The sequence below is a fragment of the Companilactobacillus suantsaicola genome, from assembly GCF_004745525.1.
Taxonomy (GTDB): domain Bacteria; phylum Bacillota; class Bacilli; order Lactobacillales; family Lactobacillaceae; genus Companilactobacillus; species Companilactobacillus suantsaicola.
Genome location: NZ_RKLY01000015.1, coordinates 1 through 57671, shown reverse-complemented (window position 1 = coordinate 57671; position 57671 = coordinate 1). Strand labels below are relative to the sequence as shown.

Below are 57671 nucleotides of genomic sequence, written 5' to 3'. Positions count from 1 at the left end.
TTTCTTTTGAAGTTTCAGTTGAGGCTTCATCTACAACAGCAGTTGTAGCATCTTCTGTTGTAGCTTCTTGTGAAGTTTCAACAGTATCTGAAGAAGTGCTTTCAGTTTGAGACGGAGTTTCAGTGGCAGTACTTGCTTGAGCCACCGCTTGTGATTTAACCGTTTGGGTTGTTTGTTCGCTTGATGTGTCAGTTGTATCTGCTTTAACAGTTTGTTGCGACAAAGTAAGCGCTGTTAATGCAACGCCACAAATCAAAACAGATTTGAATCGTTTATTCATATTCTTCTCCCCTTATATCTGTATCTTGAAAATAATTAGAATCCCTAAAAACTCAATTTATAAATAAAAACTTATAGAATTTTTACTCTTTTTTAAATTATCCCCTTCAATACGATATGATATATATGCCATAAACGAACGTAACTGACACAAACAAAAAAGTGCTGATACAACTGAAAAATATTCAGTTATACCAACACTTTGTGGGGTACTATTCAAATTTTTATTAAACTGCCAAATACGTTCGTATAAGACAGTTTTTATCATATTTTTTATGTTAACAGTATAACATCAAACTAATTAATAAATGAAGACCCTTTTATAAATAATCGAGATAGGTTCTTCTCTTTGGCAACTCGATAAACCGTCCGTTCAAAGACGCCACATTTTTGAGCTACTTGTTTCACGCTTAAATCTGGATTCCGATAAAGTCTGGCGATCCGTTGTTTCTTTTCTTCAGAAAACGCCGGCCGACCTAAGACTTTCCCATCCAATCTAGCTTGCCTCAATGCTTCCTTAGTTCTTGTTCGCAAAGTATTGACTTCAAATTCACTGAACATTGCCAATAGTTGCATCATTAAGATACCGGTCGCACTTTCCGTGTTGATATTTTCGTTGATTGACTCAAAGGCTACCTGATTAGCTTTTAAATCTTCCAAAATATTCAACAAAGAACTCATCTTTCTTGATACACGATCCAACTTTACAACTGTAAAAGTGACTTGATAGTTATCCTTAGCTTTTTTCTTTGCTAAACGGATGGCTTTTTTAAATTCCGGACGGTTATCCTTTCTACCACTGATTTTCTCCCCAAAGAGATAATCGATCCGATTATTTTTCAATATCCGCTTTTGGGCTTCATAACCCAGTTTCTGACGGTCCTCAGCCGTTGAAACACGAATATAGCCAATTCTGATTGATTTCTCGTTTGAAATTTTTCCCATAAAAAAACACTCCCTTTTTAATCCATTTATTCGAATAAATAAACGGACAAAAATAAGAGTGTCATTTTATGAAGTCTATTTCAATAAAAATCGCTAATCAAACTGACTATTATACAATTTGGCATAGAAACCACCTTTTTCCAAAAGACTTTGATGGTTGCCACGTTCAATTATTTCACCATGATTGATAACCAAAATCTGATTGGCATTCTGAATCGTTGACAATCGATGAGCAATAACAAAACTCGTCTTCTTTTCCATTAAGGCCGTCATCGCTTTTTGCACATCGACTTCAGTTTGACTATCGATTGAAGCTGTTGCCTCATCCAAAACTAAGACTGGCGATTCAGCGATAAAGGCTCGAGCGATACTCAAGAGTTGCCTTTGACCTTGAGAAAGTTGGGTGGCATTTTCTGATAGCTCAGTTAAATAACCATTCGGTAACTGACGGATAAATTTGTCCGCATTAGCCCGAATCGCTGCAGTGTAGACTTCTTCGTCGGTCGCGTTTGGTTTTCCTAGGCGAATATTTTCTAGAATGTTCATATTAAATAGAAATGACTCTTGTTGAACAACCGTAACTAACTTACGTAGATCACTTCGTTTGATTTGCGTGACGTCTATTCCGTCGATCAGCACTTTTCCCTTTTCCAGTGGATAGAGGTTCGTCAAAAGGTTCATGATAGTAGTTTTCCCGGCTCCGGTCGGACCAACTAGCGCCACTACTTCACCAGGATTAGCGGCTAGATTGATATCTTTTAAAATTAAACGTTTGTCATATGCAAACGAGACGTGTTCAAACTCCACGTGACCATTAGCTTTTTTTAGTGTTATAGCTTTAGGCGCATCTTTTTCAGGACCTTCGTCGATCAGCTCGAAAACCCTTTGGGCACTTGCTAAAGACAGCTGTAAAGTATTGATTAGATTCAAAACGTTATTGATTGGTCCAGTAAAATTACGAAGATAGATCAAAAAAGTAAAAATAACGCCGACTGTAATTTTGCCATAACCTCCAATAATCGAAATAGCTCCAATAGCGGTAATCAATAAATAGGCAATATTGTTGGTCATATTGTTAAATGGTCCAATTACTGATGACAATGACTGAGCGATGAAAGCCGATTTGGTATATTGCGCATTGACTCGGTCAAAATTTTCCAAAGTGGCATCGGTATGGTTGAATAACTGGACTAGTTGTTTGCCCGAAACTGTCTCTTCAATTTGAGTATTCAATTGACCTAAGGAACTCTGTTGTGTAGCAAAAGCCTTTTGGGTCAACTTGGCGATGCCTCGCGAAAATAAGTAAGTCATCACGGTACTGAGGATAGCAATCAAAGTCAGAATTGGCGATAGAATCAGCATTGCTAACCCCATTCCGACAACGCTGATAATTCCAGTAAAAAGCTGGACAAAGGTCTGCATCAAGGCAGTGTTAATGTTGTCGACATCATTAGTCAAACGACTCATAACGTCACCATTGTCGTGCGTGTCGAAATATTTCATCGGCAATCTTTGTAGATTGGCAAAGACATCTTGACGAATCTTTTGACTAGTTGCCTGAGCCACTTTGATAATCATTGAATTTTGAAAATAGGTGAAGATACTGGAAATTAAATAAATTATTGCTAAGAAAAGACAAACCATAATTAAAGCATGTAGACGATTTTTATCAATATATTTATCAACTACCACACCGTTCATTCGGTTACCGATGATAGTGACAGAGGTTGTAACGATAGTTAATAAGAAAACAATTATTAATTTTAGACGATAAGTTTCTAAGTACTCCCACATTCTTTTAACAGTTGCTTGCCAATTATTCAAGGCTACTTTTTGGGGATGAATATTTCTTCGTGGTCCTCTATGCATGTCCAAAATTAACATCTCCCATCTGTGTTGTAACTAATTCACGATAAAATTTCGACTGCTTCAACAACTCCTGATGATTGCCAGAAGCAGTGATTCTACCATTTTCAAGGACAATAATTTGGTCACAGTCCAAAACATTCGTGACCCGTTGTGAAATGATAATTGTAGTCTTATTTTGCCGTAATTTCTCCAGATGTTCTTTGATCTGACTGTTTGTTTCCTGATCCACCGCACTGGTAGCATCATCCATCACCAAAATATCAGACTTCGGAACTAGAGCACGGGCAATATTCAAGCGCTGTCTTTGACCACCTGAGAAATTTTTTCCAGCTTGTTCAACTTCAGTTTGGAACTTGTTGGGAAGTTGGTCGATAAATTCAGAACTCCTTGATACGACACTGGCTTGATCTAGATCTCCTTCAGTTGCTGCAGGGTTTCCATAAGTTAGATTGTAGTTAATATTCCCAGAAAATAGGAGTGAATCCTGTAAGGCTACCGCAATTTTTTGATGAACTGATTTCAAACTCATTTTCTGAATGTCAATTCCACCAATTTTTATAGTCCCTTGATACTCATCATACTTACGCGTTAACAAGTTGATCAAAGAACTCTTTCCCGAACCAGTCTCGCCAATGATTCCCAACCACTGACCATCTTTCAAGGAAAAATTGACCTGGTCCAAAATTGGTTTACTGTCAGCGAAACCAAAGGTCACATTCTGGAATTCTAGACTACTAGATTCAGGCATTGCTTCGACGAATTCAGGAAGCTCTTCGTTTTGTTCCATATCTAAAACTTCTTGAACACGACTTGAACTAGTAATCGCTCTTGAGAATGCAGTGATAATATTCACTGTCTGGATCATCGCATTCGTGATTTGGATCATATAGTTTACGAAAGCAATAATTTGTCCATCACTGATGGTATTACTAATAGCTAAACTGCCACCGTAACCGATAGCAATGATTACGCCAAAATTTAGCATCAACTGAATGACCGGTGACAAAATCACTGTTGCCAGCGCGGCCGTTTGGCTCTTTTGTTGTAAATTTTGATTTTGATGTGTAAATTGATTTAACTGATGTTTCTCTAAAAAGTAAGCTTTAATCGTCTTGGCACCTTGCAAATTTTCCCGCATTACTCGATTAACGGTATCGACTGATTGTTGCATCTGAGTGTACTTGGGAATACTACGACGTACGACAATAATTAAAAAGACAATTAAAATTGGCATGATAATTCCTAAAATTGGTGCCAGATCAGGACAAATGATGATTGACATCACAATACCACCAAACAAAAGCATTGGTGAGCGAACTAGGCCACGTGTAACCATCATGACGAGGTTTTGCATCTGTGTTACATCGTTGGTAATTCTCGTAATTAAAGTAGCCGGCATTAAAGTTTTTGGCTGACGATCATTTAAAGAAACTTTCAATAAATGACTCCTCAAAGCCTCCCCCATTTTTAGTGAAGCGTAACTACCTAACGCACCGCAACTTCTACCAAATAATAATCCTAAGACAGCAAACATTAACATTAAAACCGCATGCTGAATTACAAAGCCTAAATCCCCCTTAGCCAATCCTTGATCGATAATTTGTGACATCAAAGTTGGCTGCTGTAAATCACAAAAAACTTCTCCTAACATAATCATGGGCGCCAAGAAGAAACTCCAACGAGCTTTCCCATGAGTATGCTTCATTACCATTTGAAACAATGAACTCACTTCCTAAAAAAGCGTCACGAATTCCTAAGACCTAGTAAGGACTAAGGAATCCGTGACGCTATTAAACTATGTTTTAATCTTATTACAGTGTTATTGTTGGTTCAAGTTTTTGTTTTTTTGATTTATGTTTTCGTAAAACATTTAATAATACTGTTATTGTAAAAATAGATTGGGTCATAACTACTTTTTACTCCTAAACTTGCAGCATAAACGCGGAACAGGACATAACTCTTTCCGCTTAAAACAAATAAGCCCAGGTAATCAAAGTACGATTACCTGGCTTATTTGCCTTAATGCTCGAGAGTTGACCATGTCTTGTCCCGCTCTCTTCGTTTAGCGGCGTTTAATTTGCTGCATATGTTTGCGTGATTGCTTCATTGCCTTTTTGCTACCAAAAATTTGATTAATTTTTTGATTTTCTAATTGTCGTGAATTCAGCTGACTATACGAAACTTCACGTTGCAATTTCAAATAACTTGTCAAACGATCGGCGTCCAAAAATCCCTCATCAATCGCCTTTTTAACCGCACATCCGGGTTCGTTTTGATGGGTACAGTCACGGAATTTGCAGTCTTTTGCCAGCTCAGTGATATCTTCAAAAGTTTTCGACACATCACCTGTCAAAATTTGTAATTCACGCATACCAGGTGTATCGATCACAATTCCGCCATTCGGTAGTATCAGCATTTCCCGAGAAGTAGTCGTATGACGCCCTTTATCATCACTACCTCTTATTTGTTTTGTCTCAAGTAAATCCTGGCCCAAAAAGTGATTGATCAAACTAGATTTACCAACACCTGAAGAACCTACAAAGGCAACAGTTTGCTGCGGTTGAATCAATGTTTGTAACTCTGCCAAACCAGTTTCATCAATAACTGAGCAGACAATCACTTTGATTCCAAAACAAACATCTTCTAACGCTTGTAATTTTTCCTCAACGTCGTCACATTGGTCACTTTTCGTAAGAACAACCACTGGTGTCGCTCCACTATCCCAAACTATCGTCAAAAAACGTTCCACTCGTCTCGGATTGAAATTATGATTCAACGACATACAAATAAAAATTGTTTCAATGTTACTAGCAATAACTTGACCTTTTGAGCTACTGCCGGAAGATTCCCGAACCAAAACACTCTTTCGGGGCAATACTTTTTGAATTACTCCGATATCTATTTTAGTCTCCAGTTCTACCCAGTCACCAACCGCCGGAAATTCAATTGGACTCTCAAGCTGATATCTTAATTTACCAGAAACTTTAGCTTCCAAAACACCTTCATTGGTCACCACTTGGTATAAGTCCCGATGTTGAGCAATTACTCGTCCTAAATTTTGATTTGTTTGATTATTTTCTTTAATTAATCCGTATTTTTCTAAATTATTCAATTTCTTTCTCCCAAGTTTGGTACCTAAAAACTTGCGAAAAAAAGGGTACAGTAACCCACTGCACCACAAAAAGAGAATTATGCATTCGTCCATTCGCAAGGCATTAGGGTACACAAAATAAAGGTCCTTAACCTCTTTTTTATGTTCTAATAAAGTCCTATTAAATGAACAGCATACGCAGATCCTCCGATTAAATTATAAAAAGTTTAGCATTACTTTGGGGTTTCGTCAATTTGATGTTTTAGGTTACATAACATTAATTTAAAACAGTTATATGCTTCTTCTTTTTGAATATGGTGCTAGTATGTCGCCCTCCACAAAAAACTCAATTGGGACTGGAACGATGTGGGCGCGACTTGAAGCTTTTTTCAAAACCGGAAAAAATCTTCAAGCTCGGCCTTATAGTAAGCGCTAAAGCGGTTCTCATCTTAGTTTGGTTATAAAAGTTACAGAAATGCTTTATTAATGGTATTTCCATTAGTAGTGACTTCTTGTTTTTCCCATTTTTATGGTAAACAGATAAAAAAATAAAACCGGGATCTAGTCCGGAGCACAATCCCTGTGATAACTCAGCCGCCAAATTTTCCTTATCGCTTTAGCGATTAGGAAAAGACCTAGTTTTGAGATTTTGCGTACTTTGCAAAAGCTCAAAATAGCGTCGGCAGCGTTCCAGTTCATCACAGGGATTGTGCGGAGGACGGCAATTTACACTAACTCACTAACCAAACTAGAGTGAGAACCGCTAAAGCGCTAACTATAATTTCACATCTGAGCCCAATTGAGTTTTTTGTTCCAGGCTGAATAACACTACTATCATTTATTTGCTTTCCGTTCCTTAAAAAAAGGTGACTCTTTTCTGAATTATCACAAGTATTATGACGGGTCATTAAATTTCGCTTATTCAAAATAAAATTAATAACAGCAAAAAAGGATCTTACTAGATTGCCATACTTCACAGCAATTCTAGTAAGATCCTCTTCTATTTTTAGTGAATTAAAATATTGAAACATCATAACTATCCAAACTACAAATCAACCTTGAGCTTAAACTGAATAGAATCGTATCCATTTCAGAATTTACGAAGATAACCACAAATAATTGAAATCCAGTCTGGAGTAACAGCTCTGGGAAATTCAGCGCCTAGTGGAAGGCCAATCTTGAAGACAATTCCCGCGTTTGGAATTTTTTGGAATTGGCTCCAAGTTGTGCCCAGAGCGTTCCAACGTTTCCCAGAGCTGTTGCGGAAGACGGCATCCATCCCCACAAACAAAAAAACAGACCTCTTCAAAAGAGTGTCTGTTATTAAAATACAAGAAACTTATTTATCATTATTTAGTTTGATAATTTCTAGTAACACGTCGACTGCTTTTTCCATTGACTCTTCAGCCACATACTCAAAGCGTCCGTGCATGTTTTCGCCACCAGCAAAGAGATTTGGTGTTGGTAAGCCCATGAAGGAAATTGTTGAACCGTCAGTACCACCACGAACTGGTGCTTCATCTGGTTCAATGCCAAGATTCTTCATAGCTTGTTCAGCAATCTTCACTACATCCATATGGTCTTTCATAACTTCATACATGTTGTAATATTGATCAGCCATATCGATTTTTACGGTATCTTCACCATATTTTTCGTTTAACTTCTTAACAATTTCTAGAACCTTGTTCTTACGAGCTTCTAATCCATCACGTTCGAAGTCACGGATGATATAAGACATATCAGTATGATCGATTGTACCTTGTTCATCACAAAGTAAGAAGAATCCTTCACGTCCTTCAGTCTTTTCTGGAACCTCATCAGCTGGCAACATGCTTTGGAATTCACTAGCAATTAACATTGAGTTAACCATGATTCCTTTAGCACCAGATGGATGAACATCTTTACCAGTAATATGAACTTTCAATCCAGCAGCACTGAATGTTTCAAATTCCAATTGTCCAACTGGACCACCATCAACTGTATATGCAAAATCAGCACCGAAATCTTTAACATCAAATCTTTTAGCTCCAGTACCAATTTCTTCATCTGGTCCAAGACCAATCTTGATTTTACCATGTTTGATTTCTGGATGATTGATCAAGTATTCCATCAATGTAACGATTTCAGCAACACCAGATTTATCATCAGAACCAAGCAAAGTGTCACCACTAGTAGTGATCAAAGTTTGATTTGCATAGTTCTTTAATGAAGGGAAAACTGAAGGATCAAGTGTATACTTACCTGCATCATCAAGCTTGATTACACTCTTACCATCATAGTTTTCAACAATTTTTGGTTTGATATTTTCTGAATTAAAATCAGCTGTATCAACGTGAGAAATTAATCCCAAAACTGGAACATCTTTATCAAGATTTGAAGGCAATTCCGCAGTCAAATAAGAATCAACTTCACGAATCTTAACATCCTTGAGTCCAATTTCCTTCAATTCTTCAGCCAATTTCTTTAAAAAGACCGTTTGTCTTGGTGTTGAAGGAACTGTTTCTGAATATTCATCAGAACGAGTATTTTGCTTAACATATTCCAAAAAACGAGGAATTAATTTTTCATATTTTATTGCCATTACCTACACTCTCCCTATAGAAAATTATATGGTTCTGTATCTACTTCTGATTGTACTATATCTACATCCCATTTATTAGACTTTTTCCAATCTTCTAACAGATTTGCCATTTGTTCTATAAAGATAGCTTCAACATGATGACCTGGATCAATTACATTCAGACCATTAGCCATCATATCGTGAGCCGTGTGGTAGTAAACATCCCCAGTAATAAAAGTATCTGCACCAGCTTTTATTACTTCGGGATAAAACTTACCAGCGTCACCGCCAATTATGGCAACTTTTTTAACTTTTTGACCTAAATCGGATTTCACGTATCTTAAATTAGGAACTTTGAAAGAATCACGAACCTTTTTAGCAAAATCAACTAAATCCATTGGTTCAGCCAATTCACCCATTCTACCGAGTGAATAATCATCATCTTCATCCAAAAAATGGACATTCTTCAAGCCTAACTCTTCAATCAACCAATCGTTCATCCCACCGTGAGCTTTATCCAAATTAGTATGCGCTGAATGAACAGCAATATTGTGTGAAAGTAAATCACGATACATTCTATTTTGTGGTGAACTCAAATCCAAATTCCTGGCTGGATGAAACATGATTGGATGATGAGCCAAAATAAGATCAACGTTTTTATCAATTGCTTCTTTAACTACTTGCGGACGGACATCAAGTGTTGTCATGATTCTTTTAACTACTTGCTTACGATCACCAATTTGAAAACCAGTTGGATCGCCGTCTTCTTTAATTTCTATTGGAGCAAAATCTTCCATACGATTAATAATATCTTGAACTCGAATTTCGACCATGATTAAATTGTCTCCTTAATATTTTTAATATCTTGGTTCATTAAATCAATTTTATTTTGGTCAATCTTTTTAGCGTGTTTCATATTCTCGACCGCTTTTTGAAAACTATTCAACTTATGTTGCCATTTAGCAAGAAAAGTTGGTGTTTTCTTTTGCATCAAGATTGGTCCCATTAAAAATTGGGCTGCATTCAAAGGTTTAGCTTGTGACACCTTTTGGGCCTTGATGATTTCATAAACATGGTGATCTTCTGCCACGATGTCTTCATCAATGATCTCAAAATCATTGTCGACCAACCAGTGACGAACAAGTGGTTCACCAATATTAGGTTGTAAAACTAAAGTTTCGACGTGTGACAGTTGTTCTGGTGTTGCTTGGGATAAAATTTTCTGGATCAAAATACCACCCATCCCGGCAATTACAACTGTATCGATTTTATCGTTAGGATCGATCACTGCTAAGCCATCGCCTAAACGAACTGAAATTTTTTCACTCAAGCCAAATTTCTCGACGTCTTCTTTTGATCGTGACATCGGACCGGGGGCAACTTCGCCTGCAATAGCAAAGTTTGCCACTTGTTCTGTTATCAATTCAACTGGTAAATATGCGTGATCTGACCCAATATCAGCCACTCTAGTATCTTTATCAACCATTTGGTAAACGGCTTGTAATCTCTTTGAAAGTAAAGTCACTTTAACCTCTATTCTGCAGTCTTTTTATCTAAGTCTGTCATGTATTCACGTGTCATTGGCATTGCTGTACCACTTGGTCCATTTGTCAATAAGTATTGGATAACATCAATATTACCACTTTCAAATGAGGCAGCACAGGCTTGAAGATATAAGTCCCACATTCTGACGAAGCGTTCACCATACATTTCGTTGACTTGGTCTTTAACTTTGTTAAAGTTATGATCCCAAATTTCAACTGTCTTTTGATAGTGACGGCGAAGTGGCTCCAAATCATCAATTTGTAGTCCGGCGTCTAAAATATGACCGACATTTTCTTTCACATCAGGAATATAGCCACCTGGGAAAATATACTTAACTAACCAAGCATCTACACCCACGCCATAATGTTGACCAGTAATACCATGAATCAAAGCATTACCATTAGGTTTTAGAACATTCTTTACCGTTTCAAAATAGCCAGGTAAATTATCTTCGCCAACGTGTTCGAACATTCCGACTGAAACAACATGATCAAATTTTTCTTTGACTTCACGATAATCTTCTAGCATAACTTCCATTTGATCGCCGAGATTTTCATCTTGAATCTTTTGGTTAACATAATCATATTGTTCTTGACTAAGCGTAACACCTTTGGCTTTTAAACCATATTCTTTTGCTGCAGTAAACATCATCGTACCCCAGCCACAGCCGATATCAAGAATCGTTTCTCCTGGCTTAGTATTCAACTTATTCAAAATATGACGAACTTTATTCATTTGAGCTTGTTCCAAGGTATCTTCCGGCGTTCTAAAATAAGCGCAAGAATAAGTCATAGTTTTATCTAACCACAACTTGTAAAAATCATTACCAATATCGTAATGCTCTTGAATCTCTTTTTTATTTCCTTCTTCAGAATGATTGAACTTAGGAATATATTTCTTCAATTTTACACTGGACATAAAACTATCAGATTGTGTATAAGCTGAAGTGATCAATTTTTGAATCGAACCTTCAATCTCAATTTTCTTGTCCATATATGCTTCACCTAGAGTAAGTGTCGCATGTTTTACTACTTCAGAAATAGGAACTTTGTCGTTAAACTTAATCGTTATATCAGACTTTCCCTCTGGTCCATAAGTTTTCTCTTTTCCATCCCAGTAAACTACCTTAATTGGAATAGTAAAGGAACGGGAAAAAATCTCATCATAAATCTTTTTATCTAACATAACTCTCCTCCAAAATATATCTGTACTAATTGTAAATCAATTTCTGAAAAAACATAAACATAAAACCCCATATAACCAACATTTCTTTGAAAATGTCCCATTTTTAAGCATGAAAAAAGACTGTCTTGCGACAATCTTTTATGAAGTGCTATTCAAGAAAATCTTTTAATTGTTTTGATCTTGATGGGTGACGCAATTTTCTCAAGGCTTTGGCTTCAATTTGACGAATTCTTTCACGAGTAACGCCAAAGACTTTACCAACTTCCTCAAGTGTTCTTGTTCGACCATCATCTAGACCAAAACGCAAACGAAGCACATTTTCTTCACGATCAGTTAAAGTATCCAAAACATTTTCAAGTTGTTCCTTCAACAATTCATATGAAGCGTGATCTTCAGGACTTGTTGCGTCAGAATCTTCAATGAAATCACCTAGATGAGAGTCATCCTCTTCACCAATAGGAGTTTCAAGTGAAACTGGTTCTTGAGCAATCTTCAAAATATCACGAACTTTACCAGTTGGCATGTCCATTTCGGCACCAATTTCTTCAGGAAGTGGTTCACGGCCAAGATCTTGAAGCAATTGACGTTGAATACGAATCAATTTATTGATTGTCTCAACCATGTGAACAGGAATACGGATTGTTCTAGCTTGATCAGCGATAGCACGCGTAATAGCTTGTCTGATCCACCAAGTTGCATAAGTTGAAAACTTAAATCCTAGACGATAATCAAACTTTTCAACGGCCTTCATTAGACCCATGTTACCTTCTTGAATCAAGTCCAAGAATTGCATTCCACGACCAACGTATCTCTTAGCAATTGAAACAACCAAACGCAGGTTAGCTTCAGCTAAAGCTTGTTTAGCTTCTTCATCACCTTGTTCAATCTTTAAAGCCAAGTCAACTTCTTGTTGAGCATTAAGCAAAGGAACACGACCAATTTCCTTTAGATACATTCTAACTGGATCGTTAACTTTGATATCAGTTGGAGCAGTCGTATCATTTTTCTTAGTCTTTTTCTCTTCAGCTTTTTCTTTTAGAAGAGACAACTTACTTGGGTTACCATCTTTATCAACAACACCAATACCTACATCTTCAAGTTCACTGATGAAATTGTTTAAAGCTTCCCCTTCAAGCTTATAAGGCTTGATGATTTTTTCTTGAAGGTCATCTTCAGTAATACGTCCGGTCTTTTTTAGATCTTTAACTAATTTCTTTGTTGCTGCCTTCAATTCTTTTGATACTGTTGCTTTTTTAGCCATTTATATTCCTCCAGTATTAATTGCTAAGAATCTTGCGAACTTCAATTAACTGCTTGGTCAAATCTAACTGTAATTTGTTGTCACCAACCATCGCCGCTTTCTTCAACTGCTGATTAATATCTTGAATCTGCAATTCCAAAGACGAATTCTTGATATTATTCACATAATCTTCGATTTCTTGATCATTGTATTCTTCCGGCATATTCATCATTTCTAAATCTGCCAAAAGGTTCTTGTCGTCGTTATCTAAAACGTTCATGAAATCAGAAATATTTATCTCTGATTCAGCGTCATCATTTTCAGAATACGACAATAAACTGTCAAAAATTCGCTGATAACTTTGATGTACAAACTTAAAACCATCCCCTTTGAGATTGATTCTAACTTCTGGAAAATTAATCGCCCAATATAATAGGAATCTCTCCGATTTCTCGATTCGATCGTACTTTTGCTTCACACTCGAAGTAACAGTTTCCAGTGCCTTTTGTTGAACATCTTTATAGTTGTTAGCAGGCTCTTTAATGGCGATCTGACGACGCAAAGTGTCTAATTCTTTATTGATGGCCTCTTTTGAGACATTCATCTCATCAGCGACTCGACTGACATACATATCTATTTCGACGGGTGATTGCAATTTAACAATTTCACGCAAAGACTGATTTAAGAATTCAAGCTGATCATGCTCATTATTTAAATTGTAATTACGCTTGAAATAATTCAGAATAAACGAAATTGGTGTTTGCACGCCATTATTAGTCAAATTCTGAAATTTTTCATCGCCCGCGCTACGGATATATTCATCGGGATCCATCTTATCTGGTATGCTGATGACTCCATAATTGAAACGGTCATCATTTAACTGGGTCAAAGCTCGATAAGTTGCTTCAACCCCAGGGTCATCGCCGTCATAACAGACATTGATTTGATTAGTCAGCCGACTCAAGGTGTACAGCTGATCATCAGTCAAACTAGTTCCCATGGAAGCTACACCATTAGTAACTCCAGCTTTGTAAGCACTGATAACATCCATGAAACCTTCGAATAAAATCACATTACTTTTCTCACGAATCTCTTTTTTGGCATTGTTCAGATTGAACAGTGTTTTTCCTTTATTAAAGATTGGTGTTTCGGGACTGTTTAGATACTTAGCTGTTGAGGCATTTTTATCCAACACCCGTCCGGAAAAAGCAATGATATTTCCCGATTCATCCGTTATCGGAATCATGATTCGGTCACGAAAACGGTCAAACAATTCTCCAGCCTGATTTTCAGCGAACAAGCCTGATCTTTTTAAAACATCCTCGCTGATATTTCGACCCTTGAAGAATTGCAATAAAAGATCATTATTACTTGGTGCATAACCGATATTGAAGGTCTCAATTAAATCTTGATTCAAATCTCGATTATTTAAATACTTTAAAGCCTGACTACCATTCTCAGTCTTTAACAAAATATGACTGTACAGCTTTGCGGCATCGGCGTACATCTGTAATAAAACTCGACTGTCGGAATTCTGATACTGATCGGTTGCCTGATATTGATCCGGTACCGGAATATTTCCCATCTGAGCGACTTCAATTACAGCCTCAGGAAATGATTTACTTTCGATTTCCATGATGAATTTAAAAACATTACCACCACGTCCACAACTAAAACAGTGAAAAATTTGTTTATCTTCCGCAACCGAAAAAGAAGGTGTCCGTTCCTCATGAAATGGACAAAGGCCAAACAAATTTTTACCTGACTTCTTTAGTTGAACATACTTACTAATAACGTCAACGATATTAGTTTTAGCAGTAACTTCATCGATGAACTCCTGAGGAATTCGTGTTGCCATAACACACACCTCCCCCACAAAATATTTATAAAACAGCGATACAAAATCTAACACATTTACCCATCAAAGACAAACATGTTGATCAACACGAATGGCTAGAAATAAAAAAGTGCTCCCACAAAAAAGTGCAAACTGGGACCACTAGCCACTTGTCAACTATTCATTATACACGGTTTAATCATTTTGTCACGTATTTGACTTTTTTCACGGAAATTTTTTAATTTAATTAAATAAATAAATCAAACTATTAAAAAAGCAATGTTCATTTTTGAACATTGCTTTAAATTAAATAATTATTTTGTAACGATCTTAGACAAATCACCAAGTCTAGCAATCAAATGATTGGCAATAACTAATTGAGTCAAACGATTATTTTTAACTTTTTCATCTTTTGCCATAATCATATTTTCATCGAAATATGAATCAATTGTTGGACGTAAAGCTGCTAATTGTTTGAATAGATTTTCAGCATTATCATCTTTAATTTGATTAACTTGTTGCTTCAATTGTGATTCTGATGGATTTTCGAAGAGTGAATCATCAACTGTTAAATCATCAGAGTATCCAAATTTAGCTTTCTTAGACAAGTTAACGATTCGACCAAGTGCTTCCATGACAACCTTGAAATCATCATCTGAAGCATGTTTTTGAAGAACTTTGGCAACATCAATCATACTGATTGGGTCAACATTTGAACCGCCGGCAACAGCATCAATAATATCAACTCTAATCTTGTCTTGTTTCAACAATTGACGAACACGGTCAACAAAGAAGTCGTTGATATCTTTTTCATGAGCATTTAAATCAAGCTTTTCAGGAACTGTCAAATTAGCTTTGAGATATTCTTGCAAGTCTTCTAAATTCAATGACCATTGATATTGATTCAAAATTCTTACAATACCATAAGCTTGACGACGCAAAGCATATGGGTCATTTGAACCACTTGGAATCAAGTCAACTGCAAAGAATGTCACGATTGAATCTAACTTATCAGCAATTGCTAAAGCAGCGCCAACTTTAGTCTCTGGTAAATCACCTTCGGCAGAAATTGGCATGTAATGTTCTCTAATAGCTTGAGAAACGCCTTTGGTTTCACCCATGATCTCAGCGTACTTCTCACCCATAACACCTTGTAATTCTGAGAATTCGTCAACCATGTTAGTAACTAAATCAAATTTATAGATGTCACTAGCGCGAAGCAAATCTTTTTTCTCATCAGCTGACAAATTAAAGACTGCAGCCAAGTGATCAGCAATTTGATGAACTCGTTGCATCTTTTCGTACATCGTACCGATTTTAACGTGGAAGTTAACTGTTTTAAGTTTTTCAACGTAATCAGCAATTGTCTTCTTTTGATCTTCCTTAAAGAAGAAATCAGCATCTTCAAGACGAGCAACAAGAACTTTTTCGTTACCACGGATAACATTTTCAATATGTTCTGAGTTACCATTTCTAACCCCGATAAAGTAAGGAGCCAATTGGCCATCTTTGGTACGGACATAGAAATATCTTTGGTTATCCTTCATTGAAGTAATTAAAACTTCGTCAGGAATCTCCAAATATTTCTTGTCGAATGAGCCATAGAAAGTAGTTGGGTATTCAACCAGATTATTTACTTCTTCAAGTAAGTCTGGGTCAACATCAATATCCCAGTTATTATCTTCAGCAATTTTTTCAATTTGATCAGCGATAATTTGTTTACGTGCTTTCGCATCAACAATCACAAATTGAGATTTTAACTTTTCAACATAATTTTTGGCATCGTCAATTTCAACGTCTTCACCTAAGAAACGATGACCGCGAGTCATACGTCCAGAATTTACATCCAAAATCTTTACGGGAACTTCTTCAGTATCTAGTAATGAAACTAGCCAATGAATTGGACGAATATATTCGAAATCATATGAACCCCAGCGCATTCTTGTTGGGAATGTGATTGCCTTAATAACTTCATCCATATGTGTCAAAACATCTTCGACTTTTTTACCGTCTTCATGCTTTTGGATGTAAGCATATTCGGTACCCTTTAAATCTTCAAAGAAGATATCGTCAGGACTCATCCCTTGACCACGTGCAAATCCTTGAGCAGCCTTAGTCCAATTGCCATCAGCATCTTGTGCAATTTTCTTTGAAGGACCTTTTGCTTTAACATCAATATCAGTTTGTTTGTCAGCAATACCTTTGACAAAAATTGTCAAACGTCTAGGAGTAGAAAACTTTTCAATTGAGTCAAAAGAAATACGATTTTCTTTGAGAAATTTCTCTGCCCTTTGAGCAAATTGATTAACACTCTTAGTTACAACATGGGCTGGCATTTCTTCCAATCCAATTTCTAATAAGTAATTTTTAGTCATTTTCTTTCTCCTTTGCTTGACTGTTTGCTAGAAGTGGGAAGCCACGTTTCTTTCTTTCTTCAACGAAGGCTTTAGCCACTTTATGAGCCATCTTTCTAATTCTTGATAAGAAGGCCGCACGTTCAGTAACTGAAACAGCTCCTCTAGCATCCAACAAGTTAAATGTATGTGAACATTTCAAAATGTAATCGTAAGCTGGATGAACTAAACCTAGATCCATCAAACGATTAGCTTCTCTTTCGTAATCATCGAAGAACTTGAAAAGCATATCTTGATCACTTTCTTCAAATGAGTATTTTGAATGTTCATATTCTGGTTCCTTAAAAATATCACCATACAATACACCATCGCCCCATTCAAGGTCGTAAACTGAGTTTACATCTTGAATGTATGATGCTAAACGTTCAACACCATAAGTAATTTCACTAGTTGTTGGATGACATTGAAGTCCACCAACTTGTTGGAAGTAAGTAAATTGTGAAACTTCCATTCCATCAAGCCAAACTTCCCAACCAACACCGGCACACCCCATTGAAGGATTCTCCCAGTTATCTTCAACGAAACGAATATCATGTTCGAGTGGTTCAATTCCTAAAGCACGTAATGAATCCAAATAATACTCTTGAATGTTTTCTGGAGCTGGTTTCATAACAACTTGGAATTGGTGATGTTGATACAAACGGTTAGGATTTTCACCATAACGACCATCAGCTGGACGTCTTGATGGTTCAACGTAAGCCGCATTCCATGGTTCTGGTCCGATAGCACGCAAGAACGTATAAGGACTCATCGTTCCGGCACCCTTTTCTGTATCATATGCTTGCATTAACATGCAGCCCTTACTACCCCAAAACTTTTGAAGCGTAAGAATCATATCTTGGACATTTAACTTCTTAACCATATTTTCTCCCTTCAGACAGAACACAAAAAATCCCTTGCAGGTACACTTAGGTACTTTCTGCAAGGGACGATTATTCGCGGTTCCACCCTAATTCAGGACAAAGTCCTGCTCTTTTATATTCAAATTAAAATTGTACGCCATAAATCTAATCAAGGCTTCCACTATCCCTTGTCGCTGTTTTCACATACACAAATATAACCATTTTTGTGGGTGTTGTCAATTGGCTAAAAGCGCCAACGTTTCATTTTATCAATAAATGTTTTACTTTTGGGATAATAACCAACTGTTCCCAAATAAATCGCATCGATTGCGTGTTGTATTAAATCTTTGTTGTTCTCTTTAATTTCAATTTTTCCGACTTGGTTTAAATTTATCTTACTAAACAGTCGTAAAAAATAAATAATCCGCTTGGGAATATGTAATCGGTGAATGTCAGAATCAAAATGCTTTGAACAAATCAATCCTCCTAAAAGAACTGAAAAATCAAACACACCTTCAGTTTCACCACCAACGACACAACTATCCATATTAGGTTCAACCCCAAAAGCTGTTAATAATTTCATCTGCATAATATTAACAATAATTTGAGCATCATAGCCATTATCGATGTAAAGTAGTGCTTTAAAAAGTTCCCGATACCAACTATCTGGTACTGGATCATCAATAAACGCTTCATGATAAAGATCAAATAGAAACGTCGCATAAGCGTTTAATTCAATATCTTGGACAATTTCGTTAAACTGCTTAATATTACTAGCCGAATTTAAAAAGGACAATCCATCATTTTTGACGACTCCACTGTATTCACCATATGAAAAAGTAATTACTGAACCAGATATTTTAGACTTAGCATTTTGCGTACCACGAACTAAAAAAGTCCGAAAACCGTATTCCTTAGTCAAAATGGTCACTAGTGCATCCCGCTCTTTATAACGTTGACGTCGAACGACAATCCCAAAAAAGTTAGTTGGAGCTTGAACCATTAATTATTCAAGTCCTTTAATGAATAACCGGCACTAGCTAAAAAGGCTGGATCATCACGCCAATTCTTTTTAACACGGACCCACAATTTCAAGTTAACTTTTTCTCCCAAAAGATGTTCAATCTTAATTCTTGAACCAATCCCAATATTCTTCAACATTGAGCCACCACGACCGATAACGATTGGTTTTTGACTGTCACGTTCAACATAAATATATGCTTCGATCTGCAATTTACCAGATTCGCTACGTTGGTTCATCGACTCAACAACTACCGCAATTGAATGAGGAATCTCGTCACGAGTATCTTCCAAAATTTTCTCACGAATTAACTCACCGACAATAAAATATTCTGGATGATCAGTAATTTGATCATCAGCATAGTATTGTGGACCAACTGGCAAGGCGTTTGTTAATGAATCAATTAAATCTTCAACATTATTACCATTTGTAGCTGAAATTGGAATGATTTCAGCAAAGTCCATCAAATCTTTGTACTCGTCGATTTGTGGCATCATTTCATCAGGATTGATTAAGTCGATCTTGTTTAAAATCAAGAAAACAGGTGCTTTAACTTTCTTCAATTCTTCGATGATAAACTTGTCACCAGGGCCAGCTTTTTCACCGGCTTCAGTCATGAATAATACTGCATCAACTTCTTTTAATGCTGAAATAGCGGCTTTATCCATGTATTGATCCAAATCGTTATGTGGTTTATGAATACCAGGTGTATCCAAAAAGATGATTTGACGTTGATCATCCGTATAGATTCCTTGAATCTTATTTCGAGTTGTTTGAGCTTTAGGTGATGTAATCGCAATTTGTTCTTTAATGATACGGTTCATAAATGTTGATTTACCAACATTTGGTCGGCCAATAATTGCTACAAAACCTGATTTATAATTTTTATTATCCATATTAATTCATATCCTCATCACTGAATGCTAGTGGCAAAATTTCTTTGAAAGTATATTTTTGGTAATCATTTTGATTATTAGCTAAAAAGACAATGTCCTCCGGCCCCATGAATTCACTCATCACTTGACGACAAGCTCCACAAGGCTTTGAGAGTTCTTTGGTGCTGTTGGTAATGACAATAGCTTTAACACTCTTGGCACCTTCTGACACAGCTTTAAAGATAGCTGTTCGTTCAGCACAATTAGTCAATCCAAATGAAGCATTTTCAACATTGACACCTGAATAAACTTTTTGGTCGTCACACAAAATAGCAGCACCAACTTGATAATGCGAATAAGGTGCGTAGGCATTTTTCATTGCGTGATTGGCAACATCAAATAATTGCTGTTCATTAATTTCCACTAGACTCAGTCTCCTTTTTCGTTTCTCACTAATTAGTATAATACAAGAGATTAGCTAAACTACCAAGAAATATCTCATAAAACAACTTAAGAGAGTGGAACATAAAAAGTAGGCCAAGGCAATCAAAAGCGATTACCTTGACCTACTTTTTCATTTATTTTTCTAAACCATAAGCACTAAGAATTTTTTCTTGCAAGCCAATCATGACTTCTTCGTCTTCTTTTTTAATATGGTCGTAGCCATTCAAATGCAAAATACCATGAACGATAGTATAACCCAACTCACGATCAAATGAGTGTTCATAGTCCTTAGCATGTTCAGCGACGATTTCTGTACTAATAAAGAGATCACCCAAGTCAACTGGTAAATCTGGAATTTGATTTTCCAAGTAATCTAAGGAATCTTCTCCATCATTGATAGCAAAACTGATTACATCGGTTGCCCGGTCAACATTACGATATTCTTTATTAATATCATGGATTCCGTCTTTAGTTACAAAATGAATCGACAATTGTGTATTATCTTTCAATTTGAGCTCATTAAAAGTAAATTGCACAATATCTTTGACCCAGTTTTCTCTGTCTTTATCGATCAAATTATCATCATTATAAATCTCTAAGTCCATCATAATTCCCCAATATTATTTTTCTTTTTTATCTGATTCATCATAAGCATCAATAATCTCCGCAACAACCGGATGTCTAACAACATCAGCTGAAGAGAAGTTAACGAATTCAATGTGTGGTAAATGTTGTAAAACTGACTGGGCCTGAATCAAACCACTACGAGTATGTCCAGGAAGATCGATCTGTGAAATATCACCATTTACGATCATCTTGGAATCAAAGCCAAGTCTAGTTAAGAACATTTTCATCTGTTCACGCGTCGTATTTTGTGCTTCATCTAAGATAACGAAAGCCTCATCTAAAGTTCTACCACGCATGTAAGCTAGTGGAGCGACTTCGATTACCCCACGTTCTAATAATCTACCAGTATGATCTGATCCTAAAATGGCATACAAAGCATCATAAATCGGTCTCATGTACGGATCGACCTTTTCCTTTAAATCACCCGGCAAAAATCCTAAGCTCTCTCCGGCTTCGACAGCAGGTCTAGTAAGGATGATACGTTGGACTTTACCTTGTTTCAAAGCGGCAACTGCCATTACAACTGCTAAATAAGTTTTACCAGTACCAGCTGGCCCAATTCCAAAGGTAATATCATTATGATTGATAGCATTAACGTATTGTCTTTGTCCAAAATTACGAACCCGAACTGGTTTACCACTGAAATCTTTGATCAATTCATCTTTGTACAAATCACCAAAGTAATCCAAAGTACCTTGTTCATCCATCTTCAAACCACTGACAATATCTGCGGCGCCTAAAATCACCCCACTGTTAGCCAATTCAATGAATTTTTTCAAAAGCTTCAATGTATGATCAACATTTTCTTCTTCACCAGTTACATCTAGGTGGTCACCAAACGCATTGATCTCGACATTGAGACCTTCCTCAATTAAGTGTAGATTACCATCATTAACTCCAAAAAGGTTGATAGCTTTTTGAGGATTCTTAATTAGAATGCTTTTTTTACTTTGTTCAACTTTTTCTGTCAATAAAACCCAACCTCCAGTTATTACTTGAATCATAGCACAAAGACGAATTCTTTGGATAAAAAAAAGGTTAAAACATAAAATGTTTTAACCTTAGAGAAACGATTAACGACGTTTCTTATTGCGTTTACGAGCAGCCTCAGATTTTAACTTTCTCTTGACACTTGGCTTTTCGTAAAACTCACGTTTACGGTATTCTTGTAGAGTACCACTCTTTGAAACAGAACGTTTGAATCGACGAAGAGCATCATCAAGCGACTCGTTTTCACGAACGACGGTTTTTGCCATATGATAATCCCTCCTTCCGATTTGTAACGTAACTGTCTATTGCTCTTGCAGTTCATATGTTATTATAACAAAAAGAAGATAATGTTCAAATATTTTTTTAAATTTTTTTGGAGGAATTTATTATGAAACAAAAATTGGACGTTTTTGTATTATCAGATGGAGTCGGCGAAACAGCTCTGAGAGTTGCTAAAGCAGCCTTTATTCAATTTCCGGAGATGGACACTACTTACACTAAGTACCCATTTATAAAAAATGATATTCAGCTAAAAAATATTTTACACATGGCTAAAGATCAACATGCTGTGGTGTTACACACAATTGTTTCCGAAGAAACTTGCGAAGTTATCAATCAATACTGTCAAAATAACGGTATCGTCTATTATGATATTTTAAATCCTATTATTGGGACATTTGCACAAATGATCAAACAAAAACCTATTCGTAAAAAAGGTTTGATGCATGAACTAGATAAAGATTACTTCGATATGATCTCGGCAATGGAATTTACCGTCAGCAACGACGATGGTCAAAATCCTAAAGGTTTCTTAGAAGCTGATCTAGTTCTACTAGGAATCTCCAGAACCTCGAAAACACCTCTATCGCTTTATCTCGCCAATAAAAACATCAAGGTGGCTAATTTACCCCTCAGTCCAGTAACCGGCATCCCTGACGAATTATGGGAAGTTGACAAGAAAAAAATTATTGGTTTAACCAATGACATGAATGTTTTAAGAAAAATTCGTAGTCAAAGAATGATTGCTTACGGTTTAAGTGCTAATACAACTTATTCTGGTGAAGATGAGATTCAAAAAGAATTAGATTATTCAAATGAACTTTATGAAAAGCTTGGTTGTCCAGTTATTAACGTGGCAGACAGATCAATTGAAGAGACCGCCGCAATTATCATGGAAAAATTAAATTTCAACGATTATCGCCAAGGATAGAGAGTGAAACAAGCCGCTTCAATTAGGGAGTGGAACATAAAAAGCTTTCGAGCATTAAAACAAATAGCACCAGGTAATTGAACGATTATTCTGGGCTATTTTTTTGTGAAAAAATTATATTTAGTTTTAATCAGTATCAATTTCAAATTGCATCAATTTTGACTTAATAAATTTCCATACTTGCGGATCTTTAGTATTAATTGAACTTGGAAAATACTTCTGGAGATCTTCTTGAATAAAATGTTCATTTAAACGAAACCATTCATCCTCATCTACCGAATTTTTAAAAGTATTTAAATAGAATGGATCATCGATTTGCAATAAAGTATTCAAAATTAATTCTTTATCCATAGGACACCACCTAGTTATTGTTAATTAGTTTTTCTTTCATTTCAGGATCAAATTTATTAGCCAAAAGCATCTCAATTTCCGGCTTAAATGGAGCAATCCCCTTTTTGTCATTTTCATCTTTTTTAACATATGGCGTTTCCATAATTTTAGGAACGTTTTCTAGTTGTGGGTGATGTGCAACATAGCTTAATGCGTCAAATCCAATTGTTCCAAAACCAATGTCTTCGTGACGATCTTTATGGGAGCCACGTTCATTCTTAGAATCGTTTAAATGAATTACGGATAATTTATCCAAGCCAATAATGTGATCAAATTCATTCAAGACACCATCGAAATCATTTTTGACATCATAACCAGCATCACTCATATGGCAAGTATCCATTGTGACGGACAACTTATCGTTTTGAGCGCAGTTATCAAAAATCTGGGCAATTTGTTCGAAACTTGTTCCTACTTCTGTTCCCTTGCCTGCCATCGTTTCAATCGCAATTGAAACTTTTTGATTAGGATCGATGATTTCATTCAAAGCTTGACCGATTTGCTTTAAGGCGACATCTGGCCCTTGCTTCAAATGAGCGCCTGGATGAAAACTTAACGCTTGAATTCCTAAAGCATCACAACGTTTGATTTCTCCACGCATAAAATCGATACCAAATTCCAATTTATCAGGTTTTAAAGTGTTTCCTAAGTTAATGATATAAGGTGCATGACCAATGATATTCTTGATGCCATACATTTCTAACAGGCGCTTGCCTTCAGGTATGTTCATTTCTGAAACATCCTTTCGACGTGTATTTTGAGGAGCTCCTGTAAAAATCATCATCGCATTAGCACCGTAACTGTGTGCTTCTTTAGCAGATCCTGCCAACATCTTTGGGGCTTTCATTGCCACGTGTGAACCAATTATCATCAAAATTCCTCCATCAATTAAAATCACATAAAGTATAGCATACAAAAAAACGAAGCCCGTAGACTTCGCTTTTTTTAATATATGTGAGCTTGGTAGAACCTACCCATGACTTTGACAGTATCGGTGACACTAACAAAGGCATGCGGATCAGAAATTGTCATCGCCGTTTCTAGATCATGCAATTCTGAACGAGAAATAACTGTAAACAGAATTGTCTTTTCTTCGTGCTTATATGCACCTTCGACGTCATGAACGATGGTAATACCACGTCTCATTTCATTTTGAATTTGTGTAATAACATTTTTTGGTTTAGAAGTAACGATCATCACTTGAAGTTTTTGATCTTTATTATAAATCATATCAATTACTTGTCCGTTAATAAAAATACTAACAGCACTGTACAAAGCGTGAACCCATCCAAAAAGAAAACCAGCACAGGCAACGATGAAAATATTAAACATAATATTGATCGTACCAACACTTTTACCAGTCTTCTTACGTAAGATGATTCCAAGAATATCAATTCCACCAGTTGAAATACCGTTTCTTAGGGCCATTCCGGTACCAAAACCATTAGCTACCGCACCAAAAATAGCGCAAACTAATGGGTCAGCGGTAATTTTAATTGGTGGCAAGATATGCATCATCATACTGGCTAAAGCTACCGCAATCACTGTAAAAATAGTAAACTTGTGATCAATTTTTCGCCAAGCCAAGACAAATAATGGTGCATTTAACGCAAAATACATAACCGCTGTCGACAAGTTAAATGGCAACCATCGATGTGAAATTGTTGAAATCAACTGGGCTGCACCGGTTACACCAGAACCATAAATCCCGCCCGGTGTCCAAAACATGTTAACCGCAATTGATACAGCAATTGAATATAAAAACGCTACTGAAACTTTGGATAAGTATTGATGTCTTTCGATCAGCTTATCTATTTCACCCATACTATAAGTTCTCCTAATTGTTCTTAAGTTACCTAAACAATATTAGCACAAATGAAAAATATTTCAGATTATTTAAGATGTTTTTTAATAAATTCTCCACGGCCGCCACTTTCTTCTAATTCAAAGCGTTCAGGATTCTTTTTGTAGAAGTCCTGGTGGTAGTCTTCGGCATCGTAAAATGGCTTAGCTGGAAGAATTTGGGTAACGATTGGTTCATCGTATTCGCCAGAATTAGCTAAATCTTTTTTCGATTGTTCAGCGATACTTTTTTGTTGTTCGTCGGCGTAATAAATAACAGGACGATAACTATCGCCACGATCTTGGAATTGGCCGGTGGCATCAGTTGGATCTGCGACCATCCAATAGATTTCAACTAATTGTTTATAAGAGATCACATCAGCATCATAAGTAATCTTAACTGCTTCGGTGTGTCCTGTGGTACCAGTGCATACTTGTTCGTAAGTAGGATTTTCTACGTGTCCGCCAGTGTAACCAGAGACAACAGAGATAATTCCCGGTTGCTTATCAAATGGACTAACCATGCACCAGAAACAACCACCAGCAAAAATTGCAGTTTCTTTTTTCATTTATTCAGCGTCTCCCTCTTCAACGTATTTCTTGTAGTCTGAGTATCCATCAGCATCCATCTCTTCATAAGGAATGAATTTCAAAGCTGCTGAATTGATACAATATCTCAAACCGCCTAATTCCTTAGGACCATCATTGAAGACGTGTCCCAAATGTGAATTGGCATCCTCACTTCTAACTTCAGTTCTTTCACGACTTAAACGAGTATCGCGACTTTCCTTAAGCTTGGCAATTGGTTCGCTAAATGAAGGCCAACCACAACCAGCATCAAATTTCTTTGCTGAAGAAAATAGTGGCTCACCACTAGCAATATCAACATAGATACCTTTCTTGTAAAAGTTATCATATTTGCCAGAAAATGGACGTTCCGTGTCAGCCTCTTGGGTAACGCTACGTTGTATATCTGAAAGTCCCTCTAGATTTTTCTTGTACTCTGCCATAAAAATCACTCCTTCTCAATAACTACAAGTACAGTATAAACACCAGAAAAATTAAATCTATCAATATGCTCACAAGCATACTGCCACAATTAAATCATTTGTTCAATTGTGCACAATTTAAAGATTTTTCTAATATTGTTCTAAGTTTACAACAATAAACTTTGAAAATGCAATAATCGATAAAATCTTTTTCTTAAATTTGTTTTTGTTAAGTATGCCGTCCTCCATCCACCACCCAAACTACAGAAAAAAATGCAGACCCTTTCGGATCTGCATTTATCAGTTAGTTATTAGTCTTTTTTACTTACTTCAATACCTAAGTCATCCAATTGTTGTTTTGCAACGTCAAGTGGAGCATGTGTCATTGGTTCAGTAGCATTTGAGTTCTTAGGGAATGCAATCACGTCACGAATATTGTCTTTGCCTGATAATAACATTGCAAATCTATCCAATCCGATAGCCAAACCACCATGTGGAGGACAACCGTATTGCAAAGCATCTAGTAGGAAGCCAAATTGTTCGTAAGCTTTTTCTTTTGTGAAATTCAAAGCTTTAAGCATCTTCTCTTGAATCTTGTAATCATGGATACGAATTGATCCACCACCAAGTTCATAACCGTTCAAGACGATATCATAACTTTGAGCATAAGCTTTATGAGGATCTTCGCCATCATTTAGATAGTGAACATCTTCTTCATTTGGCATTGTGAATGGATGATGAGCAGCAGTCCATCTTTGGATACCTTCGTCATACTCGAACAATGGCCAGTTAACAACCCAGATAAAGGCAAATTCATTTGGATCATACAAGTGTTGTTCCTTCGCAATAGCATTTCTCAAATAACCTAAAGCGTCAGCAACAACTTTTTTATTGTCGGCAACAAATAGTACTAAGTCGTTGTTTTCAAGGCCTAGACGCTCAACCAAAGCGTCCTTGTGATCCTTGATAAATTTCGAAACGCCACCAGTCATATCGTTATCATTGAACTTGAACCAAGCAAGACCTTTAGCACCAAAGCGCTTGATGTATTCTTGATAAGCTTCAATATTCTTACGTGAATACTTGTCAGCCGCATCTTTAACAACAATAGCTTTAACTTGGCCACCGTTGTCGATAGTATTCTTGAAGACTTTAAATTCAGTATCTTTCAAGACATCATTCAAGTTTTGTAGTTCCATACCGAAACGAACATCAGGTTTATCTGAACCGTAGCGATCCATAGCGTCATCCCAATCAATTCTTGGGAATGGTGTCTTAACCTCAATACCCTTCTCATCCTTCATAACACGAGCAATTAAGCCTTCAGTAACAGTTTGGATTTCTTCTTTACTCATGAAACTAGTTTCAAGATCGATTTGGGTAAATTCTGGTTGGCGGTCACCACGAAGATCCTCATCACGGAAGCAATGTGCAAGTTGGAAGTAACGATCGAATCCACCGACCATTAATAGTTGCTTGAACAATTGTGGTGATTGTGGCAAGGCATAGAAACGTCCTGGATAAACACGTGAAGGAACCAAATAATCACGGGCACCTTCTGGTGTTGATGGTGTAAGGTTTGGTGTTTCAATGTCAATAAAGCCATTTTCATAAAGATATTCGTTTACAGAATGCTTGATTTGAGCACGAGTTCTAATGGCCTTTTGCATTTCTGGTCTACGAAGATCAAGATAGCGATACTTTAATTTTGTTTCTTCAGAAGAATCGATATCATCTTTGATTTCAAATGGTGGTGTCAATGATTTGTTCAAAATCTCAACTTTTTCAACAACAACTTCAACTTTACCAGTTGTCATATCGTCATTAGTGGCACCTTCACCACGAAGTCTAACAGTACCAATGGCATTAATTACGTATTCAGATCTTAATGTTTCTGCTACTTCAAGTACTTCTTTGTGATCAGTATTAAATACTAATTGAACAATTCCTTTGTAATCTCTTAGATCAACGAAAACTAAGCCACCTAAGTCACGGCGTCTTTGAACCCATCCGTCTAGTGAAACTTTTTGTCCAACGTATTTTTCAGTAATATTGCCACAATAGTCTGTTCTTTCTTCCATCTTTATCCCTCGATCTTTTTCAATTCTTCAGCTAAATTCTTCAATGATACACTGACTTGTTCGCCAGTTGCCATATTCTTAACGCTGGCTGTATCATTTTCCAATTCAGTATCGCCAATAGTTACCGTGTATTTAGCATTTAAATTATTGGCAGTCTTGAACTGGGCTTTGATTTTTCTTTGTAAGTAGTCTTTATCGGCGGAGAAACCAGCCAAGCGTAATTCGGATAAAATTTTTACCGAAGCACGTTCTGCTTTGTCACCGATAGTAACTAAGTACACATCTAAGTTTGATGTTGCTGGAACATTTTTATCATCGATCAACAACATCAAGCGCTCTACTCCTAATCCAAAACCGATACCAGGAGTTTCAGGGCCACCCAATTCTTCAACCAAACCGTTGTATCTACCACCAGCTAGGACAGTAATTTCTTTATTATCAAAAGCTGGATCCGTTACCATAAATTCAAAAATAGTATGGTTGTAATAATCTAATCCACGAACCATAGTTGAATCAACTTCATAATTGATACCTAAGTCTTCTAGTAAACTCTTCAAGTATTCAAAACGTTGGCTAGAAGCTTCGTTTAGATAATCCAAAATTGATGGTGCATTGGCAACGATTTTCTTATCATTGTCATCTTTACTATCAAGAATTCTTAAAGGATTCTTTTCTAGTCGAACTTTGGAATCTTCGCTCAATTGATCTTTAAACGGTGTAAAGTAATCAACCAAAGCTTGATGATAAGCTGCACGTGATTCTGGATCACCCAAAGTATTCAAGGCAACTTTCAAATTTTTAATTCCTAAACGATGCAAGAATTCCAAACCTACTGAAATAATTTCAGCATCTAATTCTGGGGAATCGGAACCAAAAGCTTCCACACCAATTTGATGGAATTGACGTTGACGACCAGATTGTGGACGTTCATATCTAAACATTGGTCCTTTGTACCAAACTTTATAAGGTTTGATATGATCGGGGCCATATAATTTATTTTCCACATAAGCTCTTACAACTCCGGCTGTTCCTTCCGGTCTTAAAGCAATGTGGCGATCTCCTTTATCGTGAAAATCGTACATTTCTTTTGAAACAATATCTGAAGTATCTCCAGATGATCTTTCAAAAACATCGTAAGATTCAAACATTGGAGTTCTAATCTCAGAAAAACGGTACTTATTAAAAGTATCTTGAGCGACTGATTCAACGTATTGCCATTTTTCAGATTCACCCGGCAAAATGTCCATCGTCCCCTTAGGTTTTTGATAACGCATATATTCCTCCTTAATAAAAAACACCCTTGTCCAATTCAGACAAGGGTGCTTTTTGCACGGTACCACCTAGTATTTTTGCTGCAGTTAACGCCTGCCAAACGATAAATAGTCACGTGCTCAATTGTTGTCTGCTCTCAGCTACCAGATTCTCTGTAAAACAATTATTGGTTCTTTAATATATTTGTAGATTAGTCGAAAACGGCTATAAAGTCAAGTTTTTGTAAAAAAATGTGATTGTTGCTTTCAAGTTGTCACTTTTTTCAGTAAGATATACGTATATAGTACGCATCTATTACCATAGAGGGATCTGGTATGATGGAAAAAATAAAAAAATTCTTCATTAAAAATCGGATTCTTGTTGCTATTGTGTTTTTACTCATATTGTCCAGCTTTTCAACGGTCGCCTTAGCTAGTGCTAATCAAGTCGTCGTTGAATCAGAATCAGTCAATGTTAGAGTTGGTCCCGGATTAGCATACAGTAATATGGGACAAGTTAAAAAAGGCGATAAATTAGCCATTTTAGCTGAAAAAAACAAATGGTATCAAGTTAGATTATCCGGAGATAAAATTGGCTGGATCGCCAGCTGGTTGATCAACAATACTGAGGTAAGTTCAGCAACCAATAAAGTTGGAATCGTAAAAGTTCCTAATACGACTGTGTTTAAGACGGCTGATGCCAATGGCAACGTCTTAGGTACGATTCAACAATCACAAAAAGTTACAATTATTTATCAAGAACAAGATTGGACGCAGATTCTTTATAATGGAACTGCCGGTTGGGTCAGATCTAGTTTCATTCAAGGAACTCAACAAACATCCGGTTCAACTAATACCTCCAATACTGATAATGATATTAAATCAGTCACTGTGACTCAACCAAATACTAAAATCAGAATTGAACCAAACGCTAATGGTCGAATTGTCAAAACTGCTAAAGTTGGTAAACGTTTTGATTACCTCGGAAAAGATGGCAAATGGTATAAAGTCCGTGACAGTGATGGTTCTATCGGCTATGTTGCTAGTTGGGTCGTAACTATTTCTGGTACTAAGAGTGCTGTTAAATCTGCTGCAACCAATATTTCTGAAGCAACGATTGTAATTGATCCAGGTCACGGTGGCGATGATTCTGGGGCTGAGTCTAAGAGTAATACTTACGAAAAGAACTTCACACTCAAGTTCGCCAAAGCCATCAAGGATCAGCTTGAAAAAACTGGTGCTCGCGTAGTTCTAACTCGTTCTGGCGACAGTAGTAAGACGCTTGGTCAAAGAGCTAGATTGTCTAGTCGTATCCAAGCAGATGCCTTTATCAGTCTACACTTTGACTCTAGTGCTCAGGATAATGTGGGTTCAGGAGTAACTACTTACTACTACAACAAGAACAAAGATGGACAATTAGCTGATGATTTGAACTCACAACTAAAGAATCTTTCCATCGGTAGTCGTGGCACCGCTCAAAAAGATCTTTATGTCTTGCATTACAATAGCCAACCTTCAGTTCTACTTGAACTGGGCTATATCAATTCATCAAGTGATTATAAATACATCAATTCAACTTCTTATCGGAATGAAGTTGCTAAAGATGTTACAAATGGTCTTAAAGAATACTTTAAGTAGGAAAATCGGGAAACTATCAGGCTTCCCGATTTTTTTGTGTTCTATCTGATATAGTAAAAGTAAAACAAATAAAGGCGGTTGATCATGAAAGTTTATCTAATTAGGCATTCTGAACCAGACTTTTCACAAGTCGATGCTGCAGGTTATAAAGGCTTGGCAAGAGATTTAACTAGATTGACTCCAGAAGGGATCAAAATAGCTGATAAAGCTGCGCAAAGTCCAATTTTTCAAGAGGTCCAAATGATATTAGTCTCCCCTTACACACGAACTATGCAAACGGCACATGAATTTCTCAAATATCACCAAATCCCCAGTCAAGTTGAACTATTACTTCATGAATGGCGTCCTGATAAAGCGAATAGATCTGATGCAACAAAAGAAGAACTGGACACCGCTTATCAAGATTTTCTTAATGGTACTCACAATTCAGTCCTCGATTTTGAAACTGGCGATGAAGTTATAGCTCGAGTTAAATCTGTATTAGACCGCTACAAAAATAAATATGATTGCATTGCTTGTGTTACTCATGGTGGCGTGATATCCCAATTCACAGGCGAACGAACGATACCTTTTTGCGGAATATATGAAATTGATTATGAGTAATTGGTTTAATATTCAATTAACTTTGTTATAATATTTCTAATGATTTTTTTAAGGGAGTTAAATTATGAATAGACTCAAAAATATTTTTCCAAAGAAAACTGTTGCTGAATTATATGATGAAGATGGCAATTTACCGAAACTTTTTCGAGCTTATGGCAATCGTCAAATCTTCGAAGTGGTCGTTGGCTTAGCAACTTTGATGATGCGTGGGCTTGGGCTCATTTTCTTGGTAGGTTCTTTGCTTGATTTATATTTTTTCTCCTACACTTTCAAAGTTCGAAACATGAAAACTGGTAGTACTTATTTGATGGACAAACCAGAATGGAAAAAATATCATAAGATTTATAAAGAACAAGTTCAAAAAAACAAAAACTAAAAAATCCGCCCTAATGAAAAATCATTAGGGCGGATTTTTTAGTTCAATCTTTCATAACTTAATTCTAAGTTTAAACTCTAGCTAAATATCAGAAAAGACTAGTCTTTAGTGATCAATTCCTTCAAAGTATTTCTAATTTCTGCTAACTCATCCTTTTTTAACTCATCAGCAGTTTGAATATTGTGCAATAACTCAGACATTTGTTTTCTTTGTTCATCATTATCGCCTAACGTATAACCATTGTGACGTAAGAAAAAGTCTAATGTAATCAAAGCTGTTTCAAGATTGTACTTTTCAAAAATATCATCCCGAATAATCGTACAAATCAGATGGGTTGCATACCAATATAAATCATCAAATTGATTTAAGAATTCAATGTTGCTGCGAAGTCTTTTTTCGCTAAAAATAATTTCTTCGCCAGATTCTATTTCCAAGTGAATCGCAACGATTTGATCGTAAGTTAATTTTTCCAAACAGGTTTCCTCATATTCGTTAAAGTAAATTTTTAATTTCTAATAAGTCACTAATTTTATTATCATAATCAAAATCAACTTTTGAATCATTCAATAAAATCGTGTGGGCACCAACACTTCGACCAAAATCGACATCGATTTGCCGATCGCCAATCACCCATAAATCTTCAGCTTTTAAATCATATTTTGTCATCAGATAGTTCAACATATCTGGATCTGGTTTACGTTTATAGCCATCCTCAACGCTGACAACTTCTTTAAAATAGTGTTCGACTCCGAGGTTCTTAACTAAATCAAAAATAGAATTATCGCGGTGTGTCACGACAAATTGAATAAAGTGCTTTTCATCACAGTATTCCAAAGCATCTAAAACGTGAGGAATCAGTGTGATTTTATCATGATACTGACTCTCAACATGATGATACGTTTTGTAAAATACCTTTACGGCAGCATCAACGTCGTCTTGATCTTGTAACAATTGTGTGACGTATTTTCTAACTGATGTTTTTTTTGATTCTTTAAAGATAGTGTCCTTTGATAGACTAATGCCAAAATTTTCCCGAAGTGATTCCTGTGTTGCTGCGACTATTCCGGGATAACTATTAGCAATGGTATCATCAAAGTCCCAAACAATACTTTTCATTATTATCGCTCCATTAAAATAGTTACTGGTCCATCATTTGTAAGTGACACTTGCATGTCTGCTCCAAATTCACCAGTTTCAACATTTAAATCAAAGGCACGCAAGGCCTCATTGAATTGATCATACTTTTTACTCGAAGACTTAAAGTCCCCGGCTCCAGTAAAGCTTGGTCGATTCCCATGCTTGGTATCAGCATAGAGTGTAAACTGAGAAATCGATAAAATGCTACCTTGCACATCTTTAATTGACAAGTTCATTTTATCATCAGAATCAGAAAATATCCTCATATTAGCAATCTTGCGCGCCATATAATTAATAGTTTCTTCGTTATCTTCATCTGCAAAAGCTACTAGCAAACAAAATCCTTGATCAATTTGACCAAGGATTTTTTGATCGACAGTGACTTTAGCTTGTGAAACTCGTTGAATAACAACTTTCATAAAATTACGCTACCGTCCTCTTTATTTCATAGACATTTGGGATATTCTTCAATTTTGAAATAATACTATCCAAATGCTCCTTATTATTTACCCCGATACTTACATGCACAATTGCCATCTTTTCTTTATCCAAGCGTCCAATGACATTATTCAAAGTGTTGGTATTGGAATTAATTACTTGCAATATTTCGTTGATCAGACCGTTACGATTAAAAGCGTAAATGTCAAGTTCTGCTGAGTAACGCTTCTCTTTTGTCACATTATCCCAACTGACATCAATAAAACGTCGTCTAGCTTCTTCACTTTGAACATTTGGACAGTCCGCACGATGAATTGTTAGCCCTCGACCTTTAGTGATATAACCGACAATTTTATCTCCCGGAATTGGACTACAACATTTGGCTAAACGAATTAATAAATTATCAATTCCTTGAACAGAAATACTATTGTTGGCATTGTTACGCTCTTTTTGCAGTTTAGGGCTGTCAGTTTGAGGTTGTTTAGGCTGTTCCTCATTAGTAATAACTGATTCTTCAAGTTCCTTCTTCTCAGCTTCCTTCTTCTTTTCAGGATCTTCATTAAGCAACTTGTGAACCACGTTGATTGGTGACAGCTCTCCATAACCAACCGCATTGAATAATTCATCTGGATCAGTGTAATTAAAGACTTTCATTGCCAATTCCAAATGCTTCTTGTCCAAATACTTCTTACTGGAAAGTGAACGATTCTTTAATTCTTCTTCAATCTGTTCACGTCCAATTTCAATGTTCTCTTCACGGTCTTTAGTTCTAAAGTAACGTTTAATTTTGTTGCGGGCTCGCGAAGTAAAGACGACGTTGACCCAGTCACGGCTTGGTTCCGAATTAGAGTTCGTCAACATCTCGACGATGTCACCATTTTTCAATTGATAGTTAAGTGGCACCATTCTGCCATTGATCTTAGCTCCAACTGAGTGATTACCCACTTCGGTATGAACTTGATAAGCAAAATCCAAAGTTACCGCACCTTTTGGCAATTCAATTACTTCGCCTTCTGGAGTAAAGACATAGACGCGATCATTGAAAATTTCACCTTTGACTGACTTCATAAAGTCAGATGCATTACTAGAATTTTCCTGCAACTCAAGAATTTCCCGGAAAACATCAATTTTTTGTTCATCTTCATCAAGGTGAACTCCTTCAAAGTTTCCTTCTTTATAAGCCCAGTGAGCCGCAACACCATATTCAGCAACCTGGTGCATGGCAAACGTTCTGATCTGCACTTCAAGTGGTTGTCCACCAGGTCCAATAATCGTCGTATGGAGTGATTGATAGCCGTTAGCTTTAGGAACCGCAATATAATCCTTGAAACGGCCCGGAATTGGCTTCCACTTTGAGTGAATCGAACCTAAAACTGCATAACAATCCTTAACTGATTCAACCACAATTCGGATCGCCAGCAAGTCATATAACTCGGAAAATTGTTTATGCTTGTCACGCATCTTTTTATAGATGGAATAAATGTGTTTCGGACGTCCATAAATATCATATTTGATGTGCAAAGCGTCAACGTTTTTCTTAATGTAATCAATCGCTTCAGCGATATAAGCTTCACGCTGATCACGTTTGCTGTTCATCAAGTGAACGATGCGATAATACTGCTGTGGATTGATGTAATGCAAAGACAGATCTTCTAGTTCCCATTTGATCTTACTGATACCTAAACGATCAGCTAAAGGAGCATAAATTTCCAAAGTTTCAGTAGCGATACGACGTTGCTTGTCAGGACGTAAAGCTTTTAGTGTCCGCATATTGTGCAACCGATCAGCCAATTTGACCATAATAACTCGCAAGTCTTTAGCGGTTGCTAGAAGCATCTTACGATGATTCTCGGCTAAAAGTTCTTGATGAGAGTGATATTTATACTTGCTGATTTTAGTCACGCCGTCCACGATAGTAGCAACCTGATCACCAAATAACTCTTTCACATCCCCCAGAGTAATGTTGGTATCCTCGACTACATCATGTAAATAACCAGCGGCAACTGTATACGGATCCATATTCAAAGAAGCCAAAATTTGTGCAACTTGAGTTGGGTGAATAATGTACGGCTCACCTGTGGCACGTTTTTGTTCCTTATGAACATAGGCCGCGAACTGGTAAGCTTTATTAACAAATTCCACGTGATCGTCGTTCATATATCCACGACAAATATCTAACACTTCTTCAGGAGTATAATCCTTATTTTTCTTCATTCAATTCACCCCGTTACAATAAAAAGCACTCAATGAGTGCTTTTTAATTTTATCTATTATTATAGATTGCTTTATCGCAAAATTACAATTAATTTTCTTTATCTTCAAATAAGAAATAAATCAAAATACTGAGTATGAGATAAATTCCTGATAAAAAGTAACCGTATCGTCCATATTTGATGAAGACACTGATCACAAAGATAACTGGAAAAATAACTAAATTGAAAAATGATAACTGATACTTTCTTGTGAACCAACCGATAAAGGCAGCAAACAAAATATTTATAACAAAGAAGAGCCAAATAATTCGATTTGTTCTCCCTAGATGAAAGAGATTAAAGAGAATTGGCATGATAAATACCAAAATAATTGAGATTAAAGCAATATAAGTTGTTTTTGACTTTTCTACTGCATTCCAAATTTTTTTCACGTTCTATTTCCTCATTTTACTGTTAGTTCATACTTATATGATAGCACTGATAGAAAGTACATGGGGGCTGTTTCTGCTCGCATGATCCTAGGTCCTAATCCGACCGATAAGAAACCATTATCATTTAAAAAGTCGACTTCGTCAGGAGCAAAACCACCTTCTGGACCAAAGGTACATAGAATTGATTCCGGATTTTGGTTCAAAGCCTGAGCCAAAAGTGAGATTTCACCTTGTTTAGCCGATTCTTCATAGGCGACTAAATTAGTAGCTGCTTTAATATTGATCAAATCAGTTAATTTATTCAAATAAATAACCTCAGGTATTACTCGACGTTTTGACTGTTGAGCCGCATTTTTAGCTATTTCTTGTAAACGAACCAATTTCTTTTCGACAACATTTTTCTTCCAATGCATGATGGCATATTTAGAATCAAAAAAGACGATCCGTTTTGCTCCCAGTTCAGTTGCCTTTTGGGTGATCCACTCAACCTTATCTTTTTTAGATAATGAACAAGCGACCGTCACACCAAGTGGCAATTCAGTCGTTGCCCGAGTTTGTTTTTTGACTTCAACTAAAAAGGTCTTTTCGTCACTATCAATTTCCTTAATTGTCGCCATAAACAAACTTTGAGTCTTATCAACTAAGAAGATCTCATCACCAATTTTATGTCGTAATACTTTAATTATATGTTGATAATTTTCTGTGTCAGTTATTTTGAATTCATTTGAATCAATTTTTTCTTTAACGAAGTATTGCTCCATCTTCTGCCTCGAATTCTTCTTTTCTTCTACAAATTAACGTTGACCACCCTTTTAAATGGAAAGCTTCCAAAACTATGAAGCCAATTTCTGCCATTTTTTGCGTGATCAAAGCTTCTTTTTCATTAATAATACCAGATAAGACGACAAAACCGTTGGCATTCAAATGAGAATCGATTTGAGGAATAAATTGTAAAATCACATCGGCCAAAATGTTGGCAACAATCACGTCAACTTTTCCGTTCACGCCATCTAATAATGAGTTTTCAAAAACCTCAATATCCTCACAACCGGGATTCAATTGCAGATTCTCCTTAGCAGCTTTAACTGCAACTGGATCTAAATCAAAGGCTTGAATATCCTTAACGCCAAGTTGTCGAGCTTGAATTGACAGGATTCCTGAACCCGTTCCCACATCGTAGAGTGATTGGGCATCGCCAAGGATCATCTCTAAAGCTTGCATACAAGAAAAGGTTGTCGGATGTGTTCCAGTACCAAAGGACTTGCCGGGATCCATCACGATAGTGTGCTCATCAGGGTTTTGTGGCTGGTAGTCAACCCAATTAGGGACAACGGTTAAGTAACGGCTAATTTTGACAGGATGATAGTACTTCTCCCATTCATTTTGCCAAGCGCTGTCATCTAAGTCACTGACAGAAACCTCAACTCCAGTGATGTTAAAGCCAAATTGGGGCAATTCGTTGATAGCTTGTTGCAGATCATTTAAAATCTTTTCATCATAATCTTTTGGGTCAAAGTAAGAGTTGATCTTCGTTTTGACACTGTTATTTTCATCATCGACCATTTCCGTCCCATTAGCACCAACGCGCATTAGAACATCAGAAATAATCTCTGGGTCGAAATCGTTAGGAATTTCAACCGTAATTTTTTTCCAAATCATACTAGTTCCTCCATTGTATTAAGATTACTAAAATTTAACGACAAAAAAAAGACGTTTAGCCAGTTAATTTGCTAAACGTCCGATAGATTTCATAAATTTTTCTTCACTAGCGTGAATTTTCTTCTTGGCTGCTTCTAAGCGTCGATGATCAACCAAGTTATTGTCGATATCCAAGCAGTCCAACGCACTAATGATGCTGACAAAATAATTATTCAAAGCCTCGGCTAGAAAACTTTTTTCAAGATGATATTTGACGACATAGGAATTACACAATTTGATAAACTGGTGCACATTAATCATGTAATTCTCAACCAAACGAGAGTAAGTTTCATAACGCAACGCTTCTCCTCGTTCAATCACCTTAATCGTTTTAAAGTATTCCGTAAAAACCTCACGATAAGTCAAAAATCGATCCAACAAAATATTCGTCTCAATCAAGTTATATCTCTCTACACTTACTCCCATAATTAACACCTCATTTCGTTTTTTATATAATATCATATGTTTTATATTATGAAAAGTATTAGTTTTATTTTATAATGATATTTGTATACTTGTTACCATACTTCTTTATATTGGCTAGTTTAAAATTGCCGTCCTCCGGACTAGATCCCAGTTTTATTTTTTTATCTGCTTACCGTAAAAATGGGAAAAACAAGAAGTCACTACTAATTTATTACATAATAAAAAATTACCTATTCAAATAACTCCCATAATACAAAAACAGTATCAATCCTAAAAATTCATTTGAATTAGGATAGATACTGTTTTTTTCGGTTCTTCTTTAATTTATTTTATTTCGCTTCGGGATTATTTTTCCCATCAACTACTTTTTTTCGTAAAGATTCGTTATTCTTAAATAATTTTTGAGCCTCAGATAATTTTTTAGGACTATTCTTGATTTCTGAAGAAATTTTACTAAAATCATTCTCGGCAGGATCTTCTTGATGTTTTTTAAAAAAACTCATATTACTCGCTCCTTATCCTGTGGTAACTATTATTATATTACTTTATAAAAATAGTGGCTTTGTTATTATATACTAAGTAAGAGTTAAGTTTTAGGAATTGGTGACGAAAATGAGTAAAAAAAAGAAAATTCAAAAAACATTAGTCGAGAAAATCCTCGATAAACAAAAGGTTACATACGTTCCGATGACGTTTGAAACTGAATCTGATGGTGATACTCAGGAATTAGTAACAGACAAATCGACTCGTGATGGCTATAAAATTTATAAGACACTAGTCTTAACTGGGAATAAAACTGGCCCATTAGTTGGTATGTTGCCACTGGATAAGCACCTCAGCTACAAAAAATTGGCCAAAATTTCTGGTAATAAAAAAGTCGGAATGGTGCCATTAAAAGATTTAGTGAAAACTAGTGGTTTCGAACACGGTGCAAACAGTCCTGTCGGAATCCATTCACTGCACAACTATCCAATCTACTTCTCAAAAGAAGCCGATGAAGCGAAAAAAATTATTGTCTCAGCTGGAAAAATTGGGCAATCACTCTTGGTTGAACCACATGACTTGGCAAAATCCGTTAACGCTAAATTTGGAGATTTTGCGGTCGACAATCCAGAATAAAAAAAAGAGCCGAGAATTTTCTCGACTCAGTTTGTAATAATATTTTAAGCAGCTTTATTCTTCAAATTAGCGATAGCTTTTTCAATGGTTGTACCGTTACCAAAGCGATTGCTATCATTAATATCAACTGCTGTGAATAATTGATCCTTAAGATCTAAAAGAATTCTATATTTCATATTATTCACTCCTCCTTTGTGTTCCGAATACTTAGAGGGTAGCGATTGTAGGTTATACTACATGGTTTGATTTCCAAAGTCAACTAAAATGTTTATCTTGACTTTACTATTAGAATGAATAAAAATTATCTTACAATTAAAAAGGAGAATTCAATGAACAAAGACAATAACATTTGGAAATATGTTTTGGGCTTCTTTATCGCTTTAATCTTGTTTTCAATTTTTATACATGTAATTTTGCCACTAGTTGTCATAGCAGCAATCGTCGGCTTAATTTATTACTTATATAAGAAGCATCAAAAAGGTAAATATACTCCTGAGGGACGTAAAAAAGTTAATTAACGCAAAGAGGACAAATCAAATTGATTTGTCCCCTTTTTATTTTTGTACCTTATCGACGTCAGCTGTGGCAGCAATCAACAATAAGACTGCTCCTGCGACAGCTGCGGAAATCACATTAGCGGTAGTGAACCACTTAAAGATAAAACCTAAAAGTGCTAAGACTAATAGTACAATTCCTAAAAACATGTCGATTTTCATCAATAATTTCATTAAATACATCCCTTTTGTTATTATTTTCTATTAAAGAATACTAAAATAGTAAGTGAGACTTATTAATAACATTATACATTATCTTGGAGGATTAAAAATGGACAAAGCACAAAGACTCAGTATTCTAGATGATTTGATCAAGCTAGAAACTGTCAATGGTCGCGAGGAAATCGTTGCAAACTACTTAAAAGATTTGTTTGAAAAAAATGGTATCGAAGTTGAATTGACTAAATACGCTGACAATCGTTACAACTTAATCGCCACAATTAAAAATAACGATGGTAAAATTCTTGGCTTCACTGGTCACCAGGATGTTGTCGCTACAGTTGACGACAGTAAATGGAATTATGGACCATTCAATCCTAAACATATCGACGGAAAAATTTTTGGCCGTGGATCATCTGATATGAAGAGTGGTTTAGCCGGACTAGCCATCGCCTTTATTGAATTAAATGAAGATCCTAACTTTACCGGCAACCTTAAGTTCATTGCTACAGTTGGTGAAGAAATTGGCGAATTAGGTGCACAACAACTTGCAAAAGCGGGCGTCGCAAATGATTTGAACGCTCTAGTTGTTGGTGAACCAAGTAATTCATCATCACGTTTAGTTTTGGAACAATTAGTTAACAATGGCTTGATTGAAACGAATGGTAAAAAAGCCGAGTCAAGACTTGCCGCCTTTTGTGCTCACAAGGGTTCAGTTACTTATAAAGTGGTTTCACGTGGTAAAGCAGCTCACAGTTCAATGCCCGAAGCTGGAATCAACGCCCTTGATAATTTGATAACTTATTACAATGCCCAAAAAGATTACTTCCAACAACTAGTTTCCGTTGAAGATGATATTTTAGGTACTACTAAGCCATCAGTTACCATCATGAATGCTGGTGAACAAGAGAACACTATCCCTGATTATGCTGAATTGACAGCTAAAATTAGAACTATTCCTGAATATAACAATGACAAGATCATTGAAGAATTAAAGGCTTTGATCGATAAATTGAATGCTGAAAATCCAAGAATGAATCTAGAATTCAAACTCGACAGCAGCAACTGGCCCGTTAAGACTGATATCGACTCAGACTTCATGCAACTAGTGCGTGATAGCTATAAAGAAGTTCTCGGTACCAATATTTTGACCGTCGGAGCACCTGGTGGAACTGATGCATCACAATTTGTCCGTGCTAATCAAGACCTAGACGTCGTAGTTGCCGGACCTGGAAATGAAAGTGCCCACCAAATCAACGAATTTGTCTTCGAAGACGATTATCTACAATACATCGAAATTTATAAGACTTTGGCTAAGAAATACTTTGCAAAATAGATAGGATAAGAAGAAGCATCAATCAGTAAAGGTAAAACAGACTGATTGATGCTTTTTGATTGCCAATCTAAACATTCTAAAATTGATGAACATATACATCTTTTTGGAAAGAAATCAAAATTCCAATCGCTTAACACCTTCTACTTCATTAGTCCTGACGGCAAAGAAAAAGTTTGCCATATCTTTAGCCTTATATTGGCGATGATTTGTCCAAAACTTGATTATTCCGACTAATCCGGAGATTTCATAATAAGACAGTATCTCTTGATTTACGCCCAAATTATTAATACCTAAAACTGGATGAGAAAGCTTTTCCCTTTTCAACAAGAAATTTAAAAGTTTATTTGTGAATCTGGAATCGCCATTATCATTCATTAATACTTCTAAAATATCCAAGTTTTCTTCAAAAATTTCTAAAAATCCCGCTAAAACTGATCTAGCATCCTGATAATCTTCAGAAGACTTTTTTAACTGCTCTATCATTTCCCTATGTGGTGCCTCTGCCGCTTGAAAAAAATCACTTTCAATTCTTTCCAAAATATCCCATTTATCATCAAAATGACGGTAAAGTGTGACTCGATTTAGCCCAGCATTATCCGCAATTTGATTCATCGTAATATTATTAAATTCGTATGATTGCATTAAAGTTAATATCGTATCCATAATACGTTTTTCAGTCTTATCATTCTTTTTAGTATATTTGTTCAAAATGCAACACTCCGTATAATTTTGTAGTTAAATTATAACTCATTTCCTAATAAAATTGGTTACAACAATTAGTTACGAGGAGAATAATAAATGACAACTGAAATAAAACATTGGTCAAATTATAAATATAGTGAAAATATGCTACAAGATGCACTTATCAAACATGTAATGGATCTAATGCCTTACAAAATGAGCGATGAGGGTGAAGTTTTAGAAGTAACAATGAATTTAATCGAAAATGATGAAAATAGCTGGATCAATAATTGGAGTTTAATGGCTGAAAGATTACAAAAAAGAGCTGAAGATTTCGAAGGTCAAGACAAACTAGTCAGTGCTGCCAGCAGTTATCTTCGAGCTTCGACTTATTGGCGTGTCTCTCTGATGTATTTTAAAGATACAAATGATATCCGTATGAAAAAGTTTTCCAAAAATAGTCAAGTATGTTTCGACAAAGCTCTTCAATATGGAGCTTATCCCGGTAAAGCAATTCAAATACCTTATGAAAACACGACTTTACCCGGGCATTTTTATCGATCTACTACAGCCACTAAAAATGCTCCCTTGCTAATAGTTGTTCCTGGTCGAGATACTTGGGCTGACGATACTATGTGGGTGATTGATGGTGCCTTGAAGAGAGGTATCAATGCTTTAACTTTCGATGGTCCTGGTCAAGGAATGGCTCTTAGATTACAAAATCTAAAATTTCGTCCCGATTTCGAAAACGTTTTGACACCTGTAATTGATTTTGCCAAAAAAATTGATGGTATTGACTCTAGTCGAATTAGTGCGATGGGTATGAGTTTTGGTGGATTCTTAGTACCACGTGCAGCTGCTTTTGATAACCGATTAAAAGTAATTATTTCCGATCCTGGAAATATGAATTGGGGAAATATGATTGCTCAAAGACTTAAAATTGCTTTAAAAATGTCTGATCAAGTACGCCCAAGTATGATTGATTTCACATTGAAAGATTACGAATGGAAACACAATGCTGATGACAATACGATTATCGATGAACTGAAAAAATATGATAATACTGCCATCGTCAATCAAATCAAGTCTAAAACATTGGTTCTTGATGGGTCCGCTGAGGTAACTCATGGTGCGGCTCAAAAATTTTATGATGCGTTACAATGTCCAAAAGATTACTTATTGTTTGATGATGAATCTACGGCTCAACAACACACACAAATGGGTGGATACTTGACTGGTACTGTATATATCATGAACTGGATTGAAGACAACCTTTAAGGAGTTGATCAAATGCGTTTAATGCTTATCGGTGCTACTGGTAGAACTGGGAAAGATTTATTATCTTTAGCACTTCAAAATAACAATGAAGTTGTGGCTTACGTTCGCAATCCTCAAAAGTTAGCCAAGGCTCCAAACTTAACTATTATTAAAGGACAATTAGATGACTATCATGCTTTAGCAAAAGCTATAAAAGGATGTGACGCCGTACTAGTTACTCTTGGAAATTCAGTAACTAACAGTAGTGCTAACCTCTTCTCATTTGCAATACCCAATATCATCAAGGCCATGCATTTAGCTAACGTTAAACGAATAATAAATCTCTCTGCCCTAGGAGTTGGTACAACTTACCAAAATACTCGTTTTCCATATCGTCTTGGTGCAAAAACTTTTCTCAAAGGAAATTTTCACGACCACTATTTAGGGGAATCACAACTCAAATATTCAAATCTAAAATGGACAACGATTCATCCTGGACCATTATTCAACAATGAAAGAACCCCTAATCCGACTGTCAGATTTGCTAAATCTAATGTTAAAATGCCAGGTGCTCCCCGAACCAACCGAATGGACGTTGCTCAATTAATGCTCAATATTGTCAATAACCCTACAACATTTGGACAACAATTACTAATCTGTTCAAAACAGGATAACTAAAAGAAGCCTATGACTACCTATCAAAGGATATGGATCATAGGCTTTTTTCATTTCTTTATCTTTTTACTTAACAAAATCAAAATTGCAATCATCAATATCGTAATAAGAAAGAATTCCATGCCAAAATTAAAAGCAACCGGGATAGATATTACGGTTACACAAGCTATAAGGAAAAATAAAACCAACAGTATCATTCTTTTTTGCATAAGAGTACTTCCTCCCCTTCACATTGTTAATTATTACACAATATTAAAGAAGCACAAACTTATTTAATCCTTTTCTAATTTAATAAAAGAAAAGTGCTAAAATTTAATTATCTATTTTTACGGAGGATTATGATGAGTTCAATTTACATCAAAAAAGCACAAAATTCAGATTTAACTGAAATCATGAACATTATTGATCAAGCAAAGGCAATGTTGAAAGCCGACGGCAGTCCTCAATGGCAAGGTGGATACCCCGATATTGCCACCTTAAAAAATGACATTATGGCTCAACAATGTTGGGTTTTGATGGTCGATCAAAAAGTTGCCGGCACAGCTACTCTGATTGTCGCCGATGACCCTAACTACCACGAAATCTTTAATGGCGATTGGGAAAACAAGACTGATCCTTACGCCACAATTCATCGCATCGCTATTAATCCCAATTATTCAGGGCAACATCTTGGAAAAATCTTTGTCTCAAATTTGCTCAGCCAATCGATTCAAAACGGGATTCACAATTTCCGAATTGACACTCACCAACTAAATAAACGAATGCAGCATCTAGCTACCGGTTCTGGTTACGTTCATCGCGGTAAAATTTATGTTGACGAACCAGCTGAGAACCATGAAGATAATGCCCGTTTAGCGTTTGAATTAAATCTTTAAAAGAAAAAAGTATTGTGTTAACTGGAATCCAGTCAATACAATACTTTTTTTAAGCTTTAAATCTTCTAACTAACACTATTAAACTTAGCATAGCCATCCCTAAAACTGAAATTACAATACCTTTATTGTTACCAGCTTGTGGTAATCTTCCACCTTGACTGGTTGGGACACTTGATCTAGTCGTTGGAAACAGTGAACTTTGATTCATCAACGGTGTCTTTTCGTTAACAGTACCAGGAACACTGGGCTTAATTGAACTATTCAAATCGAGTTCTTTATCTTCTAAGCCACCTTCTGTACCGCCATTGATAATTATTTGTTGGTCGTCGTCGTCATCTTCTTCAAAGTTCTTACCTGGATCAATTCCGAAACCGGGGTCGACTGATAGATCAGGATTGATTGGTGTTTCTTCCTCCTCATCCTCAACGTCTTCTTCTTCTTCTGTTTCACCATCAGTATCAGGATCTACTGTAAACCCGGGGTCAACAACTTGTTCTTCTTCCTCTTCTTCGTCATCTTCTTCATCTGGATCAACGTCAGGGTCTGGTTTTGAACTTTCATCTGGGTCGACTGAGAATCCAGGATCAACTGTTAATTCTTTTTCGTCAGGTTCTTCTGGTGACGTAACAATATTGTTGTTATCCTGTAAATCCCAACGGTGAGTTTCACCACCAACAACATTCACTTCATTTGCAACAATGTTGCCATCTAAATTGTGATGCACATTGATAGTAGCATCTGGTGCCAAAACGCTCCCTTGGAAAGTATTGTTCATTTCAATCGCACCAGTAAATTGCTTGTTGCTACTTGAACTGTCATAGAAGTTCCATAGCAAATGATTGTCATCAAAGTATTCTGTTTCTTGATTTGGTCTTTCAACTGGTCCATCTTCACCATTATTGAATCGCAACTTGATTTGTGAATTCATTTGGTAAGGATTTTGGTCTTTAGTATCAACGTTAATAATTACTGAAGTTCCACCAGCATCAGCTGATAAACCGGAAATTGTCAACGGTGTATTACTGTTTAATACTTCTGGCGCAAGATTAATTACAATCTGGTTATTACTACCAACTTGGAAATCACTGAGATCGATCACGCGGTGATTGTGATCTTCAAAACTATCATTAGTAATAGTTTCTCCATTGGCAATAGCATAGTTAGCAGATTTGCCTTCTAATTTAGCAAATTCTTGAGCAAAGTCGATATATTCATTCGTATCTTTATCTTGATAAATTTCGTCATTTAATAAATGGCTGATAGTTGTCCCATTTACCAATGGTGCATTATCACCTAGTTCAACATCATTTACTTCACCAAAAATCACTTTATTTGTACGGTGATCGTTTGCGCTGACAAAAGAACTTTCAGCCATATTTTTAACTACTTGAATATAAGAAATATCTTTATCCAATAGTTTTTCGTCGGTAATATTAGTCCCAAAATTAACATTCCCGAACAATGTTTTTGCGGCAACGTTGCCGTTAGTATGTGCATTCAGAGTAGCTTCATTAACAAAAATATGGAATTTGGATGCATAACCCAAATTGTTCTTGGATACATCAGTAAAGTCATCACTGACGTGTCCACCATTTTGAACTTCTGGATTAAGTGATTTTCCAGAAAAATTTTGAATAGATACAATTGCATTATCGTCAGCTTTTACATTTGTGATTCCCATCCCAGATAATACAACAGCACTGATTGCAACACATGATAAAATATTTATTCTTTTTTTCATTAAGCTTAGTTGTTACTCCCTTATTAATTTTCAACGATTATTATTATCTTATGAAAACAATAAGTTTTTTGTTCAAGTTATGAAAAATCTTTTTTCTGAAAATGAATAAATTGTTTTATTTGAATTGAAGTTGGGGTGGCGTTTAACTGCCGTCTTCCGCACAAAACCTGTGATGGACTGGAACGCTGCCGGCGCTATTTTGAGCTTTTTCAAGCCCAGAAAAATCTCAAAACTAGGCCTTATTCTAAGCGCTAAAGCGCTAAGAATAATTTGGCGGCTGAGCCATCACAGGTTTTGTGCTCCAGACTAAATCCTATTCTTAGTTTTTTAGTGATTCATTCTGATCTAGTTAACCAGTTCTATTTTTAATTGAATATACTTTCTTTTATAGAGAAAAACAGCACCTATTTTCTAGTCTTCGAAACTTAATTCGTTCACTATAAAAATAGGTGCCGTTATTTTTTGTCATAAATCATATAGGAAAAATCCTGAATAGAACAGTTATTCCTAAATGAATGGAAAGTAAACAATCAATAGATCCGTTAATTAGTCCGGAGCAACAAACTCGATTTGGGCTCAGATGTGAAATTGACTTGGTGCTTTAGCACCTAGACAAAGGCCAATCTTGGAGACAATTCCCGGTTTTGGAATTGGCTTCAAGTTGTGCCCACATCGTTCCAGTCCCAAATCGAGTTTGTTGCGGAGGACGGCAGTTAAACAAAAAAATCAAAAAGAACCATCCTACCAAAACTGGACTCGTAGATTGCCGACTCCGTATGACCACTGATAAGGTCCTGAACGGGCAATTTTTGTTAACTCATTGATCATATCTAATACTTTATGATCATATTCTTTCCCCAAATTTAACTTAGTTGATAGTGTCCAAAGCGTTATACCATTAACCGTTTTGGCTGCCACTATTTCGGCTGGTTGATCATCATTCAGTGCTTGACCAGCTTTTACCAAAATTTGCATGACGTTTGAATCAACTTTTCTAATTTTAAAGATTTGATACATTTCATCGACTATCTCAAAGACTCGCTTTGAATTCTCATCTTCCAATATATCGATCCCCCTTAACTTATTTGATTAGGTTACAAACTAAGTATATCACTGGAGATTACTTATCCCGTTTACGACGCATAGTCAATTGGATACGATTCCTTTCTTCATCAACATCCAAAACCCAAACTGTTACAATGTCTCCAATCGTCACTACAGTACTTGGATCACTGACAAAATGATCAGATAGTTGTGAAATATGAACTAAACCGTCTTGTTTAACACCAATGTCGACGAAAGCTCCAAAATCAATGACATTTCTGACTGTTCCTTGCAGTTCCATCCCTGGTTTTAAATCAGCCATTGTTAAAACATCTTGGCGAAGTAAAGGAGCAGGCATACTGTCACGCATATCTCGTCCCGGTTTACTTAAACCTGAGATAATATCGCTCAAAGTTGCATCCCCAATATTTAATTCTTGAGAAACTTTAGTTTTATCTAGTTTGCTCAAACGTTGTTGTAATTTAGTTGAACCAATCTCTTTTGCGGTTTCATCAATACTTTCAAGTAATTGTCTCGTTGCGGCATAACTCTCCGGATGAATATCAGTATTATCTAGAGGATTACTTCCATCGATAATTCTTAAAAAACCGACTGCTTGTTGATAAGCCTTTGGTCCTAAACGAGGAACATCTTTTAAGGATTGACGATCCACAAAAGTACCTTTTTCGTTTCGAAATTTAACGATATTCTTAGCCGTTGTGGCTGTTAAACCAGAAATATGCATCAACAATTCGGGACTGGCGGTATTGACGTTGACACCGACTTGGTTAACTGCCGTTTCAACGACTCGATCCAATTGTTCATCTAGTTCTTTTTCAGGAACATCGTGTTGGTATTGACCGACTCCGATAGCTTTAGGATCAACCTTGATCAATTCAGCTAGAGGATCTTGCAAACGACGTCCGATACTGACAGCTGAACGTTCTTCAACGTGTAAATCAGCGAATTCTGCTCTAGCATTGGCACTGGCAGAATAAACTGAAGCTCCAGCTTCATTGACGATAACGTAATAAACTGGATGATCCAAAGTCTTCAAAATTTCACTGACGAATTCCTCTGATTCACGACTGGCCGTTCCATTACCGATGGCAATCATTTGAACGTGATACTTTTCAATCAGTTTTTTAAACTCCGGACCGGCGGCGTCACGAAGTTTCTGACTAGCTGGTTTGTGGGGATAAATTACTTGTTTAGTTAAAAAACGGCCCGATTCATCCATAATTGCTAACTTACAGCCCGTCCGATAAGCTGGGTCGAATCCCATGACGATTTTGCCCTTCAATGGTGCTTGCATCAACAAATGATATAAGTTATTGCCAAAGACTTGAATCGCATGAGTATCCGCTGTATCTGAAATCTTTCGCCGCAATTCCCGTTCGATCGCTGGTCCTAAGAAACGTTTGTAGGCGTCACTAAAAGCAGCGTCAATTTTTTCAACCGCAGGCCCCTGTCTTTTACCGACAATTCGTGAATGACCGTAATCTAAAATTCTAGTTGCATCAACATCAATCCCCACGGTCAAAATTTTTTCTCGTTCACCACGATTAATGGCCAACACGCGATAAGGTGGAATTTGCTTCAAATTTTGAGTGAAATCATAATACGTGGCGTAGACTTGTTGCTCATCTTTTTCTTTTGCCCCACGTTTTACCTTGCTGGTGAGTTCACCATGTTGCCAAGTGTACTTTCTAATGGAGTCACGAAAGTCAGCACGTTCACTGAAAGTTTCTGCCAAAATTTCATGAACACCTGCCCAAACCGAATCAAGGTCGGGTAATTTCTTATCAGCATTTACAAATAATTTAGCTTTCTCATCGAGACCTTTTTGAGGAAATGTCAACAACCAATCCGCTAAAGGATTAAGGCCCGCCTCTTTGGCAATCGTAGCTTTTGTGCGCCGCTTTTGCTTGTATGGCAGATACAGATCCTCAACCTGTTGCAGTACAGTCGCCTGTTCTAACTCATGCTTTAACTTGGGCGTCAATTTACCCTGTTCATCGATTAATTTCAAAACGTCGTCACGTCTTTGATTTAGTTTCATCAAACGATGGGTTTCATCTTCAATTTCTCGAATAGCAACTTCATCAAGAGTTCCCGTCCGCTCTTTTCGATAACGTGCAATAAACGGCACAGTGTTACCTTCATCTAAAAGTGTCAAAACAGCTTGAATTTGTTGAACACGATATTGACTGAGCTGTTTTTGAACCGGCTCAGCTAATTGTGACATCGTTACTTCTTCTTTAGTTGCCATAACTTCCTCCAATTGATTATTCTCAGGAATATATCATACCACTAAATTATCGAGAAATAATCGCTTTCAATTCTATTGCTTAAATCAATCAACCACTTCATAATGATGATAAAGAGGTTCAACCTGGAGGGCAATTATGGATGACGAAGACTTTTTGATGCGACAACTAAAATCCTTTGCGGAAGGCTTTGGCATGATGGTGGGCAAAAAAGGCCAAGCGAAAAGCGAAATTGTTTTTGAACAAAAGCAGAATCAAAATGGCAAAAACTACACTGATTTAGAAAATTTATTGCTGCATCACAAATATGAAACTGCTATTCAGTATACTTATGCCCAAAAATTCAACTTGAGTAATACCGAATACGTTCAACTTGGTAACTGGCTAATCAGCAAACTAGAATCTTTTTCTGACATGGATCAAACTCAATTGTTAGATTTGAGAAAAAATATCCAAAAAGTAGCTGACTCTACCCTTAATCAAGGTGGGCACAATGAATAATCTTGGCGAAAAAATCAAAACTGCGCGTCTAAATAAACATCTGACCCAGCAACAATTAGCTAATCAACTATTCGTCACTCCACAAGCCGTTTCCAAATGGGAAAATAATCAAGGCTCCCCTAGTCTGGATAAAATCAATGATTTATCACAAATACTTGGTAAAGAAATCAACTATTTTATTGGAAGTAACAACTCAGAAGATTCCCATGACGATAAAAGAAAATGGTGGCTACTCACGCTCAACAGTCTGTATTACATTGCAACTTTAATCATCAGTTTTAGCTTTAGTCCTAAAATTAATCATGATTTCTTCAGCATGATTGTCAGTACCATTATTTTCTTCATTATTTTGGCAAGTTTAATTTACCTATTTAACAAGTATCCCATCACCCATCTTGTGAGATATGCACTGATATTCGGTTTTTTCGATGTCCTTTGGCTAATCTGTATCCTAGCATTATTCATATTAAAATAAATTGCAATATACCTAACAACAATAAATGTAAAGGATAAAAAATATAGCAGACATAGCCACCGATTCGGCCTTTATTACCGTTATATAACGCTAGTAAAACGAATGCTAACTCAACACCAGATAAGAACCCTACCTCTGGTAGCATCAATAAATACCCTAGTGGCAATAATTTTTTATGCCCTCTGATTAAATAAAAGACAATTATTAAGAGAACACCTGGATAAACTCCCCAATCAATTTTTAAAAAGTACGCGACCACTAACAATCCTAAACTCAAAATCAATCCAAACCAGCGTTTCTTATTTTGCAAACTAACAATTATTAGTAGTCCTAGCAACAAAGTCCAAATCACATTTTGACTTTTAAGATTGATAAGTTTCCCTGAAGTTGCTAAATCAAAGGGAATCTCTGAAATAATCGCCAAATCTAACAATCTTTTGACATAGTTACTTAGGTTCTTCGTATGGAAAAATCCTTCAACGATAAAAAAGGCAAAGATTGGAAAAGTTATTTTACCTACAAAGGTCAGCGCATCGTATGATCGTAAATAGAGCCTGTGTATTTGTAACCAAGCAATTGAATGCTGCTCGATAATTACTGGATATATCAAAACTTTTGCTAAATGGTCACAAAGCATCGTTAACATTGCAATTATTTGTAATTTACTCTTATTCAAAAAATCACTCCCTGTCAGTTCTAATATCCGACAAAGGAGTGATTTTTACTATCAACTAATAGTTGAATTCACTCAACTGTTGGTTGGATCACTTTGCAACGATAACATAACGATATGTTATCTAACGAACTTGACCAAAATAACTATTTACAGTAAAACGGATTTAGAATCCAATTGAAAGGTCAAATTATGTACAACATAGAGATCAATCAAAGCGTGATGGCTCAATTGACTAAAAATGACAAAAAAGATTTCTCCCAAAAGATGATTGAAAAACTTAACACTAATCTGCAGAACGACTTTTATCGGATCAAGCCAATTCGGGAAATTTCTGATCAACATGCCTTCGAGATGCGAATTCATCTCGGCAAAAAGAATTTTCGATTTGCTTTTACCATTGAACAAAAAAACGTCAATATTTTTTATCTTAGCACCACGCTCGAAAAGAAAGAATTTGATAAGGAAGCTCAAAAAAATGAAACGAATCCAACGTAAGCAACTTCAAATTTTCTCAAGAAAAATTCTCAAGGCCCTCTTTCAACAATCACTTTCTATACTTTTAAAAAAGACCGCAGTATCAATGTGGTTGCCAGTGGAAATGATTATTTAGTCAAAGAAGTTGGTTTCAACCGACAAGTGTTTTCTGTCCATTCCAACAAAGAAATGTACAAATTAGTGAACAAATTAGCAAAGATTGAATTTTACCATAGTCAGACGCTGTATGTTTCTTTGGGATAACACTTATAGACTGGACTTTCTTACTAAAGAAAAGTAAAATTAAATTGATATGTAACAAGAGAATTCAAGTAACCACGTGACTAACCGAACCCGGTTAGTCAATTTTTATGTGGCGAAATGTTTTTCTAATAAAAAATGGAGTTCAAGTATGGATATTAAAGAATTAAATTTTGTCACTAAGGAAATCGAAAGTTTTTCTGGGTTGGAACACATTGGCAATGGAAAAAATGCTGATATAGAAGTCTACTTTCACTCCTTTATGACTTGGCTTGATTGGAATAATGTCTTAGATGTAATTAATAATTATAAAAATATTCACATGAACCTTCATTATGTGACATCACACGACTTTTTGGTCTGGTTACTGCACTATGGAGACGTTTACGATAACTTACTGCGACACTGTTTGCGAAACGATTCCGAGATCAATTACAAACAAGCTGCCCGTCAACTTTATCAAATGCGTCAGTTCCATCCCAAATTTTCTTTCACCATCGCTTTAACAACTCATCTCAAATCTTTTGATTTTTTATCTGACAATGACTTAGACAAATTCATACCCATCTTGGCAGAAATACCTAACAATCAAGGTCGGAAGAATGATGAATTTGTTAATTCTAAGTTGGGTGACAATATTTTTGATGCAATTTACAGCTTATCGAACTTTGCAGTTCAGCGTGTTGCTCAAGATTGCATTTAAAGAGCGGGACAGGACATAGTCAACTCTCGAGCATTAAGGCAAATAAGCCCAGGTAATCGCACTTTGATTACCTGGGCTTATTTGTTTTAAGCGCAAAGTTTATGTCCTGTTCCGCGTTTATACTGCAAATTTAGGCGTAAAAAATAGTTATAGCTGAAACGAGTTACACAAGTCCGGTGTGCAATTCGTGGAATAGGCTACCTGTCTGAGTCTAACTGGGCTTGTTCCACTCTCTTACCATTTTTCTAATTGAACCCTAACACGACGTTTTTCCTTAGCATCTGGATTAGGGTCATTTTCTTCGGCATGGCCTAGGACTTCAAATAAATCACTGATTAATTTCTTTTCACCTTCAGCTGAAAGATCAATTTCACTGTGTGATGACATGGCAATTGAATCATCTGATTCTTTTTTTAATTGATTCTTTAAAGCCTCAATTAATTCATGATGTTGCAGCATGACTAATTGCAATGTCTGCTCACCATGTTCTCTGATCCAATCATCCGAAAAATTAATAACATTATCTTCTTTAAAAGAATTGCTTTGTCCCTGTTGACTCAGATGTGAACTCGAATAATAATTCTCGGTCAAATTCTTGACCTTTTTTTGTCTAACTATCATTAACAGGTCAGCTTCAACCATCTTATTCAAAGTGTAGTAAAGCTTGTTGTTAGCAATTTTAGTTGCTTTAGAAATTTCTTTAGGTGTTAACCCATCTTTTTCCTGGGTGGCATTCAAAATTTTTCCAACTTTATCATCCACCATTAATTTAGCAAATTGGTCTACCGTGACTTTCGACATCATTTTCACCTCGTATTTAGCATAAATGTTTGACAAATTAAAATCAAACGGTTAAAGTTTGTTTATCATTTAAATTAATTTAAACGTTAAAACAAATTTTAACTGGAGTGATTTCTATGAAGAATTTATTACGTAACAAAGCTTTCTTAACCTTAACGAGTGTCGATTTGTTTGAGACTATCGGTATGAGTTTGTTCAATATCATACTTTTGACCTATGCTCGGACTTTTGCGCAAGCTCATTTAATGGTCTCACTAGTTTCAATTGCTACAGTTTTACCAGGGATTTTTGGTATCGTTACTGGACAAATTGCCGATCGAACAAGAAATAAACGTTTCTGGCTAGCATTCACCAAATTTACTCAAGCTCTACTCTATTTGTTACTGGCTCAACTGATCAATCAAAAACAAATTTTTATTTTATTGATTATCATTGCCATCAACATTGTTTCCGACTTGTTGGGAATGTACAACAATGGTTTAACAATGCCCATCATTCAACAAAAAATCGACGAAAATGAACAGGAACAAGCTATTGGTATCAACTCGGGAATTTTAACTATCATGCAGACGGTTGGCCAAGCTATCGGTATTTCCTTACTAGCCATCACTAAGGATTATCAATTAGCCGGTTACGTCAATGCGGTAACTTTTTTAATTGCCGGGGTCATAGTGCTAGTCGGTTACCAGAATTTAACTGTTAAAGAAGAAAAAAAGACTGCCCATCAGCTAAAAGACTCTTAAGACAAATGAAACAAACACTTGAAGCTAGTGCTGATATCAATGCTTGGGGGCTAGTTGGTAGTATTTTCTTTATCAACGCTGTTGGTTCATCACTGGATGCTATCATTAATCTGTATTTAGTTGATCAAGCACGCTATTTGCCCTTTTCTTTTAGCGTTAGTGTTTTCGTGATCAATACCGTTTTAGTAGTCGGTCAAATTTCTGGAAGTGTTTTACACTCCGGTTGGTTCAAAAAATTATCATTTAAAAGCGTGATGATAACCTGTGTCATTTCCTGGATCATCTTTTACTTAGATCTTTTAAATGGCTTTAATAGTTTTACAATTGTGATCATCACTATGGCAATCGGTGGATTCTGTATGGGTCAAGCCAATCCTAAACTGACCGCTGCGTTGTTAAAGACAGCTGAGCCAGACATCATCGGTAGTCTGACTGGTTTGATGAATACTATCTCAATTATTTCCATGCCACTAGGTACGATTGGTTTGGTTCTACTTTATAATTTAGTTAATCCTGCTAGTTCATACATCGTTTCAATGGTTCTACTTGCTTGTTCAGTAATCTGCTTATTCATTCCGCAAAAACAAGTAAAAACTGAATTAAACTAGGGAATGTGATTTTGCACGATAATTCAAATATTAAGACAAAAAGAGCAAGGTAATTAGCGTACGATTACCTTGCTCTTTTTAAAACCAATTGGTTGGATCTAAAATATCTAGAAATTTATCAAAGAAATATTCCCAAAATTCTGGTGTTTGACCGCGCTTTTTTGCGATTAACGTTTTTACTAAGGCGATAACAAACGAAATAATTGCATACAATAATACTAATAAAATTAAATACTTAAACATATAGTCATTTACCTACCTTAGTGAATAATTCTAACGAAATTTCTGTGATGAATCAAAGATACTTAAACTGTCAATTCAATTTGGTTTCCTTCAGGATCTAAGACGACACTTTCATAATAGCCATCCCCAGTTGTTCTTGGGCCACTCAAATGAGGATAACCGTCGGCCTCAATTTGACTAGAAACTTCATCAACTTTTTCTTTTGAACCAAGCGACATCGCCAAATGCATGTAGCCTAAAGGATAACCAGATAATTTTTCCGTATTTAAATCTTCACGAGTACATACTTCTAAACGAGCTCCATCTTGGAAAGTTAAAAAACGTGATGAAAAAGTTGTTTTGGAATTATGATATTTTTCTGAAGCAACGGCTCCAAAATATTTCTGATAAAATTCGACTGTTTTTTCTAAATTTTTTACAAATAAACCTACGTGTTCAATTTTCATGTTTATGCTTCCATCCTATCTACATAACTTTTTAAACTTAGTTAATTAAGTGTATTTAGAATATATCATTAAGTCCTAGTCTTGTCTATAATAAGACAAAGAAAAAAATACTAGACGATTTTGTCTAGTATTTTTTATTACAATACAAATTTATTAATTACTTCAGCCAAAGCATCATGATTATTATCAGCTTCTGTTACGTACTTAGCGGCAGCTTTAACGCTATCGATTCCATTGGCAACACTGACTGGCAAACCAACTGCTTTTAACATTGGCAAATCGTTACTGTTATCTCCTGCCGCAATGATTTCTTCTGGCTTGATTCCTAGCAACTCACCTAATTGAACTGAAGCACTTCCTTTGTCAATTCCAGCTGGATTAAATTCAACGTAACGATCAGATGAATATGTGACTGCTAATTTTGATGGATCAACTTGTTCTTCGACATCTGCACGCATTTGCTTTCTATCGTCCATCGTTGGTAAAGCCATGATAACTTTCATAACATTTTCATCTTTAAATTGTTCAAAATCAGGTTTATCTAAAACTTGGAAACTTACTCCACGATTTTTCAAATATGCTGAATCTTCTGGAACTGGGTTGTAGATATAAAGCACATCTTGAGTGTAAACGTGTGTAGCAGCTTTCTTATTCTTTGCTCCAGCTTCAAAAACACCTTTGGCAACTTCATATGGCATCGCATTGATGGCAATTGGTCGATTATTTTTATTTTCCAAAATTAATCCACCGTTATACGAAATCGAGTATTCATTAGCTTTATCACGTAACTCCATTTTTTCCAAATCATTTTGAAAAGAAGTGTAACTACGGCCAGAGTTTGGTACAAAGTGTACACCTTTAGCAGTGGCTGCCTTAATAGCCGCTGCATTTTTTTCTGATAAAGTCCCATCGTCATTCATCAATGTTTCATCTAAATCACAAACAATCATTTTATACATTTATCAATATCCCTCTCACTCTTAAATTACTATTTCACTGTATCGAAATAACTTGATGAATGCAAACGCTTACTAAATTTTCATAATGATTAATTGAACCAAATACCACTCAAAAAGGCTGCCGTAGCAATCCCATCATAAATATTCTTTTGATGAACAATTTCATTGTACAAGTCTAAGCCCGCTTTAGGTAAACTCTTATTTTCATTGTTCAATAACACTGCATGTAGTGACATTGACCGACATAGTCTTGAAGAAACCATATTACAATCATCACCATTATCAACATCGGTAGCAGCCTTCAAAATTAATTCCGACAACTGCTTATCCTGTTTGACTTCGGGATCTGAATAAGTTTTACTCAAACGGTCCATCATTAATTTTTCTCGTTCTTTTTGATTCATAAAAACCTCCTTAATCATCAATATGTAGATAATTGATCTGCAATCGATAATACAATTGTATCGCAAATTGCAAGAACAAGTTAGCCACTCCGAAAAAACAAAAAAAACTTAAGATCTATCAGGATTGGAGTGCCAGATTATTAGTAGCCGCAAGCCAAGGAGAATGCCTCCTGTGGCTTT

Annotated in this window: 62 protein-coding genes (1 of these 62 running past the window's edge); 16 read left to right on the top strand and 46 right to left on the bottom strand. The window is 36.1% G+C overall.

Annotated features, from left to right (window positions below):
• From EGT49_RS07095 to rpsU, 19 genes are all read right to left on the bottom strand, one after another.
• On the bottom strand, positions 1-280 hold the beginning of the coding sequence (locus EGT49_RS07095; RefSeq protein WP_135372896.1) for an NlpC/P60 family protein. It extends 1250 nt beyond the left edge of the window; 280 of the gene's 1530 nt are visible here — the first part of the coding sequence; the start codon lies at positions 278-280; its stop codon lies beyond the left edge, outside the window.
• 296 nt (positions 281-576) lie between these two features.
• On the bottom strand, positions 577-1224 hold the full coding sequence (locus EGT49_RS07090; protein WP_135372894.1) for a recombinase family protein: 648 nt from the start codon (positions 1222-1224) through the stop codon (positions 577-579).
• Between the two features lie 93 nt (positions 1225-1317).
• A complete protein-coding gene (locus EGT49_RS07085; protein ID WP_135372892.1) occupies positions 1318-3108 on the bottom strand; it encodes an ABC transporter ATP-binding protein in 1791 nt (596 codons plus the stop codon).
• Positions 3086-4813 (bottom strand): ABC transporter ATP-binding protein, encoded by a 1728-nt coding sequence (locus EGT49_RS07080; RefSeq protein ID WP_135372890.1) that lies wholly within the window; start codon positions 4811-4813, stop codon positions 3086-3088. The genes EGT49_RS07085 and EGT49_RS07080 overlap by 23 nt, the downstream gene beginning before the upstream one ends.
• 342 nt (positions 4814-5155) lie before the next feature.
• Entirely contained in the window at positions 5156-6205 is a 1050-nt protein-coding gene (rsgA, locus tag EGT49_RS07075; RefSeq protein WP_135372888.1) for a ribosome small subunit-dependent GTPase A, read from the bottom strand.
• Positions 6206-7523: 1318 nt separating this feature from the next.
• The gene (gene pepT, locus EGT49_RS07070) at positions 7524-8765 is read right to left on the bottom strand and encodes a peptidase T (RefSeq protein WP_135372886.1); all 1242 of its coding nucleotides are present in this window, start codon (positions 8763-8765) and stop codon (positions 7524-7526) included.
• 14 nt (positions 8766-8779) lie between these two features.
• Positions 8780-9577, bottom strand: coding sequence for a Nif3-like dinuclear metal center hexameric protein (locus tag EGT49_RS07065; RefSeq protein ID WP_179949626.1), 798 nt, complete (start codon positions 9575-9577; stop codon positions 8780-8782).
• A 2-nt stretch (positions 9578-9579) separates the two neighbouring features.
• The gene (locus tag EGT49_RS07060; protein WP_135372884.1) at positions 9580-10269 is read right to left on the bottom strand and encodes a tRNA (adenine(22)-N(1))-methyltransferase; all 690 of its coding nucleotides are present in this window, start codon (positions 10267-10269) and stop codon (positions 9580-9582) included.
• 8 nt (positions 10270-10277) lie between these two features.
• Positions 10278-11474, bottom strand: coding sequence for an SAM-dependent methyltransferase (locus EGT49_RS07055; RefSeq protein WP_135372882.1), 1197 nt, complete (start codon positions 11472-11474; stop codon positions 10278-10280).
• Between the two features lie 148 nt (positions 11475-11622).
• Complete coding sequence (rpoD, locus tag EGT49_RS07050; RefSeq protein ID WP_135372880.1) at positions 11623-12735, bottom strand: RNA polymerase sigma factor RpoD; 1113 nt, start codon at positions 12733-12735, stop codon at positions 11623-11625.
• A gap of 16 nt (positions 12736-12751) precedes the next feature.
• Positions 12752-14572 (bottom strand): DNA primase, encoded by a 1821-nt coding sequence (gene dnaG, locus EGT49_RS07045; RefSeq protein ID WP_135372878.1) that lies wholly within the window; start codon positions 14570-14572, stop codon positions 12752-12754.
• 293 nt (positions 14573-14865) lie between these two features.
• Positions 14866-16926 carry a glycine--tRNA ligase subunit beta gene (glyS, locus tag EGT49_RS07040; RefSeq protein WP_135372876.1) on the bottom strand — a complete coding sequence of 687 codons (2061 nt, stop codon included), beginning with the start codon at positions 16924-16926 and terminating at the stop codon, positions 14866-14868.
• Positions 16919-17827: a glycine--tRNA ligase subunit alpha gene (gene glyQ / locus EGT49_RS07035; protein ID WP_135372874.1), complete on the bottom strand. Its 909-nt coding sequence runs from the start codon at positions 17825-17827 to the stop codon at positions 16919-16921. The genes glyS and glyQ overlap by 8 nt, the downstream gene beginning before the upstream one ends.
• 224 nt (positions 17828-18051) lie before the next feature.
• Positions 18052-18810 (bottom strand): DNA repair protein RecO, encoded by a 759-nt coding sequence (recO, locus tag EGT49_RS07030; protein WP_135372872.1) that lies wholly within the window; start codon positions 18808-18810, stop codon positions 18052-18054.
• Positions 18810-19724, bottom strand: coding sequence for a GTPase Era (gene era, locus EGT49_RS07025; protein WP_135372870.1), 915 nt, complete (start codon positions 19722-19724; stop codon positions 18810-18812). The genes recO and era overlap by 1 nt, the downstream gene beginning before the upstream one ends.
• A 1-nt stretch (position 19725) precedes the next feature.
• Positions 19726-20127, bottom strand: coding sequence for a cytidine deaminase (locus EGT49_RS07020; RefSeq protein WP_246013813.1), 402 nt, complete (start codon positions 20125-20127; stop codon positions 19726-19728).
• Positions 20128-20281: 154 nt separating this feature from the next.
• Positions 20282-20752 (bottom strand): rRNA maturation RNase YbeY, encoded by a 471-nt coding sequence (gene ybeY, locus EGT49_RS07015; RefSeq protein ID WP_135372866.1) that lies wholly within the window; start codon positions 20750-20752, stop codon positions 20282-20284.
• Between the two features lie 15 nt (positions 20753-20767).
• Positions 20768-21778, bottom strand: a complete 1011-nt coding sequence (locus EGT49_RS07010) for a PhoH family protein (RefSeq protein WP_135372864.1) — start codon at positions 21776-21778, stop codon at positions 20768-20770.
• 69 nt (positions 21779-21847) lie between these two features.
• Positions 21848-22030, bottom strand: a complete 183-nt coding sequence (gene rpsU, locus EGT49_RS07005; RefSeq protein ID WP_010019742.1) for a 30S ribosomal protein S21 — start codon at positions 22028-22030, stop codon at positions 21848-21850.
• A 122-nt stretch (positions 22031-22152) separates the two neighbouring features.
• Here rpsU and EGT49_RS07000 point away from each other — a divergent pair, with 122 nt between their 5' ends.
• Positions 22153-22974 carry a pyruvate, water dikinase regulatory protein gene (locus EGT49_RS07000; RefSeq protein ID WP_135372862.1) on the top strand — a complete coding sequence of 274 codons (822 nt, stop codon included), beginning with the start codon at positions 22153-22155 and terminating at the stop codon, positions 22972-22974.
• A gap of 126 nt (positions 22975-23100) precedes the next feature.
• Here EGT49_RS07000 and EGT49_RS06995 read toward each other — a convergent pair whose 3' ends face one another.
• The 7 genes from EGT49_RS06995 to hisS form a co-directional block, all read right to left on the bottom strand.
• Positions 23101-23325, bottom strand: a complete 225-nt coding sequence (locus tag EGT49_RS06995) for a hypothetical protein (RefSeq protein WP_135372860.1) — start codon at positions 23323-23325, stop codon at positions 23101-23103.
• A 10-nt stretch (positions 23326-23335) separates the two neighbouring features.
• A complete protein-coding gene (locus EGT49_RS06990) occupies positions 23336-24235 on the bottom strand; it encodes a deoxyribonuclease IV (protein WP_135372858.1) in 900 nt (299 codons plus the stop codon).
• Between the two features lie 74 nt (positions 24236-24309).
• A complete protein-coding gene (locus EGT49_RS06985; protein ID WP_135372856.1) occupies positions 24310-25188 on the bottom strand; it encodes a YitT family protein in 879 nt (292 codons plus the stop codon).
• A 68-nt stretch (positions 25189-25256) separates the two neighbouring features.
• Complete coding sequence (msrA, locus tag EGT49_RS06980; RefSeq protein WP_135372854.1) at positions 25257-25775, bottom strand: peptide-methionine (S)-S-oxide reductase MsrA; 519 nt, start codon at positions 25773-25775, stop codon at positions 25257-25259.
• Positions 25776-26216: a peptide-methionine (R)-S-oxide reductase MsrB gene (gene msrB / locus EGT49_RS06975; protein ID WP_135372852.1), complete on the bottom strand. Its 441-nt coding sequence runs from the start codon at positions 26214-26216 to the stop codon at positions 25776-25778.
• A 290-nt stretch (positions 26217-26506) separates the two neighbouring features.
• Complete coding sequence (aspS, locus tag EGT49_RS06970) at positions 26507-28276, bottom strand: aspartate--tRNA ligase (protein WP_135372850.1); 1770 nt, start codon at positions 28274-28276, stop codon at positions 26507-26509.
• A gap of 2 nt (positions 28277-28278) precedes the next feature.
• A complete protein-coding gene (gene hisS / locus EGT49_RS06965; RefSeq protein WP_135372848.1) occupies positions 28279-29550 on the bottom strand; it encodes a histidine--tRNA ligase in 1272 nt (423 codons plus the stop codon).
• Positions 29551-29862: 312 nt separating this feature from the next.
• Here hisS and EGT49_RS06960 point away from each other — a divergent pair, with 312 nt between their 5' ends.
• From EGT49_RS06960 to EGT49_RS06950, 3 genes are all read left to right on the top strand, one after another.
• Positions 29863-31164, top strand: coding sequence for an N-acetylmuramoyl-L-alanine amidase family protein (locus EGT49_RS06960; protein ID WP_246013812.1), 1302 nt, complete (start codon positions 29863-29865; stop codon positions 31162-31164).
• 84 nt (positions 31165-31248) lie between these two features.
• Entirely contained in the window at positions 31249-31767 is a 519-nt protein-coding gene (locus tag EGT49_RS06955; protein WP_135372846.1) for a histidine phosphatase family protein, read from the top strand.
• A 64-nt stretch (positions 31768-31831) separates the two neighbouring features.
• The gene (locus EGT49_RS06950) at positions 31832-32143 is read left to right on the top strand and encodes a hypothetical protein (protein ID WP_135372844.1); all 312 of its coding nucleotides are present in this window, start codon (positions 31832-31834) and stop codon (positions 32141-32143) included.
• Between the two features lie 98 nt (positions 32144-32241).
• Here EGT49_RS06950 and EGT49_RS06945 read toward each other — a convergent pair whose 3' ends face one another.
• The 9 genes from EGT49_RS06945 to EGT49_RS12465 all read right to left on the bottom strand — a co-directional run bounded on the left by EGT49_RS06945 (position 32242) and on the right by EGT49_RS12465 (position 38989).
• Complete coding sequence (locus EGT49_RS06945; protein ID WP_135372842.1) at positions 32242-32616, bottom strand: hypothetical protein; 375 nt, start codon at positions 32614-32616, stop codon at positions 32242-32244.
• 19 nt (positions 32617-32635) lie between these two features.
• A complete protein-coding gene (locus EGT49_RS06940; protein ID WP_135372839.1) occupies positions 32636-33259 on the bottom strand; it encodes an HAD hydrolase-like protein in 624 nt (207 codons plus the stop codon).
• 2 nt (positions 33260-33261) lie between these two features.
• Entirely contained in the window at positions 33262-33699 is a 438-nt protein-coding gene (dtd, locus tag EGT49_RS06935) for a D-aminoacyl-tRNA deacylase (protein ID WP_135372837.1), read from the bottom strand.
• Positions 33700-33703: 4 nt separating this feature from the next.
• Complete coding sequence (locus EGT49_RS06930; RefSeq protein ID WP_135372835.1) at positions 33704-35932, bottom strand: RelA/SpoT family protein; 2229 nt, start codon at positions 35930-35932, stop codon at positions 33704-33706.
• A gap of 88 nt (positions 35933-36020) precedes the next feature.
• A complete protein-coding gene (locus tag EGT49_RS06925; RefSeq protein WP_135372833.1) occupies positions 36021-36362 on the bottom strand; it encodes a hypothetical protein in 342 nt (113 codons plus the stop codon).
• Between the two features lie 11 nt (positions 36363-36373).
• Positions 36374-37123 carry an RsmE family RNA methyltransferase gene (locus EGT49_RS06920; protein ID WP_135372831.1) on the bottom strand — a complete coding sequence of 250 codons (750 nt, stop codon included), beginning with the start codon at positions 37121-37123 and terminating at the stop codon, positions 36374-36376.
• A complete protein-coding gene (gene prmA / locus EGT49_RS06915; protein ID WP_135372829.1) occupies positions 37104-38021 on the bottom strand; it encodes a 50S ribosomal protein L11 methyltransferase in 918 nt (305 codons plus the stop codon). The genes EGT49_RS06920 and prmA overlap by 20 nt, the downstream gene beginning before the upstream one ends.
• Positions 38022-38084: 63 nt before the next feature.
• Positions 38085-38486, bottom strand: coding sequence for a hypothetical protein (locus tag EGT49_RS06910; protein ID WP_135372827.1), 402 nt, complete (start codon positions 38484-38486; stop codon positions 38085-38087).
• Positions 38487-38815: 329 nt separating this feature from the next.
• The gene (locus EGT49_RS12465) at positions 38816-38989 is read right to left on the bottom strand and encodes a hypothetical protein (protein WP_167849780.1); all 174 of its coding nucleotides are present in this window, start codon (positions 38987-38989) and stop codon (positions 38816-38818) included.
• Between the two features lie 109 nt (positions 38990-39098).
• On the opposite strand from EGT49_RS12465, the gene EGT49_RS06905 reads away from it, so the two are divergent.
• Positions 39099-39605, top strand: coding sequence for an aminoacyl-tRNA deacylase (locus EGT49_RS06905; protein ID WP_135372825.1), 507 nt, complete (start codon positions 39099-39101; stop codon positions 39603-39605).
• A gap of 44 nt (positions 39606-39649) precedes the next feature.
• Here the strand turns inward: EGT49_RS06905 and EGT49_RS12715 are convergent, their stop codons facing one another.
• On the bottom strand, positions 39650-39781 hold the full coding sequence (locus EGT49_RS12715) for a hypothetical protein (RefSeq protein ID WP_281275455.1): 132 nt from the start codon (positions 39779-39781) through the stop codon (positions 39650-39652).
• A 153-nt stretch (positions 39782-39934) separates the two neighbouring features.
• Here EGT49_RS12715 and EGT49_RS06900 point away from each other — a divergent pair, with 153 nt between their 5' ends.
• Positions 39935-40123 (top strand): hypothetical protein, encoded by a 189-nt coding sequence (locus EGT49_RS06900; RefSeq protein ID WP_135372823.1) that lies wholly within the window; start codon positions 39935-39937, stop codon positions 40121-40123.
• A 36-nt stretch (positions 40124-40159) separates the two neighbouring features.
• Here the strand turns inward: EGT49_RS06900 and EGT49_RS12460 are convergent, their stop codons facing one another.
• Complete coding sequence (locus EGT49_RS12460) at positions 40160-40333, bottom strand: hypothetical protein (RefSeq protein WP_167849779.1); 174 nt, start codon at positions 40331-40333, stop codon at positions 40160-40162.
• A gap of 97 nt (positions 40334-40430) precedes the next feature.
• On the opposite strand from EGT49_RS12460, the gene EGT49_RS06895 reads away from it, so the two are divergent.
• The gene (locus tag EGT49_RS06895; RefSeq protein WP_135372821.1) at positions 40431-41654 is read left to right on the top strand and encodes a M20/M25/M40 family metallo-hydrolase; all 1224 of its coding nucleotides are present in this window, start codon (positions 40431-40433) and stop codon (positions 41652-41654) included.
• Between the two features lie 114 nt (positions 41655-41768).
• On the opposite strand, the gene EGT49_RS06890 is transcribed toward EGT49_RS06895, so the two are convergent.
• Positions 41769-42362, bottom strand: a complete 594-nt coding sequence (locus EGT49_RS06890; RefSeq protein ID WP_135372820.1) for a TetR/AcrR family transcriptional regulator — start codon at positions 42360-42362, stop codon at positions 41769-41771.
• Between the two features lie 90 nt (positions 42363-42452).
• On the opposite strand from EGT49_RS06890, the gene EGT49_RS06885 reads away from it, so the two are divergent.
• The 3 genes from EGT49_RS06885 (at position 42453) to EGT49_RS06875 (ending at position 45142) form a co-directional block, all read left to right on the top strand.
• Entirely contained in the window at positions 42453-43613 is a 1161-nt protein-coding gene (locus tag EGT49_RS06885; RefSeq protein ID WP_135372818.1) for an alpha/beta hydrolase family protein, read from the top strand.
• 12 nt (positions 43614-43625) lie between these two features.
• The gene (locus tag EGT49_RS06880) at positions 43626-44270 is read left to right on the top strand and encodes an NAD(P)-dependent oxidoreductase (protein WP_135372816.1); all 645 of its coding nucleotides are present in this window, start codon (positions 43626-43628) and stop codon (positions 44268-44270) included.
• Between the two features lie 338 nt (positions 44271-44608).
• The gene (locus EGT49_RS06875; protein WP_135372814.1) at positions 44609-45142 is read left to right on the top strand and encodes a GNAT family N-acetyltransferase; all 534 of its coding nucleotides are present in this window, start codon (positions 44609-44611) and stop codon (positions 45140-45142) included.
• Between the two features lie 49 nt (positions 45143-45191).
• Here EGT49_RS06875 and EGT49_RS12455 read toward each other — a convergent pair whose 3' ends face one another.
• From EGT49_RS12455 to EGT49_RS06860, 3 genes are all read right to left on the bottom strand, one after another.
• Entirely contained in the window at positions 45192-46883 is a 1692-nt protein-coding gene (locus EGT49_RS12455) for a collagen-binding domain-containing protein (protein WP_167849778.1), read from the bottom strand.
• Positions 46884-47624: 741 nt separating this feature from the next.
• On the bottom strand, positions 47625-47945 hold the full coding sequence (locus EGT49_RS06865; RefSeq protein WP_135372812.1) for a hypothetical protein: 321 nt from the start codon (positions 47943-47945) through the stop codon (positions 47625-47627).
• 58 nt (positions 47946-48003) lie between these two features.
• Entirely contained in the window at positions 48004-50199 is a 2196-nt protein-coding gene (locus EGT49_RS06860) for a Tex family protein (protein ID WP_135372810.1), read from the bottom strand.
• A gap of 136 nt (positions 50200-50335) precedes the next feature.
• On the opposite strand from EGT49_RS06860, the gene EGT49_RS06855 reads away from it, so the two are divergent.
• Entirely contained in the window at positions 50336-50698 is a 363-nt protein-coding gene (locus EGT49_RS06855) for a hypothetical protein (RefSeq protein WP_135372808.1), read from the top strand.
• Positions 50691-51173 (top strand): helix-turn-helix domain-containing protein, encoded by a 483-nt coding sequence (locus EGT49_RS06850; protein ID WP_135372806.1) that lies wholly within the window; start codon positions 50691-50693, stop codon positions 51171-51173. The genes EGT49_RS06855 and EGT49_RS06850 overlap by 8 nt, the downstream gene beginning before the upstream one ends.
• Here EGT49_RS06850 and EGT49_RS06845 read toward each other — a convergent pair.
• Positions 51160-51849 carry a TraX family protein gene (locus EGT49_RS06845; protein WP_135372804.1) on the bottom strand — a complete coding sequence of 230 codons (690 nt, stop codon included), beginning with the start codon at positions 51847-51849 and terminating at the stop codon, positions 51160-51162. The genes EGT49_RS06850 and EGT49_RS06845 overlap by 14 nt on opposite strands.
• Before the next feature lie 189 nt (positions 51850-52038).
• Here EGT49_RS06845 and EGT49_RS06840 point away from each other — a divergent pair, with 189 nt between their 5' ends.
• Together EGT49_RS06840 and EGT49_RS06835 are read left to right on the top strand one after the other, a co-directional pair.
• Positions 52039-52344 carry a hypothetical protein gene (locus EGT49_RS06840; protein ID WP_135372802.1) on the top strand — a complete coding sequence of 102 codons (306 nt, stop codon included), beginning with the start codon at positions 52039-52041 and terminating at the stop codon, positions 52342-52344.
• Between the two features lie 391 nt (positions 52345-52735).
• Positions 52736-53287 carry a hypothetical protein gene (locus tag EGT49_RS06835; RefSeq protein ID WP_135372800.1) on the top strand — a complete coding sequence of 184 codons (552 nt, stop codon included), beginning with the start codon at positions 52736-52738 and terminating at the stop codon, positions 53285-53287.
• 234 nt (positions 53288-53521) lie between these two features.
• Here the strand turns inward: EGT49_RS06835 and EGT49_RS06830 are convergent, their stop codons facing one another.
• A complete protein-coding gene (locus EGT49_RS06830; RefSeq protein ID WP_246013811.1) occupies positions 53522-54091 on the bottom strand; it encodes a winged helix-turn-helix domain-containing protein in 570 nt (189 codons plus the stop codon).
• Between the two features lie 113 nt (positions 54092-54204).
• Here EGT49_RS06830 and EGT49_RS12620 point away from each other — a divergent pair, with 113 nt between their 5' ends.
• Positions 54205-54831 (top strand): MFS transporter, encoded by a 627-nt coding sequence (locus EGT49_RS12620; RefSeq protein WP_246013810.1) that lies wholly within the window; start codon positions 54205-54207, stop codon positions 54829-54831.
• A gap of 5 nt (positions 54832-54836) precedes the next feature.
• Positions 54837-55439, top strand: coding sequence for an MFS transporter (locus EGT49_RS12615; protein WP_246013809.1), 603 nt, complete (start codon positions 54837-54839; stop codon positions 55437-55439).
• Positions 55440-55744: 305 nt separating this feature from the next.
• On the opposite strand, the gene EGT49_RS06820 is transcribed toward EGT49_RS12615, so the two are convergent.
• The 3 genes from EGT49_RS06820 to EGT49_RS06810 all read right to left on the bottom strand — a co-directional run bounded on the left by EGT49_RS06820 (position 55745) and on the right by EGT49_RS06810 (position 57491).
• Entirely contained in the window at positions 55745-56128 is a 384-nt protein-coding gene (locus EGT49_RS06820; protein WP_135372798.1) for a VOC family protein, read from the bottom strand.
• Positions 56129-56265: 137 nt separating this feature from the next.
• Entirely contained in the window at positions 56266-57087 is an 822-nt protein-coding gene (locus EGT49_RS06815; RefSeq protein WP_135372796.1) for a Cof-type HAD-IIB family hydrolase, read from the bottom strand.
• 89 nt (positions 57088-57176) lie between these two features.
• Positions 57177-57491, bottom strand: coding sequence for a bacteriocin immunity protein (locus EGT49_RS06810; RefSeq protein ID WP_167849777.1), 315 nt, complete (start codon positions 57489-57491; stop codon positions 57177-57179).
• Between the last annotated feature and the right edge of the window lie 180 nt (positions 57492-57671).

What these genes read in the sequence shown, in the direction of transcription:
- EGT49_RS07090 (WP_135372894.1), bottom strand. Translation starts at nt 1,224, where the DNA reads ATGGGAAAAATTTCAAACGAGAAATCAATCAGAATTGGCTATATTCGT.
- EGT49_RS07085 (WP_135372892.1), bottom strand. Translation starts at nt 3,108, where the DNA reads ATGTTAATTTTGGACATGCATAGAGGACCACGAAGAAATATTCATCCC.
- pepT (WP_135372886.1), bottom strand. Translation starts at nt 8,765, where the DNA reads ATGGCAATAAAATATGAAAAATTAATTCCTCGTTTTTTGGAATATGTT.
- EGT49_RS07065 (WP_179949626.1), bottom strand. Translation starts at nt 9,577, where the DNA reads ATGGTCGAAATTCGAGTTCAAGATATTATTAATCGTATGGAAGATTTT.
- EGT49_RS07055 (WP_135372882.1), bottom strand. Translation starts at nt 11,474, where the DNA reads ATGTTAGATAAAAAGATTTATGATGAGATTTTTTCCCGTTCCTTTACT.
- rpoD (WP_135372880.1), bottom strand. Translation starts at nt 12,735, where the DNA reads ATGGCTAAAAAAGCAACAGTATCAAAAGAATTGAAGGCAGCAACAAAG.
- dnaG (WP_135372878.1), bottom strand. Translation starts at nt 14,572, where the DNA reads ATGGCAACACGAATTCCTCAGGAGTTCATCGATGAAGTTACTGCTAAA.
- glyS (WP_135372876.1), bottom strand. Translation starts at nt 16,926, where the DNA reads ATGACTAAAAATTACTTATTAGAAATTGGATTGGAAGAAATGCCAGCC.
- glyQ (WP_135372874.1), bottom strand. Translation starts at nt 17,827, where the DNA reads ATGGTTAAGAAGTTAAATGTCCAAGATATGATTCTTACGCTTCAAAAG.
- recO (WP_135372872.1), bottom strand. Translation starts at nt 18,810, where the DNA reads ATGGTTCAAGCTCCAACTAACTTTTTTGGGATTGTCGTTCGACGTCAA.
- era (WP_135372870.1), bottom strand. Translation starts at nt 19,724, where the DNA reads ATGGATAATAAAAATTATAAATCAGGTTTTGTAGCAATTATTGGCCGA.
- ybeY (WP_135372866.1), bottom strand. Translation starts at nt 20,752, where the DNA reads ATGGACTTAGAGATTTATAATGATGATAATTTGATCGATAAAGACAGA.
- EGT49_RS07010 (WP_135372864.1), bottom strand. Translation starts at nt 21,778, where the DNA reads ATGATTCAAGTAATAACTGGAGGTTGGGTTTTATTGACAGAAAAAGTT.
- rpsU (WP_010019742.1), bottom strand. Translation starts at nt 22,030, where the DNA reads ATGGCAAAAACCGTCGTTCGTGAAAACGAGTCGCTTGATGATGCTCTT.
- EGT49_RS07000 (WP_135372862.1), top strand. Translation starts at nt 22,153, where the DNA reads ATGAAACAAAAATTGGACGTTTTTGTATTATCAGATGGAGTCGGCGAA.
- EGT49_RS06995 (WP_135372860.1), bottom strand. Translation starts at nt 23,325, where the DNA reads ATGGATAAAGAATTAATTTTGAATACTTTATTGCAAATCGATGATCCA.
- EGT49_RS06990 (WP_135372858.1), bottom strand. Translation starts at nt 24,235, where the DNA reads ATGATAATTGGTTCACACGTGGCAATGAAAGCCCCAAAGATGTTGGCA.
- EGT49_RS06985 (WP_135372856.1), bottom strand. Translation starts at nt 25,188, where the DNA reads ATGGGTGAAATAGATAAGCTGATCGAAAGACATCAATACTTATCCAAA.
- msrA (WP_135372854.1), bottom strand. Translation starts at nt 25,775, where the DNA reads ATGAAAAAAGAAACTGCAATTTTTGCTGGTGGTTGTTTCTGGTGCATG.
- msrB (WP_135372852.1), bottom strand. Translation starts at nt 26,216, where the DNA reads ATGGCAGAGTACAAGAAAAATCTAGAGGGACTTTCAGATATACAACGT.
- aspS (WP_135372850.1), bottom strand. Translation starts at nt 28,276, where the DNA reads ATGGAAGAAAGAACAGACTATTGTGGCAATATTACTGAAAAATACGTT.
- hisS (WP_135372848.1), bottom strand. Translation starts at nt 29,550, where the DNA reads ATGCGTTATCAAAAACCTAAGGGGACGATGGACATTTTGCCGGGTGAA.
- EGT49_RS06960 (WP_246013812.1), top strand. Translation starts at nt 29,863, where the DNA reads ATGATGGAAAAAATAAAAAAATTCTTCATTAAAAATCGGATTCTTGTT.
- EGT49_RS06955 (WP_135372846.1), top strand. Translation starts at nt 31,249, where the DNA reads ATGAAAGTTTATCTAATTAGGCATTCTGAACCAGACTTTTCACAAGTC.
- EGT49_RS06950 (WP_135372844.1), top strand. Translation starts at nt 31,832, where the DNA reads ATGAATAGACTCAAAAATATTTTTCCAAAGAAAACTGTTGCTGAATTA.
- EGT49_RS06940 (WP_135372839.1), bottom strand. Translation starts at nt 33,259, where the DNA reads ATGAAAAGTATTGTTTGGGACTTTGATGATACCATTGCTAATAGTTAT.
- dtd (WP_135372837.1), bottom strand. Translation starts at nt 33,699, where the DNA reads ATGAAAGTTGTTATTCAACGAGTTTCACAAGCTAAAGTCACTGTCGAT.
- EGT49_RS06930 (WP_135372835.1), bottom strand. Translation starts at nt 35,932, where the DNA reads ATGAAGAAAAATAAGGATTATACTCCTGAAGAAGTGTTAGATATTTGT.
- EGT49_RS06920 (WP_135372831.1), bottom strand. Translation starts at nt 37,123, where the DNA reads ATGGAGCAATACTTCGTTAAAGAAAAAATTGATTCAAATGAATTCAAA.
- prmA (WP_135372829.1), bottom strand. Translation starts at nt 38,021, where the DNA reads ATGATTTGGAAAAAAATTACGGTTGAAATTCCTAACGATTTCGACCCA.
- EGT49_RS06910 (WP_135372827.1), bottom strand. Translation starts at nt 38,486, where the DNA reads ATGGGAGTAAGTGTAGAGAGATATAACTTGATTGAGACGAATATTTTG.
- EGT49_RS12465 (WP_167849780.1), bottom strand. Translation starts at nt 38,989, where the DNA reads ATGAGTTTTTTTAAAAAACATCAAGAAGATCCTGCCGAGAATGATTTT.
- EGT49_RS06905 (WP_135372825.1), top strand. Translation starts at nt 39,099, where the DNA reads ATGAGTAAAAAAAAGAAAATTCAAAAAACATTAGTCGAGAAAATCCTC.
- EGT49_RS12715 (WP_281275455.1), bottom strand. Translation starts at nt 39,781, where the DNA reads ATGAAATATAGAATTCTTTTAGATCTTAAGGATCAATTATTCACAGCA.
- EGT49_RS06900 (WP_135372823.1), top strand. Translation starts at nt 39,935, where the DNA reads ATGAACAAAGACAATAACATTTGGAAATATGTTTTGGGCTTCTTTATC.
- EGT49_RS12460 (WP_167849779.1), bottom strand. Translation starts at nt 40,333, where the DNA reads ATGAAATTATTGATGAAAATCGACATGTTTTTAGGAATTGTACTATTA.
- EGT49_RS06895 (WP_135372821.1), top strand. Translation starts at nt 40,431, where the DNA reads ATGGACAAAGCACAAAGACTCAGTATTCTAGATGATTTGATCAAGCTA.
- EGT49_RS06885 (WP_135372818.1), top strand. Translation starts at nt 42,453, where the DNA reads ATGACAACTGAAATAAAACATTGGTCAAATTATAAATATAGTGAAAAT.
- EGT49_RS06880 (WP_135372816.1), top strand. Translation starts at nt 43,626, where the DNA reads ATGCGTTTAATGCTTATCGGTGCTACTGGTAGAACTGGGAAAGATTTA.
- EGT49_RS06875 (WP_135372814.1), top strand. Translation starts at nt 44,609, where the DNA reads ATGAGTTCAATTTACATCAAAAAAGCACAAAATTCAGATTTAACTGAA.
- EGT49_RS12455 (WP_167849778.1), bottom strand. Translation starts at nt 46,883, where the DNA reads ATGAAAAAAAGAATAAATATTTTATCATGTGTTGCAATCAGTGCTGTT.
- EGT49_RS06860 (WP_135372810.1), bottom strand. Translation starts at nt 50,199, where the DNA reads ATGGCAACTAAAGAAGAAGTAACGATGTCACAATTAGCTGAGCCGGTT.
- EGT49_RS06855 (WP_135372808.1), top strand. Translation starts at nt 50,336, where the DNA reads ATGGATGACGAAGACTTTTTGATGCGACAACTAAAATCCTTTGCGGAA.
- EGT49_RS06850 (WP_135372806.1), top strand. Translation starts at nt 50,691, where the DNA reads ATGAATAATCTTGGCGAAAAAATCAAAACTGCGCGTCTAAATAAACAT.
- EGT49_RS06840 (WP_135372802.1), top strand. Translation starts at nt 52,039, where the DNA reads ATGTACAACATAGAGATCAATCAAAGCGTGATGGCTCAATTGACTAAA.
- EGT49_RS06835 (WP_135372800.1), top strand. Translation starts at nt 52,736, where the DNA reads ATGGATATTAAAGAATTAAATTTTGTCACTAAGGAAATCGAAAGTTTT.
- EGT49_RS06830 (WP_246013811.1), bottom strand. Translation starts at nt 54,091, where the DNA reads ATGATGTCGAAAGTCACGGTAGACCAATTTGCTAAATTAATGGTGGAT.
- EGT49_RS12620 (WP_246013810.1), top strand. Translation starts at nt 54,205, where the DNA reads ATGAAGAATTTATTACGTAACAAAGCTTTCTTAACCTTAACGAGTGTC.
- EGT49_RS12615 (WP_246013809.1), top strand. Translation starts at nt 54,837, where the DNA reads ATGAAACAAACACTTGAAGCTAGTGCTGATATCAATGCTTGGGGGCTA.
- EGT49_RS06820 (WP_135372798.1), bottom strand. Translation starts at nt 56,128, where the DNA reads ATGAAAATTGAACACGTAGGTTTATTTGTAAAAAATTTAGAAAAAACA.
- EGT49_RS06815 (WP_135372796.1), bottom strand. Translation starts at nt 57,087, where the DNA reads ATGTATAAAATGATTGTTTGTGATTTAGATGAAACATTGATGAATGAC.
- EGT49_RS06810 (WP_167849777.1), bottom strand. Translation starts at nt 57,491, where the DNA reads ATGAATCAAAAAGAACGAGAAAAATTAATGATGGACCGTTTGAGTAAA.